At 71.2% G+C, this 56,783-nt stretch carries 52 protein-coding genes (2 of these 52 cut by a window edge); 24 read left to right on the top strand and 28 right to left on the bottom strand.

The features are described 5' to 3' along the window. A protein-coding gene (locus RZ50_RS12750) for a hypothetical protein (RefSeq protein ID WP_196949956.1) crosses the window boundary here: on the bottom strand, positions 1-423 show its 5' portion. 171 nt of this gene lie to the left of the window's left edge; 423 of the gene's 594 nt are visible here — the first part of the coding sequence; the start codon lies at positions 421-423; its stop codon lies off the left edge, out of view. A gap of 68 nt (positions 424-491) precedes the next feature. Between RZ50_RS12750 and RZ50_RS12745 the strand changes: the two genes are divergently transcribed. Next, complete coding sequence (locus RZ50_RS12745) at positions 492-1,454, top strand: DUF1152 domain-containing protein (RefSeq protein ID WP_196949957.1); 963 nt, start codon at positions 492-494, stop codon at positions 1,452-1,454. Positions 1,455-1,482: 28 nt separating this feature from the next. On the opposite strand, the gene RZ50_RS12740 is transcribed toward RZ50_RS12745, so the two are convergent. After that, positions 1,483-2,028, bottom strand: a complete 546-nt coding sequence (locus RZ50_RS12740) for a DUF1707 and FHA domain-containing protein (RefSeq protein ID WP_196949958.1) — start codon at positions 2,026-2,028, stop codon at positions 1,483-1,485. Between the two features lie 128 nt (positions 2,029-2,156). Beyond that, positions 2,157-2,705 (bottom strand): DUF1697 domain-containing protein, encoded by a 549-nt coding sequence (locus tag RZ50_RS12735; protein ID WP_308271609.1) that lies wholly within the window; start codon positions 2,703-2,705, stop codon positions 2,157-2,159. 124 nt (positions 2,706-2,829) lie between these two features. Between RZ50_RS12735 and RZ50_RS12730 the strand changes: the two genes are divergently transcribed. Next, entirely contained in the window at positions 2,830-3,300 is a 471-nt protein-coding gene (locus RZ50_RS12730) for a pyridoxamine 5'-phosphate oxidase family protein (RefSeq protein WP_196949960.1), read from the top strand. Between the two features lie 24 nt (positions 3,301-3,324). On the opposite strand, the gene RZ50_RS12725 is transcribed toward RZ50_RS12730, so the two are convergent. Beyond that, positions 3,325-3,681 (bottom strand): arsenate reductase family protein, encoded by a 357-nt coding sequence (locus RZ50_RS12725; protein ID WP_196949961.1) that lies wholly within the window; start codon positions 3,679-3,681, stop codon positions 3,325-3,327. Between the two features lie 179 nt (positions 3,682-3,860). On the opposite strand from RZ50_RS12725, the gene RZ50_RS12720 reads away from it, so the two are divergent. From RZ50_RS12720 to RZ50_RS12710, 3 genes are all read left to right on the top strand, one after another. Further along, entirely contained in the window at positions 3,861-5,078 is a 1,218-nt protein-coding gene (locus tag RZ50_RS12720) for a cytochrome P450 (RefSeq protein WP_196949962.1), read from the top strand. 183 nt (positions 5,079-5,261) lie between these two features. Next, the gene (locus RZ50_RS12715) at positions 5,262-6,350 is read left to right on the top strand and encodes a PP2C family protein-serine/threonine phosphatase (protein ID WP_196949963.1); all 1,089 of its coding nucleotides are present in this window, start codon (positions 5,262-5,264) and stop codon (positions 6,348-6,350) included. 485 nt (positions 6,351-6,835) lie between these two features. Next, positions 6,836-7,807, top strand: a complete 972-nt coding sequence (locus RZ50_RS12710) for a LuxR C-terminal-related transcriptional regulator (protein ID WP_196949964.1) — start codon at positions 6,836-6,838, stop codon at positions 7,805-7,807. Positions 7,808-7,855: 48 nt separating this feature from the next. Here RZ50_RS12710 and RZ50_RS12705 read toward each other — a convergent pair whose 3' ends face one another. The 8 genes from RZ50_RS12705 to RZ50_RS12670 all read right to left on the bottom strand — a co-directional run bounded on the left by RZ50_RS12705 (position 7,856) and on the right by RZ50_RS12670 (position 17,146). Beyond that, on the bottom strand, positions 7,856-8,731 hold the full coding sequence (locus RZ50_RS12705; RefSeq protein WP_196949965.1) for a lantibiotic dehydratase C-terminal domain-containing protein: 876 nt from the start codon (positions 8,729-8,731) through the stop codon (positions 7,856-7,858). Then, positions 8,728-11,169: a lantibiotic dehydratase gene (locus RZ50_RS12700; protein ID WP_196949966.1), complete on the bottom strand. Its 2,442-nt coding sequence runs from the start codon at positions 11,167-11,169 to the stop codon at positions 8,728-8,730. Before RZ50_RS12700 ends, RZ50_RS12705 begins: the two co-directional genes overlap by 4 nt. Next, on the bottom strand, positions 11,166-12,284 hold the full coding sequence (locus RZ50_RS12695; protein WP_196949967.1) for a PqqD family peptide modification chaperone: 1,119 nt from the start codon (positions 12,282-12,284) through the stop codon (positions 11,166-11,168). Before RZ50_RS12695 ends, RZ50_RS12700 begins: the two co-directional genes overlap by 4 nt. Positions 12,285-12,482: 198 nt before the next feature. Continuing rightward, positions 12,483-12,650, bottom strand: a complete 168-nt coding sequence (locus RZ50_RS12690; RefSeq protein WP_196949968.1) for a thiocillin family RiPP — start codon at positions 12,648-12,650, stop codon at positions 12,483-12,485. 64 nt (positions 12,651-12,714) lie between these two features. Further along, positions 12,715-13,449: a nitroreductase family protein gene (locus tag RZ50_RS12685; protein ID WP_196949969.1), complete on the bottom strand. Its 735-nt coding sequence runs from the start codon at positions 13,447-13,449 to the stop codon at positions 12,715-12,717. After that, positions 13,446-15,083 (bottom strand): nitroreductase family protein, encoded by a 1,638-nt coding sequence (locus RZ50_RS12680; protein ID WP_196949970.1) that lies wholly within the window; start codon positions 15,081-15,083, stop codon positions 13,446-13,448. Before RZ50_RS12680 ends, RZ50_RS12685 begins: the two co-directional genes overlap by 4 nt. Positions 15,084-15,087: 4 nt before the next feature. After that, positions 15,088-15,750, bottom strand: coding sequence for a TOMM precursor leader peptide-binding protein (locus RZ50_RS12675; RefSeq protein WP_196949971.1), 663 nt, complete (start codon positions 15,748-15,750; stop codon positions 15,088-15,090). Between the two features lie 34 nt (positions 15,751-15,784). After that, positions 15,785-17,146, bottom strand: coding sequence for a YcaO-like family protein (locus RZ50_RS12670; RefSeq protein ID WP_196949972.1), 1,362 nt, complete (start codon positions 17,144-17,146; stop codon positions 15,785-15,787). A gap of 464 nt (positions 17,147-17,610) precedes the next feature. On the opposite strand from RZ50_RS12670, the gene RZ50_RS12665 reads away from it, so the two are divergent. The 13 genes from RZ50_RS12665 to RZ50_RS12605 all read left to right on the top strand — a co-directional run bounded on the left by RZ50_RS12665 (position 17,611) and on the right by RZ50_RS12605 (position 33,232). Continuing rightward, a complete protein-coding gene (locus RZ50_RS12665; protein WP_308271608.1) occupies positions 17,611-18,456 on the top strand; it encodes an ABC transporter ATP-binding protein in 846 nt (281 codons plus the stop codon). Continuing rightward, a complete protein-coding gene (locus RZ50_RS12660) occupies positions 18,453-19,289 on the top strand; it encodes an ABC transporter permease (protein ID WP_196949974.1) in 837 nt (278 codons plus the stop codon). Before RZ50_RS12665 ends, RZ50_RS12660 begins: the two co-directional genes overlap by 4 nt. A 257-nt stretch (positions 19,290-19,546) precedes the next feature. Then, positions 19,547-19,708 carry a thiazolylpeptide-type bacteriocin gene (locus RZ50_RS12655; RefSeq protein WP_196949975.1) on the top strand — a complete coding sequence of 54 codons (162 nt, stop codon included), beginning with the start codon at positions 19,547-19,549 and terminating at the stop codon, positions 19,706-19,708. A 118-nt stretch (positions 19,709-19,826) separates the two neighbouring features. Next, positions 19,827-19,991: a thiopeptide-type bacteriocin gene (locus tag RZ50_RS12650; protein ID WP_196949976.1), complete on the top strand. Its 165-nt coding sequence runs from the start codon at positions 19,827-19,829 to the stop codon at positions 19,989-19,991. Between the two features lie 93 nt (positions 19,992-20,084). Then, on the top strand, positions 20,085-21,263 hold the full coding sequence (locus tag RZ50_RS12645) for a hypothetical protein (protein ID WP_196949977.1): 1,179 nt from the start codon (positions 20,085-20,087) through the stop codon (positions 21,261-21,263). 195 nt (positions 21,264-21,458) lie between these two features. Continuing rightward, the gene (locus tag RZ50_RS12640) at positions 21,459-23,966 is read left to right on the top strand and encodes a lantibiotic dehydratase (protein WP_196949978.1); all 2,508 of its coding nucleotides are present in this window, start codon (positions 21,459-21,461) and stop codon (positions 23,964-23,966) included. Then, positions 23,963-25,705 (top strand): hypothetical protein, encoded by a 1,743-nt coding sequence (locus RZ50_RS12635; protein ID WP_196949979.1) that lies wholly within the window; start codon positions 23,963-23,965, stop codon positions 25,703-25,705. Before RZ50_RS12640 ends, RZ50_RS12635 begins: the two co-directional genes overlap by 4 nt. Then, positions 25,695-27,635 carry a TOMM precursor leader peptide-binding protein gene (locus RZ50_RS12630; protein WP_196949980.1) on the top strand — a complete coding sequence of 647 codons (1,941 nt, stop codon included), beginning with the start codon at positions 25,695-25,697 and terminating at the stop codon, positions 27,633-27,635. The genes RZ50_RS12635 and RZ50_RS12630 overlap by 11 nt, the downstream gene beginning before the upstream one ends. Positions 27,636-27,664: 29 nt before the next feature. After that, positions 27,665-29,182, top strand: a complete 1,518-nt coding sequence (locus RZ50_RS12625) for a hypothetical protein (RefSeq protein WP_196949981.1) — start codon at positions 27,665-27,667, stop codon at positions 29,180-29,182. A 7-nt stretch (positions 29,183-29,189) separates the two neighbouring features. Continuing rightward, on the top strand, positions 29,190-30,128 hold the full coding sequence (locus RZ50_RS12620; RefSeq protein WP_196949982.1) for a thiopeptide-type bacteriocin biosynthesis protein: 939 nt from the start codon (positions 29,190-29,192) through the stop codon (positions 30,126-30,128). Next, positions 30,125-31,381, top strand: coding sequence for a JmjC domain-containing protein (locus RZ50_RS12615; protein WP_196949983.1), 1,257 nt, complete (start codon positions 30,125-30,127; stop codon positions 31,379-31,381). The genes RZ50_RS12620 and RZ50_RS12615 overlap by 4 nt, the downstream gene beginning before the upstream one ends. Positions 31,382-31,400: 19 nt before the next feature. Further along, positions 31,401-32,456 carry an LLM class flavin-dependent oxidoreductase gene (locus tag RZ50_RS12610; RefSeq protein WP_196949984.1) on the top strand — a complete coding sequence of 352 codons (1,056 nt, stop codon included), beginning with the start codon at positions 31,401-31,403 and terminating at the stop codon, positions 32,454-32,456. 173 nt (positions 32,457-32,629) lie between these two features. Beyond that, on the top strand, positions 32,630-33,232 hold the full coding sequence (locus tag RZ50_RS12605) for a hypothetical protein (RefSeq protein WP_196949985.1): 603 nt from the start codon (positions 32,630-32,632) through the stop codon (positions 33,230-33,232). Between the two features lie 192 nt (positions 33,233-33,424). Here RZ50_RS12605 and glnA read toward each other — a convergent pair whose 3' ends face one another. After that, positions 33,425-34,837 (bottom strand): type I glutamate--ammonia ligase, encoded by a 1,413-nt coding sequence (glnA, locus tag RZ50_RS12600; RefSeq protein ID WP_196949986.1) that lies wholly within the window; start codon positions 34,835-34,837, stop codon positions 33,425-33,427. A gap of 274 nt (positions 34,838-35,111) precedes the next feature. Between glnA and RZ50_RS12595 the strand changes: the two genes are divergently transcribed. Beyond that, positions 35,112-35,579 (top strand): RDD family protein, encoded by a 468-nt coding sequence (locus RZ50_RS12595; RefSeq protein WP_196949987.1) that lies wholly within the window; start codon positions 35,112-35,114, stop codon positions 35,577-35,579. A gap of 103 nt (positions 35,580-35,682) precedes the next feature. Here RZ50_RS12595 and RZ50_RS12590 read toward each other — a convergent pair whose 3' ends face one another. The 7 genes from RZ50_RS12590 to RZ50_RS12560 all read right to left on the bottom strand — a co-directional run bounded on the left by RZ50_RS12590 (position 35,683) and on the right by RZ50_RS12560 (position 42,822). Then, a complete protein-coding gene (locus RZ50_RS12590) occupies positions 35,683-36,381 on the bottom strand; it encodes a DUF4191 domain-containing protein (protein WP_374120089.1) in 699 nt (232 codons plus the stop codon). A 100-nt stretch (positions 36,382-36,481) separates the two neighbouring features. Beyond that, positions 36,482-36,760, bottom strand: coding sequence for a hypothetical protein (locus RZ50_RS12585; RefSeq protein WP_217680634.1), 279 nt, complete (start codon positions 36,758-36,760; stop codon positions 36,482-36,484). 179 nt (positions 36,761-36,939) lie between these two features. Then, on the bottom strand, positions 36,940-37,893 hold the full coding sequence (gene lipA, locus RZ50_RS12580; protein WP_196949989.1) for a lipoyl synthase: 954 nt from the start codon (positions 37,891-37,893) through the stop codon (positions 36,940-36,942). Positions 37,894-38,046: 153 nt separating this feature from the next. After that, positions 38,047-38,817 (bottom strand): lipoyl(octanoyl) transferase LipB, encoded by a 771-nt coding sequence (lipB, locus tag RZ50_RS12575; RefSeq protein WP_196950020.1) that lies wholly within the window; start codon positions 38,815-38,817, stop codon positions 38,047-38,049. Between the two features lie 94 nt (positions 38,818-38,911). Continuing rightward, positions 38,912-40,840 carry a GAF domain-containing protein gene (locus RZ50_RS12570; protein ID WP_196950021.1) on the bottom strand — a complete coding sequence of 643 codons (1,929 nt, stop codon included), beginning with the start codon at positions 40,838-40,840 and terminating at the stop codon, positions 38,912-38,914. Between the two features lie 66 nt (positions 40,841-40,906). Continuing rightward, positions 40,907-42,274 carry an MFS transporter gene (locus tag RZ50_RS12565; protein WP_196949990.1) on the bottom strand — a complete coding sequence of 456 codons (1,368 nt, stop codon included), beginning with the start codon at positions 42,272-42,274 and terminating at the stop codon, positions 40,907-40,909. A gap of 377 nt (positions 42,275-42,651) precedes the next feature. Further along, complete coding sequence (locus RZ50_RS12560) at positions 42,652-42,822, bottom strand: hypothetical protein (protein WP_196949991.1); 171 nt, start codon at positions 42,820-42,822, stop codon at positions 42,652-42,654. Between the two features lie 246 nt (positions 42,823-43,068). Here RZ50_RS12560 and RZ50_RS12555 point away from each other — a divergent pair, with 246 nt between their 5' ends. Beyond that, entirely contained in the window at positions 43,069-43,284 is a 216-nt protein-coding gene (locus RZ50_RS12555) for a hypothetical protein (protein ID WP_196949992.1), read from the top strand. A 603-nt stretch (positions 43,285-43,887) separates the two neighbouring features. On the opposite strand, the gene RZ50_RS29710 is transcribed toward RZ50_RS12555, so the two are convergent. Next, the gene (locus tag RZ50_RS29710; RefSeq protein ID WP_256463704.1) at positions 43,888-44,022 is read right to left on the bottom strand and encodes a hypothetical protein; all 135 of its coding nucleotides are present in this window, start codon (positions 44,020-44,022) and stop codon (positions 43,888-43,890) included. Between the two features lie 318 nt (positions 44,023-44,340). On the opposite strand from RZ50_RS29710, the gene RZ50_RS12550 reads away from it, so the two are divergent. After that, positions 44,341-45,246 carry a hypothetical protein gene (locus tag RZ50_RS12550; protein ID WP_196949993.1) on the top strand — a complete coding sequence of 302 codons (906 nt, stop codon included), beginning with the start codon at positions 44,341-44,343 and terminating at the stop codon, positions 45,244-45,246. A gap of 23 nt (positions 45,247-45,269) precedes the next feature. Here RZ50_RS12550 and RZ50_RS12545 read toward each other — a convergent pair whose 3' ends face one another. The 4 genes from RZ50_RS12545 to RZ50_RS12535 form a co-directional block, all read right to left on the bottom strand. After that, on the bottom strand, positions 45,270-46,079 hold the full coding sequence (locus tag RZ50_RS12545) for an aminoglycoside phosphotransferase (protein ID WP_196949994.1): 810 nt from the start codon (positions 46,077-46,079) through the stop codon (positions 45,270-45,272). Positions 46,080-46,151: 72 nt separating this feature from the next. Beyond that, complete coding sequence (locus tag RZ50_RS29705) at positions 46,152-46,286, bottom strand: hypothetical protein (RefSeq protein ID WP_256463703.1); 135 nt, start codon at positions 46,284-46,286, stop codon at positions 46,152-46,154. Continuing rightward, on the bottom strand, positions 46,283-47,407 hold the full coding sequence (locus tag RZ50_RS12540; RefSeq protein WP_196949995.1) for a radical SAM protein: 1,125 nt from the start codon (positions 47,405-47,407) through the stop codon (positions 46,283-46,285). Before RZ50_RS12540 ends, RZ50_RS29705 begins: the two co-directional genes overlap by 4 nt. Positions 47,408-47,629: 222 nt before the next feature. Continuing rightward, on the bottom strand, positions 47,630-48,148 hold the full coding sequence (locus tag RZ50_RS12535; protein WP_196949996.1) for an ATP-binding protein: 519 nt from the start codon (positions 48,146-48,148) through the stop codon (positions 47,630-47,632). A gap of 191 nt (positions 48,149-48,339) precedes the next feature. Here RZ50_RS12535 and RZ50_RS12530 point away from each other — a divergent pair, with 191 nt between their 5' ends. Both RZ50_RS12530 and RZ50_RS12525 read left to right on the top strand, forming a co-directional pair. Further along, the gene (locus RZ50_RS12530) at positions 48,340-49,692 is read left to right on the top strand and encodes a tetratricopeptide repeat protein (protein WP_196949997.1); all 1,353 of its coding nucleotides are present in this window, start codon (positions 48,340-48,342) and stop codon (positions 49,690-49,692) included. A gap of 30 nt (positions 49,693-49,722) precedes the next feature. Next, positions 49,723-50,223 carry an NUDIX domain-containing protein gene (locus tag RZ50_RS12525; RefSeq protein WP_196949998.1) on the top strand — a complete coding sequence of 167 codons (501 nt, stop codon included), beginning with the start codon at positions 49,723-49,725 and terminating at the stop codon, positions 50,221-50,223. A 607-nt stretch (positions 50,224-50,830) separates the two neighbouring features. Here RZ50_RS12525 and RZ50_RS12520 read toward each other — a convergent pair. Then, a complete protein-coding gene (locus RZ50_RS12520) occupies positions 50,831-51,592 on the bottom strand; it encodes a 3-hydroxybutyrate dehydrogenase (protein ID WP_196949999.1) in 762 nt (253 codons plus the stop codon). A gap of 309 nt (positions 51,593-51,901) precedes the next feature. On the opposite strand from RZ50_RS12520, the gene RZ50_RS12515 reads away from it, so the two are divergent. Next, positions 51,902-53,776: a regulator gene (locus RZ50_RS12515; RefSeq protein ID WP_254802465.1), complete on the top strand. Its 1,875-nt coding sequence runs from the start codon at positions 51,902-51,904 to the stop codon at positions 53,774-53,776. 336 nt (positions 53,777-54,112) lie between these two features. Here the strand turns inward: RZ50_RS12515 and RZ50_RS12510 are convergent, their stop codons facing one another. Together RZ50_RS12510 and RZ50_RS12505 are read right to left on the bottom strand one after the other, a co-directional pair. Next, positions 54,113-55,444 (bottom strand): NAD(P)/FAD-dependent oxidoreductase, encoded by a 1,332-nt coding sequence (locus RZ50_RS12510; RefSeq protein ID WP_196950000.1) that lies wholly within the window; start codon positions 55,442-55,444, stop codon positions 54,113-54,115. A 448-nt stretch (positions 55,445-55,892) separates the two neighbouring features. Then, on the bottom strand, positions 55,893-56,783 hold the 3' portion of the coding sequence (locus RZ50_RS12505) for a TIGR01777 family oxidoreductase (protein ID WP_196950001.1). It continues 15 nt past the right edge of the window; only the last 891 of its 906 coding nucleotides appear in the window; the start codon falls outside the window, past its right edge; the stop codon is at positions 55,893-55,895.

Raw genomic sequence — 56,783 nt, 5'->3', positions numbered from 1 at the left:
CCCGCCGTAGCGCAGCATCAGTCCGCGTCCGGCCGCGGCCGCCTCGGTGTCCTGCTGGTGGAAGAAGACGAAGCCCCGCGAGTCCTCGTCGGCCTCGCCGCCGATCTCCGCGTAGCCGCAACCGGAGCAGCAGGTGAAGTCCATCGCCGCGACGATGCCCTGATCCTCCAGCAGGTCGAAGGCACTCCCCAGCCGGTCCACGTCCGTCAACTCCGGCCACCCGGCCTGCTCGGCCAGCCGCTCGGTCCACAGCGGAGCGACGATCCGCTCCGCCTCCTCCTGCGTCAGCCCCTGGTCGTCGAGGACCTCGACCAGGGACTCGGCTATCTCGTCCGGCTCCTGGAAGCCGCACCGGATCAGCTCGCGAGCCCGCTCCTGGGCTTCGAGCAGCACGTCGGGGGTGAGCGCCGTGTCCTGGGTCATGCCCGCATCCTCGCACCCGGCACTGACAATCCGGCCCGCCGTCCCAGCCGGTGCGCTACCGTCCGCCGGTGACCTCTCTGCTGCAACCCCCGCTGATCACCCGACTGCTGGCCGCCGAGCGGATCCTCGTGGCCGGGGCCGGCGGCGGCTTCGACGTGTACGCCGGACTGCCGATCGCGCTCGCCCTGCGCGCCGCGGGCAAGGAGGTGCACCTGGCCAACCTCTCCTTCACCCACCTCTACGGCCTGCCCGGGGAGGTCTGGCAGGAGCCCGACGTGGCCCGGATCGAGCCGGACACCCCGGCCTCCGAGGGCTACTTCCCGGAGCGCACCCTGGCCCGCTGGCTGCGCCTGCACGGGATGCCCGACACCGTGTGGGCCTTCCCGACGGTGGGCGTCCAGCTGCTGCGCGAGGCCTACCGCAGACTCGTCGCCCACCTGGGCGTGGACGCGATCCTGCTGGTGGACGGCGGCACCGACATCCTGATGCGCGGAGACGAGGCTGGACTCGGCACCCCGGAGGAGGACATGGCCAGCCTGGCCGCGGTGGCGGGCCTGTCGGAGGTGCCCGAACGGCTGGTCGCCTGCCTGGGCTTCGGCATCGACGCCCACCACGGCGTCAACCACGCCCTGGTGCTGGAGAACCTCGCCGCGATCGACCGGGCCGGCGGCTACCTCGGTGCCTTCTCCATCCCGCGCGGCAGCCGGGAGGGCACGCTCTACCTGGACGCCGTCGAGCACGCCCGGGCCGCCTTCCCGCAGTACCCCAGCATCGTCAACGGCTCGGTGGCGGCGGCGCTGCGAGGCGAGTTCGGCAACGTGCGGTTCACCGAGCGGACCAAGGACGACGAGCTCTTCGTCAACCCGCTGATGACGCTCTACTTCGGTGTCACGGTCGAGGCGCTGGCCGCAGAGAACCGCTACCTGGACCGGCTGGAGGGCACCGTGCTGACCCGGCAGATCGCCACCCTCATCGAGGAGTTCCGGGACGAACTGCCCCGGCAGCGGCCGCCCCGCCAGTTCCCGCACTGAGTGGAGGGGGCGGGTCGACCGGCCGGGCTCAGTACGAGGCGAGCCGGAACTCCAGGTTCCCGAACCGCACCTGGTCGCCCGGCCGAACCCGCACCCCGCCCGCGATCCGCCGCCCGTTGACGTGCGTGCCGTTGGTCGAGCCGAGGTCGTACAGCACCCAGCCGTCGCCCTCGTGCCGCAGTTCGGCGTGGCGCCGGGAGACCGAGGCGTCGTGCAGCCGCAGCCCCGAACCGGGGATCCGTCCGATCGTCAACTGCCCGGCCCCGGCCTGCGGCAGGCTCAGGCCCGGCAGTCGCTCGGTGCGCCAGGCCCGGTTCAGCCGGCCGCCGAAGCCGGAGATCCGGCCGACCGTCCGCAGCACGAAGCGTTCGACCGGCCCGCCGGTGGGCAGCCCGGTCACCGCCGCGTCCAACTCGTCGCGGCTGGTGGCCTGCAGGACGATGTCCATCCGGCCGAGGAAGGTGTCGTGCGAGAGCCGGCCGTCGCCCGCGCCCTCGCGTAGCACCCCGAGTGCCTGGTCCCGTTCGGCGTCGGAGGGCCGGACCGCTCCGGTCGGAAGCTCAGGCTGCGTCATGGCCCGATTGTCGGCTCGGCCGGCTTCGACTGTCCAGATCACGCCGGGTTCCGGCAGGGGGTCGGTACGTCACTGAGCGACAGACGCCGGGCCCACCCGCGCGGTTCCACCGCCGGGCGGACGGTCCGTCAGGCCCTGCGGGCGGCCGCCAGGATCTTCTCCGTGGTGTGCAGGAACCGGGAGGTGACCGACCCCCGGTACTCCTTGCCGAACATCTCCTTGGTGACCCACCGGCCGTCCCGCAGGTGGACCACGACGTACGCGGCTCCCGGATCGGCGCCGAGCACCTCGATGTCGCCCTTCGCCGAGCGGTGCGGCCGGGCGAGTCCGTCCGGCAGCGGCTCGGACAGGAAGGCGACCACCAGCCGGACGTCCGGCGTCACCGCCACTCCCCGGAACGGCTCGGCGGCGAGCAGTTCGGCCACCTCGTCGACCGTCCGCAGCATCACCGGCACCGGGTAGCCGAGCGACCGCTCCAGGTGTTCCTCGATCCGCCGGGTCAGCGCGGCCCGGTCCGGCTCGGCGGTGGTGAAGAAGACGTTGCCGCTCTGGATGTACGAGCGGACGTCCCCCAGCTCCAGCTCGGCGAAGAGCGCCCGCAACCGCTCCATCCGCACCGTCCGTCCGCCGACGTTGATGGCCCGCAGGAAGGCGATGTACGTGGTCGTGGTGGTCACCCCGCCAGTGTCGCACCGGCCACCGACGACAACCGGCGGGCATGCGGTGCCCCGGTGGGCCGCCGCACCCCTGCCCGGTCGTCCACGCCCGGCGGCTGTCGGTGCCGGGTGCCAGACTGGCGCCATGGCGAGCTGGCAGGATTTCGAGCAGGAGGCCCCCGAACTCGCGGCCCTGGTGCGGGCCCGGTTCGAGGCCGCCAGGCACCACGTCCTCGCGACGCTGCGCAAGGACGGTTCACCCCGGGTGAGCGGGACGGAGGTCGACTTCGTCGGCGCCGACCTGTGGATCGGGTCGATCTACGGAGCGGTCAAGGCGCGCGACCTCCAGCGGGACGACCGCTTCGCGCTGCACGCCCACCCGGGGGACGAGACCATGGCCGACGGGGACTCCAAGGTCTCCGGCCGCGCGGTGGAGGTCACCGACGAGGCCGAACTCGCGGCCTTCGCCGCAGACCTGCCCGAGCCGCCGCCCACCCCGTTCCACCTCTTCCGGCTGGACCTCCAGCAGGTGGTGCACACCGCCCTGGAGGGCGAGTCCCTGTGGGTGCTCAACTGGCACCCGGGCCGGCCGGTGGAGCGGATCCGGCTCCACTGACCGGTCCGGGCCCGGGCGGCGCGGTTACGGCAGGACGGACTTGAGGGCCTCGGGCGTCCGGGCCACGACGGCGTGCCCGTCGTTCGCGGTGATGATCGGCCGCTGGATCAGCACGGGGTGCTCGGCCATCGCCGCGATCCAGCGCGCCCGGTCGCCCGCCTCCCGGGGCCACTGCTTCATCCCCAGGTCCTTCGCGACCGGCTCGTCGATGCGGGTGATGTCCCACGGCTCCAGGCCCAGGCGCTCCAGCACCTGCTCCAGCTCGGCCACGGTCGGCGGCTCCTCCAGGTAGCGCCGCACGGTGTACTCCACCCCGGCAGCGCTCAGCTGGCCGAGCGCGGTCCGGCACTTGCCGCAGCGCGGGTTGATCCAGATCTCCATGGTGTCAACCCTACCCAGCCGCTCCCGGCCCGGCGGGACACCGCCCGGCCGGAGCCCGCGCGCCCGACCCGCGCGGCACCCGCCGAGGAACGGGCCGAGGAACGGGCCCGGCCGGGAACTCCGCGGTGCCCACCCGTGGTTCACGAACCGGTAGCCATCACCTCGGAGGGGAGCACCGGATGGACGGCGCGGCGATCATCGACCAGCTGATGACCACGGAGACCAGGACCGATCCGTACCCGCTGTACGCGAAGGCCCGCGCGCTGGGCCCGGTGGTCCCGGCCGGGGACGACTTCTACGTGGTGAGCGGCTACGCGGCGGTCAACAAGGTGCTGCGCACGCCCGCCTTCGGCGTCGCGACCGCCGAGATGATGTCCGGCCTGGCCCCCGAGTTCGCGGCGCACTCCTCGCTCGCCCTCTTCGGCCGTTCGATCCTCCAGCGCAACGCCCCCGACCAGCCCCGGGTCCGCTCGCTGATCGCCTCGGTGTTCACCCCCCGCCGGGTGGCCGCGCTGCGCCCGGCGGTGGAGGCGGCGGTCGGCAGGCTGCTGGACGAGATGGCCGAGCAGGGCGCCGACGGCTCACCGGTGGACTTCATGGACGCCTTCGCCTTCCGGCTGCCGGTCGGGGTGATCTGCGAGCTGCTCGGCGTCCCCGAGCAGGACCGCTACCGCTTCCGCGGCCTCGCCTCCGACCTGACCGTCGCCCTGGAGGTCACCCAGGGGCTGGACGAACTGGGCGAGGCCGACCGGGCCGCCGACGAGCTGTCCCGGTACTTCACCGAGCTGGCCGCCGAGCGCCTGGCCCGTCCGCAGGACGACCTGGTCAGCGACCTCGCCCGGATCGCCGCCGACGGCGACGGGCGGCTCTCCGCGCAGGAGCTGCTGGCCAACCTGGTGTTGCTGCTGGTGGCCGGCTTCGAGACCACCACCAACCTGCTCGGCAACGGTCTCGCCCTGCTCTTCCGGCACCCCGGGGCGGCCGCCGGGCTGCGCAGCGGGGCGGTCACCCCGGCCGGCTTCACCGACGAGGTGCTGCGCTTCGACTCCCCGGTCCAGGCGACCTCGCGGGTCGCGCTGGACGAGGGCCTGTCCGTCGAGGGCCTGCCCGTCCCGCCCGGCGGCGTGCTGACCCTGCTGATCGGCGCGGCCAACCACGACCCGGCCCGGTACGAGCGGCCCGAGGTGTTCGATCCGACCCGCACCGACAGCCAGCCGCTGAGCTTCGGCGGCGGACAGCACTTCTGCCTGGGCTCCCAGCTGGCCCGGCTGGAGGGCGAGGTCGCGGTCCCGGCCCTGCTGGACCGCTTCCCGAGGCTCGCCCCGGGCGGTGTCCCGACCCGACGGGACCGGCTGGTGCTGCGCGGCTTCGAGACCCTGCCGGTGACCGTTCGCTGACGCTTCGGTGACCCTGCGTCTCCGGGGCCGGAATCCGCCGCGATTTGGCTCCTTGGGCCCCGGAGACCAGGACGTTCGGCGTTCGTGACCGGGGCGTTCGTGGGGGAGCATGGAGGGACGAACCGGCCATACCGGGCCCTTCCTCCCGGACCGGCCAGGCCGGTCAGCCAGGAGGTCCCCGCCGTGCCAGCCCCACGTCCGCCGCAGCCCGCGGTCACGCAGCCCCCGGTGCCGCGCTGGGTGCTCTGGCTGCCGGTGCTGCTGCTGGTCCTGGACCTGATCGCCGAGGCCGTCGTCCCGGACGCGGTCGCCGCCGGCCTGCTGCTGACCGCCCTGCCCGTGGTGGCCGCGTTCAGCTACGGCCCGGTGCCGACCGCCGCCACCACGGTCGGCTCGCTGGGCCTCCAACTGCTGCTGGCCATGCGCGCGGGCCACGTCAACGAGCAGCACCACATCTGGGTCTACATCGCCACCCTGATCTCCGGGGCGATGGGCACCGCCCTGTCCTGGCAGCGCACCCGGCAGAACCGCAACCTGCTGCAGGCCCGTACGGTCGCCGAGACCCTGCAGCGAACCGTGCTGCGGCCGGTCCCGGAGCGGGCCGGCGGCCTGCGGGTGGCCGGTCTCTACCGCCCGGCGCAGGCCGAGGTGCTGGTCGGCGGCGACCTGTACGAGGTCTGCGACACCCGCTTCGGCGTCCGGGTGCTGCTCGGCGACGTCCGCGGCAAGGGCCTGGAGGCGGTCCGTACGGTCGCCGACGTGCTGGGCGCCTTCCGGGCGGCCGCGTACGACACCCCGGGCCTGGTCGAGCTCGCCGACCAGCTGGACCGCGCGGTCCTGCGCGACGCGGCCGAGCGCGGCGACGACGAGCTCTTCGTCACCGCCGTCCTGCTCCAGTACCGGACCGGCTCCGACTGCGTGGAGATCGTCAACCGCGGCCACACCACCCCGCTGGTGCTCGCCCGGGGCACCATCTCCCCGGTGGCCCGCGCCGACGAGCTGCCGCTCGGCCTCGGCCACCTCGGCCCGGACGAGGAGCGCTGCAAACCCACCACCGTGGCCCTGCCCCCGGGCCACACCATCCTGCTCTACACCGACGGCGTCAGCGAGGCCCGCGACGCCACCGGCACGTTCTACCCCCTCGCCCCGCGCCTCGCCGCCCTGGGCAACGCCGCCCCGGACCGGGTGGTCTCCTTCCTGGCCCAGGACGTTCACCAGTACGCCGGCCTCCTCGCCGACGACCTCGCCGTCCTCGCCCTCACCCCCGAGTAGCACGGCAGCACTGCCTCGGCGACGCGGACGGGGAGCCGTCCGTTCCCGTGGCCGGCGGCCTCCTACAGGTCCGGCGTCATTGGCCGAATGCAGAAAGCCATCTATCGGTCTTTTCCGCTGCCGTCCACTCCATTATGTGGAGAGGACTCGGTGGCGCTTTGAGAGCGATGGGTGACCTGTCCATTACTGGCCGGGATCGCTCCTTGTGGGGGATTTACCCCCCGCGAATCGCCGACCGGGGCCCGTTTTGCGTGACGTTCGTCACACATTGGGTGGCTTTGGTTGGGCGTGACCGCCCGGGCCTAGGCTGCGTCGCAGCGGAACCGCCACGTCGTGACCCTCCACCGCTGCCGCGCCGGGCTGCGGGGTTGCCGCCCTCCGTGGGGGGCGTTGTCCGTATCCGACGTTACGATCGGCTTCCAGGATCTAACTGGTAGCGACCGATTCGATTCGGAACTCAATGACGCCGGGGGGTAGCAGTGGGGATGAACAAGGCCAAGCTTTCACATCTTGGGGTCACGGAGTGTGAGGAGATTGTCTATCGCTCTGTTCTCAGATCCCCGGGCCTGGATGTCGAGGCACTTGCTCCGGTTGTCGGGATGGAGGTCAGGAGTCTGCGAGCAGTTCTGGACCGACTGGAGGATGCCGGCATGGTGGCTGTGGTCGGGACCCGGAGAGTTGAAGCGGTCGATCCGTTCGTGGTTTTAGAGCGGCTGGTCGAGAACAGGCTCGGCGAGCTGCAGGAGGAGTTCCAGCGCGTCATATCGTCCCGCCATCTGGTGAACATCCTGCTCGACGATCAGCGCGAGGGCCGGTGCCGGTCCGAGTCGGACGGAGTGGAGCGAATCGAAGGCCTTGACCGCATACGGGCTCGAATCGACGAGCTGGCTTTCTTCGCGCATCGGGAGGTTCTGTCCGTCCAGCCGAATGGCGCGCTGTCTGCGGCGGCCATCGAAGGCGCGAAGGAGGCTGATCTCCGAGCCCTGCGTCGCGGCACGGCGATGCGCACCATCATGAGGACGGACGCGCTCCATGACCAGCGAACTGCCGACTACCTCACCGAGTTGAGCGCGAGGGGGGCGCGGATCAGAAATCTCAACGGCCCGCTCGAACGCATGCTGATCTTCGACGGGCGTGTCGCAATGGTTCCGGTGGACTCCGAGGAGGTCAGCCGCGGCGCACTGATCATTCGTCAGCCCGGCCTGATTTCGAGTCTCACCGCCCTCTTCGAGAGGTGCTGGGCCGCTGCCGAGGACTTCGGGCAGGAGCATTTGACGGAGGCCGAGCATCAGGTACTGAGAACCATGGTCCGGGTCGAGAAGGACGAGGCGGGGGCGCGCGAGCTGGGCATCTCCGTACGCACCTACCGTGGTCACATCGCCCAACTCCTGCGCCGGCTCAACGCCACCCACCGCACCCAGGGTGTGCTGGCGGCCCGTGACCGAGGGTGGATCTGAGTACCGGCCCCGACCGGCTCGTCGAGCGTCACCCCTGTTGCGCCGGGCTCAGGAAGCCGCGGCAAGCAGCGATACCAGGGCCTCCTCCACAGGCGTGATTCCGAGTCGATTGAGTGAGAGGTGAAGGTAGTGGAAGGCCAGGTACAGCGGCTGCTGGTGTATCCGCTTCTCGATTCCCGCCACCATCTCGGTGCACAGCAGGTCGATCAGGTCGCTCGTGAGAGCCGCGTCGGTCAGTTGTGCGGACCGAACCAGCACGTCGGATCGCACCTGCGCGAAGGCCGCCCGGAGGCTGGTGTCGCGGTTGGCCCCGTCCGTGGGGGTCGCGTGCTTGAGGCCGGACCACCAGGCGTAGTGAGTGCGTAGGAATCCGTCGCGTTCCGTTGCCGTCAGGTCGAGTCGGTCGAGGAGGAGCGTCAGTACCAGGCGTCCGAGTGCGAGTCGGTGGACGAAGCCGCCGTCCGAGCCGGCGATCAACCGCAACGCCGTGGCGCTGGTCTCCTGGAAGACGTGCTCGGCGACCGCCAGATACTGCGGGCCACCCCACTTGGTGTACTCCGGCTCGTAGAGGTCGAACCGGATCTCGGGGCGGGATCGGACCGCGTTGACCGGGATGACGGGGAGGCCGGGCGGCGGTGCGAGGCCGGGCCGGGCGACGACCGCACTCAACTGCTCGATCAGGGAGGACCGTTGCAGGACGAACGCGTCGGCGTCGGCGTGGGGGAGCCGGAGCCGGAGCCGGATGTGTGGTCCCGCGAGGTCCAGGTAGCGCAGGAAGAACCAGCGCTCGGCTCGGGGGGCGAGCCGGTCGACGACCGGCGCCACCACGTCGGTCAGGGTCGCGTCCAGCAGGTCGGCGTGACCGGGGTAGAGCTTGAGGTACAGCCAGGTGTGATGCTCGGGTGCCGTGGTCGCGGTGGTCATCGATGGTCTCCGTGGGGGCGGTCCCAGGCCAGGAAGCTGATGTGCTCGCACGACCGGGGGCCGTCCGGCCCGGCTACCCAGACTTCGTCCCGGCCGGGCAGGGCTTCTTCGATCCGCAGGGTGTGCGCCCCGGCGATCAGGCGGAGTGCGGCGGCGACCGAATGGGGCGACGCGAAGTCGAGCCACATGGGCTTGCGCCGACTGGCGTCGAGCGGGTCGGATCCCAGGGCGAGGAAGAACACCTCGTGGGGCAGCTGCCGGTCACGTCGCCAGCGGTCCAGCCGCAGCAGATGAGCGGTTGTCGACTCGTCCCGCTCGGGTACCGGGAACGACGAGGCCGGGAGGACCCAGCGTGCTCGTTGCACGACCACCCGGCCGACGGACGTCCGGGGCGTCCGCACGACCTCGGAGCCGTGGGCCGTCAGGGCCTGGGCGCGCAGGAACGGGTGGTTGTTCCTGGTGAGCGGTGACACGTCGATCCAGGGGTCCAGAACGGCCAGGGCCAGCCGCGCGGCCCCGGTGGCCAGTTGGGCCGGCACGATGCCGGTGTACACGGGCGCGACGGGACGGCCGGAGGAGTCCTCGAACTCCAGGGTGTCGGTCGTGGCGTCGTGCCGTAGGACGAGCTGCTCGAAGCCGATCGAGTCGGCGGTGCGCTGCTGCCGTTCCGCGGGCCAGTGGATCTCCGGCAGGTGGCCGGCGCCGGCGTGCTGCAGGTTGTTGACGTGGCCGGAGACGGTGAAAGCCCGGACGTCACAGCCGGGGAAGAGCGCGCGGAGCCAGCCGAGCTGGGCGTTCGCCACCGCCTCTTCGCCGAGCACGCCGCCGAACCGGGTGACCAGGCCGCCGAGGGCACTGCCGTACTGGTTGACCACCATGCGGTAGTCGCCTCGGTGGGCGGCCCCGGAGTCCTCGGCCGCGAGCTGGTACAGCACCGCGGCGGAGGGCGGAGCCGACGTGCGTCCGACCGGGAGGCCGGCGCGCTCCGCCCGCTCGGCGGGGTCCGCGGCGAGGTCACGCGTTCGTGCCCGGCGGAAGGCGGACCTGAACGTGCTGTCGGCCTGGAGGCGCAGGAAGAACGCGGCCGCGTCCGGGCAACGCCCGCCCACCCCGTGCCGGTCCCGGAAGGCTTGCAGAACCGCGTCGTAGATGTGTGAGCGGACCAGGTGGGGGCGCAGGGTGGCGGCGACCGTTCGGAGGTCCGTGTCCACCGCGGTGGGGAGCGGGCCGACCAGGTCCGCCCCGGCTCCGTCCTCGTGGACGAGCTGCGCGGTCCAGCGTGGAGCTCCGCAGTGGTCGGAGAGCTGGTCGGCTCGGGTCCGGATCCCGGCCAGGATGCGACGGCGTTCCGCGGGGTCGGCCGTTGCGACGGCGCGGACGTCCCCGTCGAGCGCGGTCAGCGTCCCGGCGAGCTCGACGGCATCCTCCGCCGTGCTGTCCAGAAGGGCGGCCGCGAGGTCGAGCAGGGGCGTACGGCTGCCGGCTTCCCAGGGGACGACCGGGACGAGCATCCCGGTCCGTACGTACCGGGCCAGTCGGCCCGGGGCGAGCGCGGCGGGCGGCCGGGCGCCCGCCTCGTCGAGTTCCGCACGGTAGAGGCGGGCGTCGACGATCCGTTCGGTCGACCAGAGGAAGCCGCTGGTGTCGGTGAGCGAGCCGAGCACGACGGAGGCGGCGCCCTCCCCGGACGGGACCGGGTAGGCCGGGGCGTACCTGAACCCTTCGGCGAACCGCGGGGTGGCGGCGAGTTCGGCGAACAGGCTGTGGACGAAGCCGATCGCCACGGTCGTCCCGCTGCGCTCTGACGGAGCCTGGTCGGTCGCCGGGTGCAGCGCGACGGTGGTGAGCCGTCCCCGGGGGCTGGGCTTCAGCGTCGCCTGGACCAGGTAGCCCAGCACCGTCCGGGACGTCCGGCCGCCCGGCGCGAGATCCCGGTCCGCAGGGTCCGCCGGCAGGTGGGGCGCGATCAGCGGGAAGGACAGCCCGAGCGGCCCGGAGTCCAGGTGGGCGCGCAGCGTGGCGGCCGTCTCGGCCGCACAGCCGGAAACGGCCTCCTGGAGGCCTGCGGCCCTGCGGGACAGTTCCTCCCGAGCGCCGAGCCACGCTTCCGTGGCAGCTCCGGGTACACCTGCTCCGTCGAGGAAGGCCACGTCCTCGGGGCTCAGCCTGCCACCGCGGTGCGTGGTCCTCCTGATCTTCAGCAGCTGGCGCCGGGCGCCCTGGTCGGCGCTCGGGACGAGGGGGAAGATCGCGTCCCCGAGGGAGGTGGCGGCTGCCACGAGATCCGCCTCGGCCTCGGCGTGGCCGGCGAGCCGGCGCCGGACCGGCTCGCTGAGGGAGAGGGTTCCGGCGGAGAGCCCGCAGTACCGGTCGAGCCGGAACGCGGCCTGACGTACCGGTCCGGGGCCGGTCCGGAGCGTGGTGCTGGAGTCGGTCACGACATCAGTCCGATGGTGAGGAGCAGGCTGAACAGGATCAGGCCGGTGATGAGGAGGGTGTACGCGAGGCTGACGGCGACGTAGCAGACGTAGCCCGCCCGGGCCCGCCCGGTGACCGATCGCAGGTGGAGCGGCAGCGGCCGACGGGTGAGCCGGTGCAGGACGTACGTCAGCGCCCGGGCCCGCATGTTGATCGCACCGAGGGCGGCTTCGGCGGCGTGGTAGCCGTCCGACGCGAACAGCGGGTTCAGGTTCACGACGACCACCACCAGCTGGAGGCCCGTCAGGAGGCGGAAGAACAGTGAGAGGTCACCGGACGTGTTGAGTGCTGCGACGGACCAGGCGCCGGCGAAGGCCAGGTCGCAGATCGGCCCGACCAGGGAGATCAGCACCCGTCCGGACCGGCCCTCGTGCCGGTAGCTGTCGGTGCGGTCCACGAAGGCGACCGGGAACAGGTAGAGCATCAGCCCCACACCGGCGTTCCTCGGGCTGACCCGGTTGTAGGACATGGCAACGGCGTGGCAGAACTCGTGCGCGACGATCTCACCGAGCAGTGCCGCCACGACGGCCACCAGCATCGGTGCCGTCGGCCGGGTTTCCCCGGACGGTGCCGTGAGGGCACGTACCACCAACGGGACCGCGACCACCGGGAGGAGGAGCAGCAGCGTGACCAGCAACCGAACCGGCAGACACCGCAGCAGGCCTGCGACCGGCCCGGCGAATCGGCCCGGGTCGCGTACCAGGGGGAAGCGCTTGACCAGGTCGAGCCGGCCGTGCCGGATCGCCCGGTCGATGCCGGTGCCCGGCAAGGGATCGAGGTTGAGAACGGAGGCCCGGCGCAGGTCGGTGAGGAAGTCGGGCAGGACCGCCCGGATCCGCTCACGCTGCCCGGGGTAGCGCTCGGCGAGCGACGTCATGAGCTCCGCCCCGGTCATGCCGTCTTCCAGATGGCGCAGGATGATCAGGCCACTGGGGGAGATGTTCAGGTACCGGCCGTCCGAGACCAGCATGGTTCGGCCACCGGCCCCGGTGATGATCTCGACGTCGTCGCGCATGCGCAGCCGCTCGGTCTCCAGCCACGACTTCGGTGCCGAGGTCTCGGAGCTGGATGGCACGCGTTGTCCTCGCTTTCGGTATCGGTGGCACATCCGGAACCGCGTCCCTCGGGTGCGGGCAGGCCTCCGGGGTGCTCCAGGGATGGGGAGCCGCGCCGCTCCGGAGCGGCGCGACTCCCCTGCCCGGTTGCGTCCCCGTGCGGACGCGGTCGCCGTCGGCGACCGGTCCCACGAAGACGCGGCATCAGCGATCCGTCATCAGGTGCTGTTGCTGGACACCGTCGACGCGGAGCCGAGGCAGCCGGTCACGGTGCCGGCGGACGAGATCGTGCCGAGGGTGCCCCAGGCGGCCGCGCTGTCCTCCAGGAGTTCGACCGATGCGTCATCGGCCGCGAACAGGTCGAGTTCGAGTTCGAGGTTCTCCATGTGTGTCACCTCCTTTCGTGGAACGGCCCGGCCCATCAGGCCGGTCGAAGCGGTACGGGGCAGGTCAGGCGTTGACCGGTCTCCCGCCGTACTCGTCGGACGGTTCGCGGGCCTGGCCGACAGCCAGGGCCAGCAACTGCGTCCGCCGAAATCCATCGATGCCGACCAGGCGCCTGAGCGCGGAGGGCAGAAACCCGGCGAAGATGCTTCCGGACAGGCCGGCGTCGACCGCCGTGAGCCAGGCGGCGGCACAGGCCGCGCCGCTGCGTTCCAGCAGCAGCCGATGGCCGTGGGAGCCGGCCGAGTCGGTGGCGTCCTCCAGCGAACCGACCGCCACCAGGATGGCCGGTGCCAGGGCGAACTCCGGCTGGAGCACCAGCGCGCTCAGTTCCCCGGTGCCGGCCAGGTCGGCGAGCGGGGTGAACCCGTCGGGTTCGTGGCGGTGGACGGCCGGCCGCAGCCCGGTGACGTCCCGCGCGGCCACCAGGAACTCCAGCGGTCGTGCCGCCCGCTCGACGGGCCAGAGCGAGGCGTCGGCTCCGTGGCCCGCCTCGACCATCCGCCGCAGGACATCGGCATCCACGGGCTGGTCCGCGAAGAAGCGGTTCGCCTTGCGGCGTCGAAGGGTTGACCGCAGGCTGTCGCCGACGAGGGGGCCGAGCCCGTTCTCGGGAAGGAGCTCGGGGGTGCCGGGCCGCCGCCCTGCCGCTTCGTCGTCCCGTACGGCGCGGTGCTGCGCCACGGAACGTTCCTCGGCGTCCTGACGAAGGGCGGCCATCAGGTCCACGAGATCACTCATCGTGTCCCACCTCCTGCGGGTCCGGCCGGGAGACCGATCCGGAGCACGGCCGTCACGCATTCGAGTTCGCGCTCGATCCCCAGGGCCGTCGTCAACGCGGCGTCGTCCCAGGCCGGTTCATTGGAGATCGGCAGCCCGAGGCGCCGGCTCGCCAGCAGCAGGTGGGTCAGCGCCACACCGGTGTCCAGGTGAACCACCCGGTAGGCGAAGGTCCGGTACTTGCGGGCGACGCGGACCAGCGCACCGGTGACGACCAGCAGTATCGGTTCGGCCATGTCCGTGTACTCGGCCGGAAGTTCGGTCACCCGGGCCAGACGGTGGCCGATCGGCTGGTACGCGTAGCCACCGGGTCGGAGCCCCGGGACGTCGCGGACCAGGAGGTAGGCCGTGGGGGAGCCGAGGTTGCCGCCGGTCGGTGCGAACCGCGACACCTTCTGCCGCCTGTCCTGCGGCTGCTGCTTGAGCCCGAAGGCGGCAGCGAGCAGCGTGCCCAGCGCACCTGCGGTGAGCGGCGGTTCAGGGCCGTCCAGCGCGGCGAGCGCCGGGTCTCCCAGGTCGACCGTCTCGGCATCCGGGTACTCGTTGGCGTCGTACTGGAGCGCCAGGTTCGAGGGCTCGAAGTGGACCTGGTGATCCCTTGGATCCACCAGCCGCCGCGGCGGGAACGCCACCGAGTGCTCGTAGGCGTAGGCGGGCGGCGGGTCCTGCAGCGGGATCCGGGGATCGCCGCAGAGGTCGCAGCCGGGGCGTGGCGCGATCGTGCGGGCCTCGGACGTCCCGGCCCGCAGGTCGATGCGGATGCGGCCGTGCAGCGAGGCGGGCCTGCCCACCCGGGAGACGAGTCCCAGCACCTCCAGTGCGGTCAGCGCGGCCGCAGCGGTGATCGTGTCCGGCGCGGGTGACTCTCCCGGGGCGGGCGGCAGTTGGGCGAGCTGGCACTCCGGGCAGGCGCCGTGGTCGTTGGCACTGTAGGGACCGATGAAGAACCCGTCGCCGTCCGGGCCGACGAGCAGCACGGGTACCTCGCGCCGGCGCAGTGCGAGGTGGATCTCGCGGGCGTCGGCCTGGTGGCCGGCGCCGACGTGGAGCACGGCGAGTGCAGGGGTCTCGTCCTCGCCGGAGCCCGGGGAGCCGAGGCGGGTGGTGCGCATGCCCATCGCGTTCAGCCGCTCGGCCAGCGCCTTCCGGAACGGTTCAGGCGCCCGGAGCGCGACCGGTGCGTCGGCCAGGCGGTCCTGGGCCTCGTCGGCGCTGGCGTTCACGCGGGTGCTGTCGAGCAGCCGGGCCAGCAGGACCGACTGAGGGCCGCTCCGGCGCGGCACGCCTTCCTGGAGCAGACCGCAGGAGTACAGCAGCAGCAGGACGGCGCGCACCTGCGTGGCGGTCCGGCCGAGCGCGGTCGCGAGCTGGTCGAGCGTACGGGTGCCGTCGAGCAGCGGTAGCAGGTCCGGCAGGACCTGCCGGGCGGAGCGACCGCCGAGGGTGCGCCGGGTGCCCGTGCCGTCGACGATCAGGCCGTCCTCCGCCCAGTGCAGGACCGCGCCGGGGACCACCGATGGATGCGGCGGCAGGCGGAACTGCGGGTCGTTGGCCGTGGCGTACGCCAGATCCACTGCGGACAAGCGCGTGCTCATGGGTTCACCCCCTCCTCGTCGCGGGTTCTGGTGCGGCCTCGACCGGTCCGGTGAGGTCCCGCAGGTCGTCGGCGAGCCGGCGCCAGGTGGCGTCGGGCTCCGGTCGGTGGCACCGGTCGCAGCCGTGCACGGGAACCACCGACAGGGTGGACACCGTGGCGGACAACAGGCCGAAGCTCCGGACCCGGCCGCGTTCGGCGCGGTCGTCACCGTGGAGCACGGTGTCGGCGACCTGACCGGTCACGGCCCCGGCAAGGACCACGTGGGCGTCCAGGAAGCCGCCCGGGCCCAGAGCCGGATCGGAGTCGTAGGCGCGCAGCAGATGCCGGTCCGTTTCGCGGAGTTGCCGGTGCTGGTACTGGCGCGCCAGGAAGCACCGGTAGCACGGCCCCTGTCCGCCGAGGACGGTCGGGCCGACGCGCAGGGCGTTCGCGCCCATCGTCACCGACAGCCAGGGGGTACCGGTGACGAAGGCCAGGTGGTCCACCAGGTCGAACAGGGCGGGGGTGTCCCGCCAGGCGGCGACCACCCGGAGCCGGGCCCTGGGCCACCGGCCCGGCTGGAGGAGGTCCGTCTCCGGGGAGACGACGGTCGGCCGACCGCTCGCGAGCCGGTCGGCGACCGCCAGACCGAAGGCACCGACCGGCAGCACATGCAGATCGATCATTGGTTGCTCCTACCGCGCCAGTGTGCTTCCGCCCTCACGCGAAGGGCTGGGGCCAGGGGTTGAGGTCCGCCTCCGCGTGCACGGGGTACCCCATCGCGCGCGGACCGTCGTAGAGCCTCGGGTGGGCGAGGTACCGCGCGCGGTACGAGAAGGAGAGCGGCATCAGCTGGGGGATGATCACCCGCACGACCCGGAAGCCCACCTCCCGCGCCTCCGTGGTGGTCATTTCGACCGCGTACACGTCCATGCCGTGTTCCTTCAGCCGCTTCAGGACCAGCCGCAGGTCCTCCCCGGCCTCGCCGGTGGACGGCCGGGGCAGGGCGGAGAACCGCCTGACCCCGTTGTCCGGCTCCCGGAGGAAGTCGTACGCCGCCGTGCGTTCGGCCGCGCCCATGTAGGTCGCGCCGTGGAACACGCTGTGGAAGTCGTTCACGTTGGAGGGAGCCGGCTCGGCGGTGCCGAGTGCGATCCGTGACGACGCGGTCTCCCGCAGCATCTTGATCGCCGCCCGGTCCGGATCGAAGTCGGTTGCGCACATGGCCACGTGGCGCAGCCGACGGCTCTGCGGGTCTTCGTCGACGCTGTAGAGCGTCGGGATGCCGAGTTCGGAGGTGGCGTCGAAGAAGGTGGTCCGGATCCCCTTGCGTTCCACCTCCCGTATCGAGCGGGCCAGTTCGTCCGACATCGTGTCGAACTCGATTCGGGGCAGTGGCAACCGCTGCAGCCAGGTGAGGGTGATCGCGTCGCGTTCGATGACCTCGCAGATCCCGTTGAGGAGCGCTCGGTTCAGATCCGTGTGCGTGGCGCAGCCCGTGGAGACGGGCAGGGTGAAGCGCTCACTCGCGGTGAGCGCCGGGATGTGCAGCCACACCGCCACGGCAGGCACCATCACCGGGCGCCCCTCGGTCAGCGACCAGGCGGTGGTCCAGCGGATCGGCTCCTCCCGGTCCGGCATCGTCACCGGGCACGCGGGATGAGCCAGTTCGGTCTCGCTCGCCCGGGCGAACGACGCGAGGTCGGCGGCCCGGTCGCCCAGGTCGTCGGCGCTGGCCCAGACCAGATCCTTCGGTACGACGCAGCTTGAGTAGCGTTCCAGGGCCTCCGCGATGGAGACGGCCCGGGCCAGCGGTGGATCGATGCCGCCGCCCCCACCGCCGAGCTCGACGCCGGACGCGCGGCCGCCGGTCGACCGGATGTTGGGCTGGACGTGTTCCAGTTCCCCCATCGTCGCGTTGTAGACGGTCAGGCCCGACGACTCCTGCGAGATCCGGGCCACCTGCCCGATCAGTCCGCCGCCGCGGGAGACCAGCACGTCGAGTCGGCGTAGTTCCTCCGGCAGCTCTTCGAGATCCCTGCCGGCACTGCCGGAGGGCCCGGCCCTGCTCGTGTCCGGCATTCAACGAACCTTTCCCGAAAGGCCTCTGCAATTCGATGCCTTCGGGCCCCGGGCGCCGTGCGTTGTCCTGCGCATCGTCGCGCCTCAGTCCCAGGCGTGCGTTTCGTGTGCGCATAGGTATGCGTTCATCCGAATCGCGCCGATCCGAGCGTGCCGTGTCCAGGTTGCCGTGCGCATCATTAATTCCCCCGTGTTGCTGCCGTATTTCTCAACGACTATGAATATGCCAATTCGGCGGCCTGTCAAGGAGATAATTCGGGTGCAGCATGTTGCAAGTGCCGCGTGCACCAAGATGCAGTGGGAGGCGGCCGGGTCGAGGTGTGCGGCATGGCACACTTCCACGTGCCGGGGCCGTAGCGCCCCGGGTGAGTCTTTTGGTTGGCCACGGGGGGCTGGGTGTTCCATCTGTCATGCGGTATCGGTGCGTCCACGCACCACGGCCGGCGATGTCGCAGGGACGGATCGTGAGATCCACGGCCGTCATCGCGGTGTCCGACCTCGTCAAGCGCTACGGGGGGCGGACCGTCGTCGACAACGTCTCCTTCCAGGTCGAGGCGGGCGAGGTCTTCGGCCTGCTGGGCCCGAACGGAGCGGGCAAGACGACCACTGTCGAGATCCTGGAAGGTGTCCGAACCGCGACCAGCGGCCGGGTCGAGGTGCTGGGTGCCGACCCGGCGGCGGCCGACCGGCACTGGCGCAGCCGAGTGGGCGTGGTGGCCCAGGGCGGCACGGATCACGGCGACTGGAGGGTGGGCGAGCTGGTCGCCCAGTTCGCCCGGTACCACGGGTCGGTCACCGATCCGCGGCAGGTGATCGAGCTGGTCGGGCTGACCGGGCAGCGCGGTACCCGAGCGGACCGCCTGTCGGGCGGTCAGCGCCGCAAACTGGACGTCGCCCTCGGCATCGTCGGGCGCCCCGAACTCCTCTTCCTGGACGAGCCGACCACCGGTTTCGACCCCGAAGCCCGCCGGGAGTTCTGGGAGATCGTCCGGGACCTGGCCCGACAGGGCACCACCATCGTGCTCACCACGCACTACCTGGACGAGGCGAGCAATCTCGCCGACCGGTTGTGCGTGGTCAAAGAGGGCCGTGTGCTGCAGATCTCCACGCCCGGGGAACTCGGCCGGGAGCACGGTGAGTCGGTGGTCAGCTGGCGCAGCCCCGAGGGGGTGCGTTCGGAGCGGACCGACGACGTGGCTGCCGTCCTGCGCCGGGTGGAGGCCGAACTCGGCGGCAGCCCACCGGACCTGGAGATCCGCCGACCGTCCCTGGAAGACCGCTACCTCGCAATGATCGGGGAGGATCGGTGAGCGCTTCGACCTCCGTCCCGTCCGGGCGTCGCGCCCTCGTGTCCCCGTTGGCCCTGGGCTTCGTCCGGGGCGCCGGTGAGATCCGCGTCCACCTGCGCGACCTGCAGGCCGTGGGGTTCGGCCTGGTCCTGCCGGTGGGCCTGATGCTGCTCTTCGGCACGCTGTTCAAGGGCGAGGTGGACGGCACGTCCGTCCAGGTGCGCGATGTCATCGTGGCCGGCGTGTGCGCATCGGCCATCATGTCGGTGGCCTTCGGATCGCTCGGCGTCGCGATCGCCTCGGACCTGAGCGACGGGACCGTCCGGCGGTTGATGTCCACACCGTTCCCGCTCGCCTCGTACGTCCTCGGCAAGCTCCTGCTGGCCGGTGTCCTGGCCGTGTTGGGCGTTTCCGCGGTGCTGGCCGCCGCGGTGCTGCGGTTCGGGTTCCGCCTGCCGACCGATCCGGCGCGCTGGGCGACCTTCGCGTGGGTGTTCGCCCTGGGGCTGGGGGCGACGTGCCTGCTCGGCATCCTGGTCGGCTCCCTCGTCGCGGACCCGAAGAAGTCCGGCGGGCTCATTCAGCTCCCGTACATCTTCCTGCAGTTCGTGTCGGGCGTGTACTACGCGTTCGGCGGCCTGCCGGCCGGCCTCCAACAGGTGGCTGCCCTGTTTCCGTTGAAGTGGATGGCCCAGGGCATGAGGTCGGCATTACTGCCGAATTCCTATACGACTGCCGAGGTGGCGGGAACGTGGGAGTCCGGGCGTACCGCCCTCGTTCTTTCCGCCTGGATCGTCATTCTGGCGCCGCTTTGCGTCTGGAGTGTCCGTCGGCGGGTGCTTCGAGACCGCTGAGGATCGCGCAGGGCGTCCGCACACATTTCGTTTGACATGTTTCCAGCAGGCCGACGGCGCTCTGTCGACGGCCGGTCAGTGCTGCCGGAAATCATTTTCCGGTGGCCGCGGAAAATCCTCGCAATGCGCCTGGAAATTTTTGTTGATTGGCGATCAGCTCCGGTGTTACGTTTCACACCAGCCGGCCTCTCGCAGGGCGGGAGTTTCATGGCTTCAGGGGCCGGAGAAATCGAATCCCTGAAAGAAAGGGGTCTCTCATGGAGGCCACTATCGTGATCAGCGGCGACGACTTTGCCGCTTTCGGCGTCGAGGAGCTCTCTGTCCTCGACGTCAACGACGCCGTCGCCCTTCCGGAGCTCGGCGCGTCCCACAGCAACTGGCTGTGCTGCTCCTCGTCGAGCTCGTCCTCCTGCTGCTGACGTCCAGTCAGTCAGCTCCGTCCACGTCGTCCGGGGCCTCCCCGGGCCCGTGGCGGCGTACCACCCGTCGGCCGCCCGGCCGGCGGACTGATCAACATCGGATGAAGGGAAGTCACTCATGGAGCTTCAGACTCTGCTGAACGACGCAGACCTCGCGGCCTTCGGTGTCGAGGAGCTGTCCGTCCTCGACGTCAACGACGCCGTGGCCCTGCCGGAGCTCGGCGCCTCCGACTCGCCGCACTGGTGGTGCTGCTCGTCCTCCAGCTCGTCCTCCTGCTGCTGATCCAGCGAGGCTGAACTGATCCTGGCGGCGGCGACAACCCGCCCGTCACCGCCGCCAGGGCTTCCCCGACCACGGAGAGAGACGATGGAGTCCTTGACATCAGGCGTTCCGGACAACGGGGCCGAAGCGGGCTTCCCCGGCGCCATCGGCCTCCGGACGTACCTGCACACGCGGGCCATGCGCCCGTGGGTGTCCCGGCACCTGGGCCCCGCGGTGACCTGGCTGCGGGAGGAACACGGCTTCTTTCTCCAGTCGCTCCGCAGGGGCTGGCTGCACGGGTCGCACCTGGACCTGCTGGTGCACGACGCCGAAGGTCGCGAACTCCCGATCGGGCCGGTGGTCGAGCGGCTGCGAGGCGGGTGCCGAGACGTCGACGTGGTCACGGTCGACGAGGAGTCGTACCTGCGCAACGCCGAGCGCCTGGGCGCCCTTGAGGGCGTGGCCGGCCCTTATCTCCCGCTCCACCCGCACGGCACGATCGAGACCTTGACCGCCGACCGGATCCGCGGCTGGGACCAGGAGGCCGAGCGGCTGCGAAGCAGTGCGCTCGCCCGCATGACCGGCGCGCTCCTCGCCACGGCCGGCGCCGACAGCGAGAGCACCTTGCTCCACCACCTGGTCGGCGCCTTCGCCGCGGTGGCGGGCACTCACCCGGCCGGGATCGAGTACGGGTGCATCTCCTTCCGCTCCCACGTCGAGTCCTTCCTGCACTGGAACGGCCAGGGCGGCCGGATCCGCGCCGCCCTGGAGCAGCGGCTGGAGGCGGAGCGGACCTCGATCGACGCGGCCGTGGCGGCCGCGCTGTCCGGTGAGAGCGACGCGGTGGCGACCCGGTGGACCGCTGCCGCCCACTACGTGACCGGGCTGTTCGACGCGGCCGTCGCGACCGGTGTCCTGGACTACCACGGCGTCCAGCGGCTGGCCGGTACGGACCCGGCGGCGCCGCGCATCGAGTCGGTCTTCGAGAGCGAGTCCTTCCGTCGGCCGTCGACCCTGAGCGAATTCCACCAGGAGGCGGAAGCGACCGGGGTGACCAGCGACCCCGGAGCCTGGTTCACCACCTACCGGGTCCTGGTGAACCTCTTCTACCAGCAGCTTCCGGTGCTGGACGTCTCACCGCTGACGCGTCTCTACCTCTGCCTCGCGGTCAGCGAGTCGGTGGACAGGCTGACCGGTCGGAGTTGGCGGGACCGCTTGGAGCCGCTGAAGGCGGACTACCAGGCCCGCGACCTCAACGCCGACCAACGCCCGGCGCGGTCGGCGGCTCCCTGATCGGTGGCTCCCTGATCGGCGGCCAGGGAGAGAAATCGACGACAGGACCACTTCGGTCCGGTCGTCCGGATCACACAGCGCAGCGTCCGCCCCGCAGCGCAAACGTTCGTCTTGGGAGTGTCGGTGACGGTTGAGACAGCGCCTGTTCGAGCCACGGTCGAGGAGCGGCAGTTCCCACGGGTCGCGGACACCTTGATGCTCCGGGTCAACCCGCTGAAGCGAGAACGCCTCGCGGACCCCGGTTTCGCAGGGCTTCTGGCGGAGTACGGCGAGGTACAGGCCGAGTTGGCACGGCTGGAGCCGCTCTGCTCGGCCGAGCTGCACTCCGCCGTCGGCACCACCGAGGGGCAGCTGCGGCGGCACCTGCTCCGGATCCGCCGGGACATCCACAACGGGCGGCTTCCGGATGCCGCGGGCCTGGACCTGCCGCCCGCGGCCGCGGAGTGGCTGCTCCTGGCCACCCGTGCCCGGGAGCTGGAGCAGACACTGGCCGAGACGCAGCCGGGCGCACTGGAGTCCGAGCGTGCGCGACTCGCCGGCCTCGTCGAGGACGAGGACTTCCGGCGTGCGCTCGCCCTGAGCGCCCCCGAGGTGCTTCAGGCCGCCGTGCGGTACGCCGAGGCGTGGGAGCGGGGCAGCCTGTCCAAGGGCGACCGCAAGTCCGAGCGCGGTCTGCTGCAGTTCGTCGCGCGTTCGCTGGTGCGGACGAGCCCGCTGAGCCGCTTCACCGCGGTCGGCCTGGCTGCGGTGGACCGTGCGGGGGACGGGCTCGGCGTCGTCGGCGCCGATGACGCCACCGCGTTCATCTCGCTTGACCTTCCGCTGCTCAACTACGTGCTCGGGGGCGTCGCGGGTGAGCGGACCGATCCGTGGATCCAGCAGTCTCCGACGGTGTCCGAGGAGGCCGACTCGGGCCGCGTGACCTTCGTCCACACCAAGGACCGGACCACCCGCCGGCTCAGCGTGCCGCACACCGACTCCGTGCACGCGGTGCTCCGCGCGACGACGATGGGGCCCCGCCGGTTCAGCACGGTGGTGGCCGAGGTCGAGGCGCAGCTGGGCACCGGCCGAACGGAGGCCGCGCGCCTGGTCGCCGGCACGCTGTCCATCGGGCTGCTGTGCCAGGCCCCTGCGGGCAGGGAATGCGGTGGCCGGCTGTTCGGCAGCGCGCTGGACGAGGCGCCGGACGGAGCCGGGGCCGAACTCGCGGTGGTGAAGCGCGAGGCCGACACCCTGGTGTCGGCGGACGCGGCGGAGCGCACCGCTTCGCTGGAGCGGCTGCGGACCGCGGGGCTGGCACTCTCCCAACGGGTGGGCCGACCTGCCAGGCTCCAGGTCAACGAGGACTTCGTGCTGCCGCCCCGGCGGGTCTCGCTCGCCGGGCACACCCGGCAGCTGTCCGACCTGGCGAACTCGGTCGAGTTCCTGTCGATGTTCGACCGGATGCACGACGTCAGGGCGCTGCTGAGCGCCGCCTTCGTCGAGCGGTACGGCAGGGGCGGCACCGTCGGCCTGCTCGACTGCGCGGAGTACCTGGTCACCAAGGTGTACATCCGGGAAGGCGTCCTGGACGAGGTGAACGCGGCCGATCTCGGCCCGGCGGACGGGTCGTTGAAGACCCTGCACACCGTTCGGCGCCAGGCCCTGGACGAGCTCTGTGCGGACATCGACCAGCGGACCGGTCCGCACCGGGACCAGGCGGCGCTCCACCTGCCCGAGGTGGTCTGGCCCTCGGAAAGGCTGGCCGAGCTGGCCGCCGGGGCCCCGGCCCGGATCAGGCAGGGCACGCTCTCGTACGGTGTCCTGGTTCAGAGCGCCGGTGACCGGCTGGTGTTCAACGACGCCTATGCGGGCCACGGCATGCTCTACGGACGCTTCCTGGAGGCCGACGAACAGCTCGGCGGAGCCGCCGGCCGCCGACTGGCCGCGCTGCTGCAGGCCTGGTACGGCAACGGCGCGCGGGTGGTGGAGGACGGTGGTCTGCACCGACTGAACGTCAACCGACACCTTCCGGTCCTTCCCGACCGCCTCGGGCCGGAGGACTGGGCGCAGTTGCGCCTGGTGCACGACGAGGAGACGGACAGCCTCCACCTCGCCACCGCTGACGGGGAGCGCGTGCAGGTGATCACCCTCGGCGCCGGAATGCCCGAGCGCTACCCGTACCCCCTGCGCCTGGCCAACTGGCTGCTCTCCGGCGGCCGGCTGATCCGGGACGTGGGAGCCGAGTGGCACCGGCGGCACACCGTCGCCGGAGGACCGACCACCAGCTCTCCCCGGCTCGTCGCGGGCACGACGGTGATCAGCCGCCGCCGCTGGTACCCGGGCGACGACGCGGGGGAACTGTTCGAGCCGGGCGCCGACACCGGTGACCAGCTCGTCGGGCTCGCCCGCTGGCGCGGCCGGCACGGCATCCCCGACCAGGTCCTGCTCAAGTCCGAGCTGCTGCCCTTCGGCCGCTATCAGGCACCGGCGGCCGACACCGGTGAACCGCTCGCGCCGGGCCGCTGGCGGGACAAGCCGCAGTACGTGGACTGCGCCAGCGTCCTGTTCGGCAGGGTCATGCCGCGGATGCTCGCCCGGCGCGGAGCCGGCTGGATCGAGGAGGCCCTCCCGGGGGTGGAGGAGTCGGCGCATGCCGCCGAGTGGGTGCTGGGGCTGGCCCGCCCGGACGGCGGGCGCTTCGAACACGAGGAGTGGCTGTGACGCGGATCAGACTGCGGCCGGGCGTGCACTACGCCCCGGTGGACAAGGGCGTTTTCATCGGCGCGGCGAGCGCCAAGTTCGTGCTGACCGGGCCGCCGGCCCTGATCCGGCTGCTCGACGCCTGCGTCCCGCGCCTGGAGGACGGCTGCACCGAGGACGACCTGCTGGCCCTGGTCGGCGGTTCCGAGCCCGGCCGAGCGGCCGTGCGTCACGTCCTGACGGCGTTCCGCTCGCACGGGCTGCTCCTGACACCCGCGCAGTCCGGCGGGCCCGAGCCCGGGGCCGACGAGCGGGCCCGGTTCGCCGACGCCCTGTGCCAGTTGGAGGCGGAGTCCGTCGATCCGTACGGCGCCTTCGCGCGCCTGCGCGCAGCCCGGGTGGCTCTGCGCGGTCCGGTCCGCCCACTGCTGCCCGCGGCGCGGACACTGGCGCGGTGCGGCTTCGCCGAGGTCGTCCTGCTGCTGTCCGCCGAGGATCTGGCCGCTGCCCGGGCGATGGCGGAGCTCCATCCCGCGGTGACCGTGCTCGACTCGGACAGTGCCGAGGCGTCGGCCCTCCACGTGGACGCTGCCGTGGTCCTCGTGGCCCTGGACGCCGACGGCACGGCAACCACGTCCACGGTGCGAGCGGACACCGTGGTGCCGGTGCTGGTGGACGACCGGGCGGCGGTTGTCGGCCCGGTCGGCGGACGGGCACAGGAGTGGGCACGTGCGGCAGAACTGCACGCCCGGGCCGAGTTCTGGGCGCAGGACCGCGGGCCGCTCTCCCGGGCGACCGGTGAGGCGCTGGCGGTGGCCCTCGCGGGCCAGCTGCTGTTCCGTCGGATCGGCGGCATCGAGCGTCCGGAGAACGCCTATGCGGTGTACGGGCCGACCATCGAGGCCGAGCCGCTGACGGTCGATCTGTCCTCGGACGACGCCACCGAGGAGCCGGTGCTCGGTCCGGTCGGCGAGCACTCCGCGCCCTCGGTCGATGAGTCGCTCTCCGCGGTGCAGGCCGTGGCCGTCGCATGGCAGGGTCTGGTCCGGCTGAGCACCCCCGATGACCTTCCTCAGCTCCCCCTGGCCCTCGCCGCCGCCGAGAGCACCGTCCCCGGCAGCCCCATGGTGGTGCGCTGGGCCGGTGATCAGGCCGCCGCGGCCGTCGAGGCCGGACTGGCGGGCCTCCGGTCCGCTGCTGCTCCGGGCCCGGACGGTGCGGTCGGTGCGGCCGGTCTCACCAGGGACCGCTGGCTCCTCGACGGTGCGCTGCGGGTTCTGGCCCGGTGTGCCGGGGAAGAGGCCGAGCTGCCGTACGGGAGTGTGTCGAGCGCCGAGGCCCGTCGGCTGTGGCGTGCGCTGGAGGACTTCGAAGGCGTTCCGGCCCGAGTCGTCGTGCGGAGGGTGGAAGGCGTCGACTGGCGACTCGCGGAAGTGATCGACCGGAGCACCGGCCAGGTGCTGTCCGAGGGCTGGGGCCGGGACGGTGGGCACGCGACGCTGGCCGCGCTCGGCACCGCGCTGGCCAGGGTCCAGGTGCGTCGCGCCACTGCGGCGGACCTGGTCGGGCCGCAGGTCGAGACCTCCGCGATCAACGACGTCGAGGCGGCCGAACTCGCCCTGCTGCAGCAGCAGGTACACGACCACGCGGCCAAGCAGGGCGGGCGGTTCCTCGGCCGGGCCCGGACCGCGGACCTGCTCCTGGGCCGCCTCGGTCCGTGGTCCGGCCCGGTCCGGCTGGAGGGCGATCATGGTTGTTGACGGGCTGGAGCTGGGGGACTGGATCACGGCCGCGCTCGCCGAGGGCGGGCAGCACGCGGCGCGGTTCACCCCGGTCGGACTGCTCGCCTCGGCCGGAGGCACCGCGCCCACGACCGTGGACGTGTCCTTCAGCGACGGCTGGGACCTGGAATGGGAGCGCAGCCGCCGGGACCAGGCCGAGCACGGCCTGCTGTCGGTGCGACGGATCTGGGACGAGGTCCTGATCGGCCCGCTCTGGCTGCGGACCGGGGCCACCGGGTGCGCCGGCTGCGCCGAGGTGCGGGGCCTGGTGGCGACCGACCACCCGCTGCTGGGCCGGCCCGAGCAGGGGTACGGCGGCGGTCCGCTTCCGACCGGTCTCGCCGAGATGGTGTCCGTGGTCGTCGCGAACGGCACCGACCACCCGCTCGACCCCGACGGGCTGATCGCCGTCAGCACCCGCTCGACCCGGCGGCACCACGTGCGTCGCGCATTCTCCTGTCCGGTGTGCGGTGAGGCCGCGGGCGCGGAACCGGCTGTCCTCCGCCCGGCCCCTCTGCTCCTCGCGTCACGGCCGAGCCCGGACCGGATCCCACTGCGCGGCCGCAGGGACGGCATCGCCCTCGACCGTGCGACTCTGCGGGCACACCTGGTGGACCCCCGGTTCGGTCCGGTCCTGCACGTCTTCCGCGACACCCAGGCGCCGTTCGCCATGTGCGACGCGCTGGTGCCCGAGTCCCGGAACATGGGCTACGGGCGCGGACTGACGGTGGCCCAGGCAGAACCGGTCGCCATCCTGGAAGCCTATGAGCGACTCGGCGGCTTTCCGCACCACGGCCGGGTGGTCGAAGGACGGACCCGCCGCTCGCTGGGCGAGGACGCCATCGACGTGGCGCGGCTCGGGCACTACACCCGGACCCAGCTCACCCATCCCAGCCGCAGGGTCCTGCCCTGGAGCGAGGACACCCCGACCGACTGGGTCTGGGGGCACGACCTCGCCACCGGGCGTCCCCGGCTCGTCCCGGCGGACGTCGGCTTCTACCTGTACGAGTACGAGCACCGCCTGGACTACCACGGTTCCCGAAGGGCCGGTCCCGGCACCGCGCCGCGCAACCACTTCGACGAGTCCTCCAGCGGATGCGCCCTGGGCGGCAGCCTGGAGGAGGCGGCCGTCCACTCGCTGCTGGAACTCGCCGAGCGGGACGCCTTCCTGATGGCGTGGCACTGCGGTCGGCCGCTCCCGCGGATCGACCCGGCCACCCTGACCGACCCGGTCAGCCGACAGCTGCTCGCCCTCATCGAGAGCAAGGGGTTCGAGGCGCACCTGCTGGTCGCGAGCAACGACCTGGGCATCCCGGTCGTGTGGGGCTGCGCGGTCAACCGGGAGCGGCCGATGCCGGCCAGCTTCTCGGCTGCCGGCTCCAGCGTCGAGCCGGAGGCCGCAGTACGTGCGGCGCTCTGGGAGCTCGGCCAGATCGTCGCCCAGCCCTTCGAGCTCGACACCGAGCGACTGCTCCCCATGCTCTCCGACCCGTGGAAGGTCGAGACGCTGGAGGACCACCTGGAGCTCCACACCCTTCCCGAAAGCCTGCCGCTCGTGGAGCGTTTCCTGACCGGTCCGGTGACACCGCTCGCCGAGGCGTTCCCGGGCTGGCCCGGAAAGCTGGTGGCACACGCGGGCGGGGACGTCCGCGGGACGCTCGACCACCTGCTGTCGTGCTTCCGGCAGGCGGGTCTGGACGAGGTGGTCCTGGTCGACCAGTCCACCAGGGACCACCGGGATCTGGGGCTGCGGGCGGCGAAGGCCGTCGTGCCCGGCATCATCCCGATGTGCTTCGGCTACGCGCAGCAGCGGGTGGCCGGGCTGCCGAGGCTGCGCCGGGCCATGGCGGACGCCGGCGTCCCGCTCGGTGAGGACGAACTCCCCCTCCACCCGCACCCTTTCCCGTGACCGGTACCGCACATTCAGGAGGACACCCGGTGGACATCGCGCCGGTGCTTCGCCACGCATTCACCCAGGGCCCGGGCAAGACCATCGTCACCGCGCCCATCGTCGTTCGGGAGGTGCCCCCCACCACCGCCGGCCAACTGCCTCCGGGCCGTTCCGGAAGCCGCTCGGTGCCGCTCCCGCCCCGGACCGTGGACCTGTTGGAACGGATCCCGTTCTGGACCGGGCGGGTCGACGCCGCTGCCATGGACCGTGACGAGGTCCACGGACGCGTCGTGACGACCGCGTTCGGCTACCAGCGCCGGGAGCCCTGGAACGAGTACCCGGACCACCGCGGCTACGCCTCCGTCCGCAGCCGCTATCCGGTGCACGCCTTCGCCGTGGGCGGCGGGGAGGACTGGTTCGCCGACATGTACGGCCATCGGCTGGTTGGCCGGGACCGTACCGGGCACGGCCGGACCGGACCGGTCGACAGCGTCGCGCTCACCGGGCGCTACACCCATCTCCCGTACTACTACGAGCTGTTGCGCGGCTCCCTGGTCGACCTGGAGGTGGGGATCAACCTCCGGAGCCTCTGTGTCGCCCTGGAGCTGTTCGGCGTGCCCTCGACGGTCCGGGTGCCCGACGCCACCGGGCCCGGACTCCTGCACCGCCTGGGGCTGGTCCCGGACGGCGAGTGGTCGCTGCCGCTGACCGTGGACCTCGCGGGGTCGGAGCCGGAGTCGGAGCCGGAGCCGGATCGCCGGGCCGGGGAGATCACCGCGGCGGTGCCCGGAACCACCGGCGGACTGCCGGACCCGTGGCTGCGCGAGATCGTCCGGTACAACCGTGAGCAGGCCGTACCGCGCACGGGTGTGCTCGCGTCCCCGCACGTCCCGGAGGTCCCGGAGGTTCAACAGGCCGTCCCCGTCCTTCCCCCGGCCGGCCCGGCACGGGAGCAGTCATGGGCGGAAGTCCTGTACCGGCGCAGTTCCGGGAAGATGCCCAGGGGACTTCCCGGGATCACCGGACGCCCCCGCCGACTGGATTCGGCGGCGCTGGCCGACGCACTCGCCTGGTGCCGGGTACCGCCACCCTCACCTGAGCTCCGAGCGGTCCAGAAGCACCTGAGGATCACCCTCGCGGTCCAGAACGTCGACGGCTGCCCGCCCGGGGTGTACCGCGTGACACCGGACGGGGAGTCGTTGGTGACCGAGGACGCCTCCATCTGCGCCAGGCTGGAAGGCTGTTACGGAACACCGCTCACGGCCCGCAACGGCAACGCGATCCGGCACGCGTCCATGGTGTGGTTCGTCTCGGTCCGCCTGCCCGAGCTCCTCGCGGACCTGGGGACGGGCGCCTGGACCACCGCCCAGCACTGTGCGGGCTGGGCCGCCCACGGCATCTCGCTCGCCGCCGCCCAGCACGGCATGTACGCACGTCCCTCGCGCGCCTTCGAAGACATCCTGACCCAACCGGTGCTCTCCACCGACCCGGGCGAGACCACGCTGCTGAGCGTCGTCTGTGGCACGGAGCGGTACACCGAGCCGGCTCTCGACCTGAGGGTGTGAACGCGTGATGACCAGCGTGCAGCAGAGGTCGTGGACCTCCTGGCACCTCCACCTTCCCAGCGACCGGGGCGACCTCCAGGACCAGGTGGTGGCCCGCGTCATCGCGCCCGTCGTGCGGCAGTCTCCCGCCACCGGCTGGTTCTTCATCCGCTACTGGCAGGCGGGCCCCCATCTGCGCCTGCGCATGGCAGATCTGAGTGAGCGTCAAGCCGACTCCGTGGAAGACCAGTTGGCCGAGTCGATGGCGCCGTTCTGTCAGGAAGGGCCCGAAGGCCGGGCGGCCGCCGACGAGAAGTACCTGATCCACGCCCGCGGCATGGCGGCGGCGGGAGAGGAAGGTGCCTCCGTCGAGGCCGAGCCGCTGCTGCCGCCAGGAGTGCACCGCAAGCCCTACCAGCCGGAGACCGAGCGGTACGGCGGCCCCTCCGAGATCGGCCCGGCCGAGCGGCTGTTCCAGTACTCCAGTGAGGCGGTGGCCGCCCTGATCGGCCTGGCCGACGGTCCGCGGCTTCCCCCGGACACGAGGCTCAGGGCGGCGCTGCAGGCCAGCGCGGTGGCTCTCGCCGCCCTGCCGGACGACGGGCGGCGCGCCGCGTTCTGTGCCCACGGGGTGGATTCCTGGGAACGGTGGCTCCGCGCGTCGGGTGCCCCCCAGGAGCAGGTCGACAGCCTGCACGCCGAGTCGCTGCGGCTCGCCGATCAGCTTCGGGGAGCGGTCGGAGCCCTGCTGCGCGGTCCGGCCGCCGGCCCGGTCCGGCGGTGGGCCGACGGGCTGGCCGAGACCGTGACCAGACTGTCCGGCGGCCTCGGGGTACGGCCGGAGGCCGTGCTCTTCTCCCACATCCACATGTTCCACAACCGCCTCGGCACCGCGGTGCGCGTGGAACTGCTGTGCTACGCGATCCTGCAGCAGCTGATCGCGCCGATCCAGCAGGAGCGACGATGAGCGAGCCGACCCAGTCGCCGCGGGGCGTGCTGTACCGGCTGACCGGGCGCCCGGAGGACTTCGACGGTCCCGGTCCGGCCGAACCCGTGCTCTACCGGGGCCGCGGCGACCTTCGGGACCTGATCTCGTACGCCGCCGTGGACCGGATGCTCGGTGAACGGCCGCTTCGCCGCCCGGCTCTCCGTCTGATCCACCGCGGTCGGCAGCTGCAGGACCACGAGTACGTGCACCAGCGCACCGTTCACGCGGACATGGCGGACCCGCTGCGGATCGGCAGCTGGCTGGCCGAGGGCGCGACCCTGGTGCTGCAGGGACTGGAGGACTTCTGGAACCCGGTCGGTGAGCTCGCGGCCGGGCTCGGCCGCGAGCTCGGCCACCCGGTCCATGTGAACGCGTATCTGACGCCGCGCGGGAACGCCGGGTTCGGGCTGCACTACGACACGCACAGCGCCTTCATCCTCCAGGTGGAAGGAGAGAAGGAGTGGGTGTTCCACCGCCCGCGCGTGGCCGACCCGCTCGCCCACGAAACCTGGGAGAACACGGTCGCGCGCAACGGCTGGGAGACCCTCGTCCCGCCCGGCAGCCCGGAGTACCTGCGGACGGTGCTGAGGGCAGGTGACTGCCTCTGGTTGCCGCGGGGCTGGATCCATGCGGCCGAGGCCACCGAGCACCCCTCGTTGCACCTGACGGTCTCCGTCAGCACGGCCACGGCCGCCTGGGCGTGGCTGGAGCTGGCCGGCCGGATCGCCACCTCGCCCGGGATGCGCGCCGTCCTCGGCGGCGCCGTCGTCACCGACGGGGAGCAGGCCCGGATCGCGGTACGCGCCGTCCTCGACGAGGCGGCACGCTGGATCGACTCCGCGGACGTCGCGGAGCTGGGAGAACTCGTTCGGACCGCGGCCCTCGGCCGCTTTCCCGGTCCGCTGCCCGAAGCCGCGACCGGCTACGTCGGGGCGACGCCGCAGGACTACCTCACCCGGAGGTTCCGCGTCCTGAGCCACCACGTCTTCGGCGTGGAGGTGGCGGGGGAGACGCTCCGGCTGCGGCTGGCGCGCCGGACCCTGACCATGCCGGCGAAGCTCCGGGAGGGCGTCGAGTCCGTCCTCGCCCACTCCGAGGTCACCAGTGAGCAGCTCAGCTGGCTCGGCGACCCGGCGAGCAGAATCGCCCTCCTGCAACACCTGCACCGCGAAGGGCTGTTGGCGATGCTGCCGGACCAGTCCGACCGGCCCTTCCCGCCTGTAACAAACTGAACACCACGATGGAGCACCAGTGGAATTCGGCATTTCGTTCCTGCCCGACGTCGCACCCGAGACCATGTCGGCGAGTGAGTACTACCAGGGCGTGCTCGCGCTCTCGCGGCTGGCCGACCGGCTCGGGTACAGCCATGTGAAGATGACGGAGCACTACCTCCACCCGTACGGCGGTTACTGCCCCAGCCCGTTGAACTTCCTGACCGCGGTGGCCGCGCAGACCGAACGCATCCGTCTGATGACCGGATGCCTCCTGCCGTCCTTCCACCACCCGGTCAAGATCGCCTCCTACACGGCCATGGTGGACGCGATCAGCAACGGGCGGCTCGACGTCGGGTACGCCCGCGCTTATCTGCCCTACGAGTTCGAGACCTTCGATGTCCCGATGGACGGCAGCCGCGAGCGCTTCGAAGCCACCATCGCCGCGGTCACCGAACTGTGGACCGAGGAGAACGCCACCCGAGAGACCCCGTTCTTCTCCTACCGCGATGCCACGACCCTCCCGCGCTCCGTCCAGGCTCCGCATCCGCCGACCTATGTGGCCGCCGTCCGCACCCCCAGCAGCTTCAGCCGGATCGGCGAGCTGGGGCACGGGCTGCTGATCACTCCGGGCGGGCTCGACATGCCGGCCGACCGTGTCCGCGCCTACCGGGAAGCCTTCCAGCCCCGCACTGCCGCGATGCCGGAACCGCGCGTGGTGGCGAGCCTGCCGCTGCTGGTGGGCGAGACCGATGCGGAGGCGAACCGACTGGCCGACCGCTACCTCCAGAACTATCTGGACGTCTGGACCTCGGCCGTGGACTCCTGGAACAACGTCTCGTCCTCCGACTACGCCTCGTACTCCGGGATGAGCCGCTTCCTGCGGACGATGTCCGGGACCGATCTGCGGCTGACCGGCAGCGCCATCGTCGGCACGCCTGACACGGTGATCGAGCGCATCCACCGGTTCGTCGAGCAGGTCGGACAGGTGGACACCATCCTGTGGCAGGTCGACTTCGGCGGCATGCCGTACGACGTCGCCGCGCCGAGCCTCCAGCTCTTCGCCGACGAGGTCATGCCGAAGCTGGCCGTCTGATCCGGTCACCGTTGCCGGTTGTCCGGTCGGACGGGCTGGACCAGGATAGGCTGAATAGCAAAATGATCAATCGATAATGCCCTTGGGCGCCAACCAAGTTGGTGCCCGGACCATCCGCTGATGCCAGTGATTCAGATGGAGGGGTCCGCCGGATATCTAGGAGACCACGTCCGATGGTGATGACCAGCACTCCTGAACGCCGCCTGCTCAAGAAGCAGATCCGCGGCGGTCTTACCGGTGCACTCACTGGTTCACTGTTCGGTGGTCTCTGGTACCTGCTCGGACTCAGCTCGCTCTCCGGGCTTCCGTTCACGCTCGCGCTGGTGGGCGGATGCCTCCTTCTCGGGATCGCTCTGCTCTCCATGCTGAACATGGCAAGGCTGGCGATCCGGGCACCCGAGCAGGCGCTCGGCGACCCTGTCCCCAAGCGCGACGGACGGTTCGGTTTCACCAGCATCCTGATCGCCGAGTCCATCGCGCTGGGAGCGGGGAACACCTACCTCCAGAACACGCTTCACCGGCCGGAGTGGATGCTGACCTGGTCGGCTCTGGTCGTCGGGGTGCACTTCCTGCCACTGGCGAGCACCATGGGCGTCCCCATGCTGAGGCGCGTCGGTGCCGCGATGATCGCGGTGGCGGTGGCCACGCCGCTCGTCGTCGGACTCGGCGCACAGGAGTCCTTGTGGCAGGCGCTGCCCGGCCTGGGGTGCGCCGCGATCCTCTGGGGATCAGCCGTCGTGACGGGCGAGCGGAACCGTAAGCTCGCCAACCACTGAGCGACATGCGTCCTGCGCCTGTTCGATCGGGCTCCAGCCGTCGAGATCGAACTCGGTGCACCCCCATTTCACATCGCGAGCCCCAGAGCCTTCGACGCGAGTTGACCGCATACCGTTTCCGCAGGCCGGCGAGATGCCGACCTGCGGAAACGGTTGGAGGCCGAACTGCGTTTCCGCAGATCGGGGGTGCCTCTACAGGTCGTAGTACAGCTCGAACTCGTGCGGGTGGGGCCGGAGGGCGATCGGGGCGATTTCGTTGGTGCGCTTGAAGTCGATCCAGGTCTCGATCAGGTCCGGGGTGAAGACGTTGCCGGCGAGGAGGTACTCGTGGTCGGCCTCCAGGGCCTCCAGGACGGCGGGGAGGGAGGAGGGCACCTGGGGGACGTTGGCGTGCTCCTCGGGGGCCAGCTCGTAGAGGTCCTTGTCGACCGGCTCCAGCGGCTCGATCTTGTTGCGGATGCCGTCGAGGCCGGCCATCAGCATGGCGGAGAAGGCCAGGTACGGGTTGGAGGAGGGGTCGGGGGCGCGGAACTCGATGCGCTTGGCCTTGGCGTTGGAGCCGGTGATCGGGATGCGGATCGCGGCCGAGCGGTTGCGCTGCGAGTAGACCAGGTTGACCGGCGCCTCGAAGCCCGGGACCAGACGGTGGTAGGAGTTCACCGAGGGGTTGGTGAAGGCCAGCAGCGAGGGGGCGTGCCGGAGCAGGCCGCCGATGTAGTAGCGGGCGGTGTCGGAGAGGCCGGCGTAGCCCTGCTCGTCGTAGAAGAGCGGGGTGCCCTCGCTCCACAGCGACTGGTGGACGTGCATGCCCGAGCCGTTGTCGCCGAAGATCGGCTTCGGCATGAAGGTGGCGGTCTTGCCGTTGCGCCAGGCGACGTTCTTGATGATGTACTTGAACAGCATCAGGTCGTCGGCGGCGTGCAGCAGGGTGTTGAACTTGTAGTTGATCTCGGCCTGGCCGGCCGTGCCGACCTCGTGGTGCTGGCGCTCGACCTCCAGACCGGCCGCGGCCAGCTCCAGCGACATCTCGGCGCGCAGGTCGGCGAAGTGGTCCACCGGCGGGACGGGGAAGTAGCCGCCCTTGTACTTGACCTTGTAGCCGCGCACGTCGCCCTCGGCGGCGCCGCTGTTCCAGGCGCCCGCCTCCGAGTCGATGTGGTAGAAGGACGCGTTGGCGCTGGTCTCGAACCGCACCGAGTCGAAGACGTAGAACTCCGCCTCCGGCCCGAAGAAGGCGGTGTCCGCGATGCCGGAGGAGGCCAGGTAGGCCTCGGCCTTCTTGGCGACGTTGCGCGGGTCACGGCTGTAGGCCTCGCCGGTGACCGGGTCCTGGATGAAGAAGTTGATGTTGAGGTGCTTCTCGGCCCGGAAGGGGTCGAGCCGGGCGGTGGCGAGGTCCGGGACCAGGGCCATGTCGGACTCGTGGATGGCCTGGAAGCCGCGGATCGACGAACCGTCGAACATCAGGATCTCGGACGGGTCGAAGGTCGCCGCAGGTACGGAGAAGTGCTGCAAGACGCCCGGCAGGTCGCAGAAGCGGACGTCGACGAACTTCACATCGTTGTCCTGGATGAACTGCTTCACTTCGGCGGCGTTGTTGAACATCCATCCTCCTCGGCGTGCGAATTGGGCTCACCATAGGAATGGGCCGTTTCCAGTCGGTGACCCTCTCGTTTCCTAGATGTTAACCGCGACCGCCGGGTGGGCGGCAAAGCCGTACGGGACGGGGCAAAACGCTCCGCCGTCTTGGGCGGCGCCGGAGAAGTGGTCTGGACCACTTGGTAAGCCCGGTGATCGGGATTCACCCGGTCGTGGAGGACACCGCCCCCGCGGGGGAGCCGGTGCGGGTTCACGGCGTCAGCCCGGTTAGTGTGGATTCGTGGACACCAGAGAAGCGTTGGGATCGTGGATCGACGGCCCCAAGGCGGCCGCCGAGAAGATGGGCGCCGACTTCGGCTACCGCGGCGAGCGCCTCGGACTGCCCAAGGAGGGCTACGGCTCGATCGCGGGCCCCGGCCGCCGGATCGGCGCCCTGTTCGTCGACGGCTGGCTGGTCGCCCTGATCTCCTACGGGCTGATCGCCAAGGGGGACCAGGCCGAGGCCAACCTGTGGACCAGCCCGCTCTACTTCGTGGTCGCGGCGCTCCTGCTCTCCACCACCGGCACGACCGTCGGCAAGCGGCTGTTCGGCCTCCGGGTGGTCCGGCTGGACGGCGGCCGCGCGACCATCCCGCAGATCCTGCTGCGCACCCTGCTGCTCTGCCTGGTGGTGCCGCCGCTGGTCTGGGACCGTGACTCCCGCGGCCTGCACGACAAGGCGGTCGGTACCGTCGAGGTCCGGATCTGACGTCGAGGTCCGGATCTGACGACCGCCCCCGCAATGGCGACGAAAACGCCGAACGGCCCCGCTGAGGATTCAGCGGGGCCGTTCTCGTGTGGTCGGGGAGGGGTCAGCGGACCTGGCCGCCCTTGGGCATCCGGGCGCCCTTGGGCATCGGGCCCTTGGGGATCGGCGCCTTGGAGAGCAGGTCGCCCAGCGCGCGCAGGCGGTCGTTGGTCTCGGTGACCTGGGCGGCGGTGATGGCGCGGGGCAGACGCATCAGGTGGATCTGGAGCTTCTTCAGCGGGATCTCGCCCTCGCCGTTGCCCACCACGATGTCGTGCACCGGCACGTCGCCGACCACGCGGGCCATCTTCTTCTTCTCGGAGGCCAGCAGCTGGCGCACCCGGTTCGGGTTGCCCTCACCGATCAGCGCGATGCCGGCCCGGCCCACCGCGCGGTAGACCGCGTCCTGGTTGCGGGTGACCGCGACCGGGGTGGTGCTGGAGCTCCAGCCGCGCCGAATGTTGTTCAGCACGGCCGCGACGGCGCCCGGCTGCCCCTCCATCTGCCCGAACGCGGCACGCTCGGCCCGGCGCCCGAAGACGATCGCCATGGCCAGCACGGCCACGATGAAGCCCAGGATGCCCAGGTAGACGGGATGCTCGATCGCGAAGCCGATGGCGAGGAACACGCCGAAGGTCAGCAGGCCGACGCCGGCGATGATCAGGCCGATCTTGGTGTCGACCTTCTTGGTCATGGTGTACGCCAGGCGGATCTGCTTCAGTCGCCCGGGGTTCTCGGATGTTTCCCTCGCCATAACGCTCATGGTACGTGGCACAGGTACGGGATATCCAAGCCCGGGTACCCGTTCGTCCGAACCGTGACCCGTGGGTCGGCGCTCCATCGCGCACAGCGACGCCTGAGCCTCAGCTCCGGACGGACCGTGCCCCCGTCGTTCCCGGGGCTCCCGTCGGCCCGGCCGGTCGTGTCGGCCCCGCGGCTCCGGCGGTTCCGGTGCCTCCGGCGGGCCCCGCGTTCCTCGCGCTCCTCGCCGCCGAGGCGTTGTGCCGGCGGTCCGCCGCGTACTCGCGGTTCTCGCACACCGCCGCCCAGGCGTTGCGTCGTGCCTGCTGCTGGCCGGGCGCCAGCAGGACGCTCTCGGCGAACCGCAGCGCCGTGCCCACCGAACGGATCCGCATCCGCATGCCGAACAGCTCCTCCCGTGTTCCGAGGAAGACTGGCTGAGAAGAATCGAACACCCACGAGGCGTCCATCGTCCCCACACCGTGTTACCAGCCCGTGACCAGGCAGTCAAAGCGTGGTGAAAACCGAAAGGGCGGAGCCGTGGCTCCGCCCTTCGAATGGCCCAAAGACGACGTCGGCGTCAGACCGCGGCCTGCTCGCGCCGCTCCAGCGCCTGCCGGTACAGCCGCCCGGCCCGGTACGACGAACGCACCAGTGGGCCCGACATGACGCCCGCGAAGCCCAGCTCCTCGGCCTCCTGCTGGAGCTCGACGAACTCCTGCGGCTTCACCCAGCGCTCCACCGGGTGGTGGCGCAGCGAGGGGCGCAGGTACTGGGTGATGGTGATCAGCTCGCAGCCGGCCCCGACCAGGTCGGCCAGCGCCTGGCTGACCTCCTCGCGGGTCTCGCCCATGCCCAGGATCAGGTTGGACTTGGTCACCAGCCCGGCCGCGCGGGCCTGGGTGATGACGTCCAGCGAACGCTCGTAGCGGAACGCCGGGCGGATCCGCTTGAAGATCCGCGGCACCGTCTCGACGTTGTGGGCGAGCACCTCGGGGCGGGAGGAGAAGACCTCGGCCAGCTGCTCGGGCACCGCGTTGAAGTCGGGGATGAGCAGTTCGACGCCGGTGCGGCCGCCCGCGCGCTCGGCGGTCATCGCGTGGACCTGGCGCACGGTCTCGGCGTACAGCCAGGCGCCGCCGTCCTCCAGGTCGTCGCGGGCGACGCCGGTGATGGTGGCGTAGTTGAGGTCCATCGTGACGATGGACTCGGCGACCCGGCGCGGCTCGTCGCGGTCGAACTCGGCGGGCTTGCCGGTGTCGATCTGGCAGAAGTCGCAGCGGCGGGTGCACTGGTCGCCGCCGATGAGGAAGGTCGCCTCGCGGTCCTCCCAGCACTCGAAGATGTTGGGGCAGCCGGCCTCCTGGCAGACCGTGTGCAGCCCCTCCTTCTTCACCAGCGACTGGAGGGCGTTGTACTCCGGGCCCATCTTCGCGCGGGTCTTGATCCACTCGGGCTTCCGCTCGATGGGGGTCTCGCTGTTGCGGACCTCCAGGCGGAGCAGCTTCCTGCCGTCGGGCGCGACAGCGGACACGTGCGACTCCTAGAACTAGACGGGGTACCCCCAGGGTACGCCTGTGGTTGTACGGCTTTCGTCGGGCCTGTTGCCCTGCAATCGCAGGGCAACACGGCTACCGGTCAGTAGATTCCCAGCGGTTCCAGCCTGCTGGGGGCTTCACCGCGGGCTTCAGCGGCTGAGCGCCGGCTCCGGCAGTTCGGCGAACACGTCCTTCAGGTGGCGCTCGACCGCCGGCAGCGCCTCGCCCACCGTGAAGTCGCGCTTCAGCTCACCGGCCAGCGAGGCGACGCCCGCGTCCCGGATGCCGCACGGCACGATCTTGTCGAAGTACGTCATGTCCGGATCGCAGTTGAGCGCGAAGCCGTGCATGGTCACCCCGCGGGCGACCCGCACGCCGATCGCGGCGAGCTTGCGGTCGCCGCCGCGCTGCCCGGCGTTGGACGGCGCGTACTCGGGGCCGGCCAGCCGCGGGTCGATGCCCAGCGGCAGGCCCATCCGCAGGGTGAGCTTGCCGAGGTCGACGACGTCGGCCGGGTCCACGACGGCGTCCGGGAGGTTCTCGCCCAGCACCCAGACCCCGCTGCGGCCCTCGACCCGGGTGGTCCCGACGCCGAAGTCGGCGGCGGCGCGGATCAGCGCCTCCTCCAGCCGGCGGACGTACGCGATCACGTCGATGGGGTCGGGCAGCTTGATGATCGGGTAGCCGACCAGCTGGCCGGGGCCGTGCCAGGTGATCTCCCCGCCCCGGTTGACCTCGACCACCGGGGTGCCGTCCAGCGGAAGGTCGGCGGGGTTGGTGCGCTTGCCCATGGTGTAGACGGGCGGGTGCTCCAGCAGCAGCACCGTGTCGGGGATCTCGTCCGCGACGCGCAGCGCGTGCAGCCGCTGCTGCTCCGCCCACGCCTCCTCGTAGGGGACGACGTGCTCCCCTGTGCCCATCCGTACGAACCGCACGTTCTCGCTCACCGCTGCCGCTCCTTGCCAGGCGTTCGAGACCAACCTCGCCACTGTACGCCCACAGCCGTACGGCCGTTCAGCCCTCCCGGCCGCCCCCGTCCTGCGCGAGCAGCTGGAGCCGCAGGGCGAGTTGCAGCTCCAGCGACCGCTCCGGCTGGTTCCAGTCCCGCCCGAGCAGCGCCTCGACCCGGTCCAGCCGCTGCACCACCGTGTTGACGTGCACGTGCAGCTCGTCCTTGGCCCGGGTGAGGCTGCCGCCGCAGTCGAAGTAGGCGCGCAGGGTGCGGACCAGCTCGGTGCCGCGCCGGGCGTCGTAGGCGAGCAGCGGGCCGAGCGCCGCGCCGACGAAACCGTCCACGTCGTGGCCGTCGCCGAGCAGCACCCCGAGGAAGCCGAGCGCGCGGGCCGAGGCGCCCTCCCCGGCGCGGCCGAGCACCCGCAGGGCGCGGACGCAGCGCAGCCCCTCGGCGTAGGCGGCGGCCAGCGCCTGCGGACCGGCGGCCGGGCGGCCCGCGCCGACGGTGACCGGGAAGGCGGCCAGCCGGGACAGCCGCTCGGCGGCCTGCCGGGCGGTCTCCTCGGGGTCGTCGGTGCCGCCCGCCTCGACGGGCACCAGCAGCACCACCGTCTCGCCGTGCTCGGCGCTGACGCCACGGGAGCCGAACAGGTAGCGCCGGGCCGCGCCCGCCAGCCGTCCCCGGTCGTCGTCCTGGCGGTCCGCCGGTTCCGCGACCAGCACCAGGTGCGGGCGGGCGAGGTCGACCCCGAGCCGGCGGCCGCGCGCGGTGAGCCCGGCGGGGTCGCGTCCGGGGGCGGTGAGCAGGTCGGTGAGCAGTTCGCCGCGGACCCGGTTCTCGGTCTCCGCCACCGAGCGGCGCAGCAGCAGGAGCAGCGCGGTGACCACGCTGGCCCGCTCGAACAGCCGCCGGTCGGCGTCGTCGAGGTCGGGCCGTCCGCGCAGCACCAGGGTGCCGAGCGCGTCGTGCCCGGCCAGCACCGCGCACACCCACAGCTCGCCGTGCCGTACGGACCGGCCCTCGGCGCGGGAGGCCGCCACCGCCCCGGCCAGTTCGGCGACGGGCGCGGGCCGCCCGGCCAGCGGTTCGCCCTCGGCGTCCAGGACCGCTATCTCCCCGTCCAGCAGGTGGGCGACGGCGGCGGCGACGTCCGGCACCTCGGCGCCGCGCAGCACCAGGTCGGTGAGGCGGTCGTGCGCCTGCTCGGCGCGCTGGACGGCGGCGGAGTGGGCCCGGACCAGCTCGTTGGCGGTGTTGAGCTCGGCGAGCGCGGCCCGGGTGTCGGCCAGCGAGTTGGCGGTGTCCAGGGCGATCGCGGCGTGCGCGGCCAGCGAGCAGAGCAGCGCGACCTCGTCGGGGGAGAAGGCGCGCGGCGAGCGGTCGGCGGCGAACAGGACGCCGATGACCTCGCCGCCGAGCAGCAGCGGCACCCCGATGATCGCCACCAGGCCCTCGTCCAGCACGCCGGCGTCGATCGTCCCGGTGTGGTGGAAGCGTTCGTCGGTGCGGTAGTCGGGGGTCGCGTACGGGCGGGCGGTCTGCGCGACCAGCCCGCCCAGGCCGTCGCCGAGGCTGAGCCGCAGGGTCTGGAACAGGACGGAGACCGAGCCGTCGGTGACCCTCATGTAGGTGTCGCCCGCGGCCTCGTCCGGCAGGGTCAGGTACGCGGTGTCGGTGCCGAGCAGCAGCCGGGCCCGGCGGACGATCGCCTGGAGCACGGTGTCCAGGTCCCGGGAGGCGGCGAGGTCCCCGGCGGTGTCGAACAGTGCGGTCAACTCGGCCTCCCGGCGCCGGTGTTGACGCAGGGTTCGGTGTACCCGCAGGGCCTGCCAGGTGGCGTCGTCGATCTCGGCGAGGACGGCCGGCGGTGCGCCGCGGCGGCGGGCGTCGGCCAGCACCTCGGCGAAGTCCACGGTGGCGGCGCCGGAGGCGAGCAGGTCGAGCAGCCGCCGCAGCGCGGGCGCGGCGTTCTCGTCGGGGTGGTTCATGGTGCGTGCCGCCAATCGGCGTCGGTCCGTCGGTTCCGGGAAACCGTGATCGTATCGGCTCAACCCTCAGGCCACGGCGGGCTTTCCGGCCGTGACGCCGTCCGCGGGCTGCTCCTCGACGGCCGCGAGGTCCTGCCCCCTGGTCTCCCGGCCGCACAGCACCGCCAGCACGGTGATCGCCGCCGCGATGGCCACGTAGACCGAGATGGGTGTTGCGCTGCCGTAGTCCTTGAGCAGCGCGGTCGCGATCAGCGGCGCGGGCGCGCCGGCCGCCACCGAGGAGAACTGGGCGCCGATCGAGGCCCCCGAGTACCGCATCCGGGTGGCGAACAGCTCGGAGAAGAAGGCCGCCTGGGGCGCGTACATCGCGCTGTGGAAGACCAGGCCGACGGTCACCGCGACGACCAGCGCCCCGAAGGACTCCGTGTCGACCATCCCGAAGAACACGAACGCCCAGACCCCGACCCCGGCCGCGCCCACCAGGTACACCGGCCTGCGCCCGACCCGGTCCGACAGCGCCCCGAACAGCGGGATCAGCGCGAACTGGATCGCCGAGGCGATCAGTACGGCGTTCAGCGCGCTCTGCTTGTCGAAGTGTGCGTGGTTGACGGCGTAGGTGAGCACGAACGTCGTCATCACGTAGTACGAGATGTTCTCCGCCATCCGCGCGCCCATGGCCACCAGCACCTCCCGCCAGTGGTTCCTCAACACCGCGATCAGCGGCGGCTTCTCAGCGGCCTCTCCCTTCCGTGCCTCTCGTGCCGCCAACGCCTGCCGGAACAGCGGCGACTCGTCCACCGCCAGCCGGATCCACAGTCCGACCCCCACCAGCACCGCCGACAGCAGGAACGGCACCCGCCACCCCCACGCCAGGAACGCGCTCTCCGACTGCACCGACGTCATCAGCGACAGCACCCCCGCCGCCAGCAGGTTCCCGGCCGGCGCCCCGCCCTGCGGCCAGGACGCCCAGAACCCCCGCCGCCGCTGGTCCCCGTGCTCCGACACCAGCAGCACCGCCCCGCCCCACTCCCCGCCGAGCGCGAAGCCCTGCACCAGCCGCAGCGCCGTCAGCAGCACCGGTGCCATCACCCCGACCGAGTCGTACGTCGGCAGCAACCCGATCGCCGTGGTCGACCCGCCCATCAGCAGCAGGCTGAGCACCAGCAGCTTCTTGCGCCCCACCCGGTCCCCGAAGTGCCCGAACACCAGGGCCCCGAGCGGCCGCGCCGCGAATCCGATCGCGTAGGTCAGGAACGACAGCAGCGTCCCCGTCAGCGGATCACTGTTCGGGAAGAACACCTTCCCGAACACCAGCGCCGCGGCCGTTCCGTAGAGGAAGTAGTCGTACCACTCGATCGTCGTGCCGATCAGACTTGCGGCCACCACCCGCGGGAGTGAGCTGGTCGCCGCCGAACCACGTGCAGGGACGTTCATGGTCACCACTTCCAGTGCCGGAGGGAGGGAGCGGAGGATGTCGCCACAAGGTAGGAAGCCCCCGCCCCCGTCACTATGTGGCTGGCCCACACACTCCATAGGGTGGATATGCCTGACCACCCCATAACCCCTTCGGCGTCTGGCCGTTGCCCACCCCCCACCCTCGTCGGTCGCCCGTCGCCGCTTCGGCTTCGCCGAACGGCGACGTTGCCTATCGAGAAGGCCGGGCCTGCGCTCCGTGCGCAGGCCCGGCCCCAACTCGTGTTACTTGTGTACCTCATGACGACGGCCCGCGCCCCAGGACATCTGGGGCGCGGGCCGAGATGACCAAGTCGGAGGTCGGGACGCAGAACGCGTCCCCCAGCGTTCTCGCGCTCCTACTTCCGCGGCCGGTTGAACCAGAGCTTCCACCAACTCAGGCGGTCGCGAGACTGCCGGGGCAGGATGGCGCCGGCCACCATACGGACGGCGACCGCGATGGCCAGCACGGCGACGATAGGCGCGATGAACCACCAGGGCGTGTCCGGCGGCAGGTTGATCTGTGGCATAGGTGTCCCCTCCGAGGGCGGGGCACTGTAGGGCTACGCGGCGAGCGTGAACACCTTTCGGCCCCCTTGCTGACTAATGGCAGGCAAAGGGGCTTTTTGTGGCGCCCGGGGGACGACGGGCGCTGCCAGCCTCTCTGTGCCGCAGACGCAGACCCACGATCGCGGCAGGATCGCTGTCGTGACAGCTGGACGAGCCTGTGCGCCCTTGAGCTTCCGGAGCGTGCGGAGAAGGAGGCATTCGGAGACGTGTTGAATCCGATGTCGAACCCAGAGCTCGTGCAGGACAAGCAGTTCAGTGAGGCCCTGGAAGGGGCTGCAGCGGTCAAGGTGGCCGAGAGGGGGTGGTCCAGGCTCAAGATCCCAGGTGAGTCTCTCCACCTCAACCTGACGACGAGCGATTTCGAGGCCGGCGCTCCGGGCGAGGCGCTTCCCCTCGACCGAGAGCAGCCTGGGCAGGTCTAGCTCGGCGGACTTCGGTTGCGGACGCCGGGGTGTCCTCCGAAGTTGGGCAAGGAGGCGCGTCAGCGTGGCAGCGGAGAAATTGCGCGGGTCGCCATCCGGTGCCAGCCTGGCGAGAATGCGAAATTCGAGGGACCACTGAGCCGCCCGCTCCAAAAGCTTCTCTTCATACGGGTCAGAGTTGTTCATGACCGTGAAGATGGCTTTAGGGGGAGCCGCCCTGAAGTGGGCCGCCCTGGACATTCGTTGATGTATGAGTTCGGCTTGCTTGTAGGTGTTCGTTGCAACGAAGACTTGCCGACGGGAGTGGAGCGGTTGGAAGGGCACGCTGAACATGCCGAGGTCGTCGAGGTTGTTGACAACCCCGACCATCACCCCGTCATTCAGTGCACTCCGGCTCACGGAACCGGACTAGCGGATACGGAGGCGGCTCAACTCGGGGTCAGTGGACCGCCGTTCGATTGACTGAGGGCCTCGAACAGGGCGAGTTCTGTAACGCTGGGTGACTCGCTGCTGGGGGCGCTTCGCTGTGAGCTCTCGCTGTCAGTGCTGGCTAGGACGCTTCTGGGATCACCGTGCCGGTTTCGTGCTGACTCTGACGGCCCTCTACTGGCAAACCCGCAGGTGGGAGCCGGTCCAGAGCGAGGCGTCGTACCGCTCGATCGTCGTGCCGATCAGACTCGCGGCCACCACCTGCGGGAGTGAACTGGTCGCCACCGAGCCGAGTGCAGGGGCCTTCATGGTCACCACTTCCAGAGGCGGAGGGAGCGGACGATGTCGCCACAAGGCAGGAAGTCCCTGCGCCCTGGACTATGTGACCAACCCGCACACTCCATGGGATGGATGTAGCCGACCACCCCATAACCGTCCCAGATCGGGCCGCCTCCCACTTCCCGCCGTCGAGGTCACGCCCCCTCGGTGGAAAGTGCGATAAACGCCGTTGCCCTAAAAGGCAGTTGTCGATGTCGGTGCCGTGCTACGTTCCGTACTCAAACAGAAAAGTGACCCCGGCGATGCTCACAACACCCCGGGGTCCGGCACCAGGAGAAGCAACTCCCGATGCGCATCCATCGTACCCAACACGTACATCACTTCACCGTGTTGCCCAACGCCCTTCTGCAGTACCGGAAGTTGAGCTACACCGCCCGAGGCCTCCTCGCCGACCTCCTCTCCCGCCCCGACGGCTGGCGCGAGGGCGGTCGCCACATGGCCGACACCAGCCCCCAGGGCCGGGGAGCAATTCGCAAGGCCCTCAAGGAACTCACCGACGCCGGCTTCTACCGCGTCGAGACGATCCGGCTGCCCGACGGCACCGTACGGACTGAGAACCACGTCTACGACACCCCGTGGTTGACGGCACCGACTGCCACCCGTCCGGCCGCCGGTGAACCAACCACCGGGCGTACAGACCTCCCTGTAGTAAAGGAACGGGACCAAGGAACCTCCCTCCCCCCGCTTCCGGCCGCCACTGAGAAAGTGCGCCTGGACGACCTGCCCGACGAGCAGCTCCGGGAAGCGGTGGCGACCCTGTTCCGGGTGATCCGCCCCGAACCCCGGCTCCGCCTGGGCCAAGCCGAGGCAGAAGAGCTGGCGCCCTTGGTGGCCCAATGGCTGCGGCGCGGAAGCACCCCGGCCGACCTGATCCAAGCCTTGCTCCCGGGCCTGCCCGCCCCCATGCATTCGGCGCCTGCCGTTCTCAGATACCGGCTGCAACACAAGATGCCGCCACCCCGAAGCCCGGAGCGTCCTCCCACCGCCCGGTACACCGAGTGCAGGGAGTGCCGCGATCCGGTGCCTCGGCCCGGCATCTGCCGCTCCTGCGCCGGTCTCGTGAAGCGATCCGCCGCGAGCGGCTGCGCCGCTTCCGTTGCGGTCAGAGGCGCCAGTCGCGCTCGCACCGCCCTCTTGGCCTCGCGACCAGCCAGAAGCGGGCGGAACCGATCGTGGTGCGAAGCGTCGCGCTGACACCCGCCAGGCCCGTTGGATGATCAGCGGCTGCCTCGGTGGCGAGCCCATTGCTGGGCTGCCTGGTTCAGGCTGGCGGTCCACGGGTCCGGGTCGTCTCCGGCGATGTCGGCCCACATGCGGGCCTGGGCGTGCGCGAAGGCGTCCACAACCGTCGGATCGCTGAGCCTCCATGCAGGAAGCCTGGCGGCCCAGGCCTCTGCCTCAGTTGGGCTGCGGTCGCCCGTTGCGATCAGCCAGATCACCCACAGGGCCGGGTCGATCCAGGGCGCTCCACGGGTGGCCCACGCCCAGTCGACCAGAAGTGCCTGGTCCCCCTGGATCAGGACGTTCTCGTTGTTCAGGTCAGTGTGCGACAGGGAGTTGCCAGCGAGTCGGGCCAGCATCCCGGGGTCGTCCACGTAGGTCGCCCAGCGTTGTTCGGCACGGCGAAGCTCGATCGGCGGGCACGGGGTACGGCCGAGTCGACTGAGGGCGTCGACCATCAGTTCCAGGTCTCCGTCCTGCTTGTAGTCCGCGTGACGGGCCTCAACGTACTTGAACGCGACGAGGCTCCAGCCGCCAAGCTCCAGGTGCCACAGCAGCGCGGGGGCGATTCCTTCCACGTAGGGGTTGATTTCCGCCTCGCGCCGCTGCGTCCACACGCGTGGGTGGCTCAGCTGCATTCCCTTGACGAAGACGGCACCCTCGGTGGTGGTGAGCTTGGCGGCGATCTCGGAGTTGAATCCGGCCGAGACGGTCTCCGCGGCAAGGACCGGCATACCGAGGCGGGCGGTGACGGCCTGGTGCGCGGAGTCGGGCAGATCTGCCCAGTGGATGCGGGTGGTGGTCACGGTGTCCAGGGTCCCAGAAGTCAGGCCGGAGGCCGACGGCACCGCAGCCGTCGGCCTCCGGGGGTGTGCGCCTTACTGGTACGGGTTGTCGTCGCTGCACCCGGGGAGGGCGTCGGTGCCGAAGTCCTCCATGTTGTCGATGAACTCCAACGTCTCGTCGTCCTGCTCACGTCGGGTGGCGGTCATCTCGACCATGACAGCGGTCATGCTGCGTTTCCTTTCTGTCCGTGCTGGCAGTAGGTGTTCAGTGGTGCCTTCGCCTCCTGGTAGCGCTTGGCCAGCGGCCGGCAAACCGAGCAGTTGCCGGAGAGCTGGCAGCCGGAGCAGCCACCGGTGCGAAGCATGAGGCGGTCGGCGATTCCGCCGAGCCGGCTGAGGCCTTGTACGCCTTCGGCCATGAGGTCGATCTGCTCATCGCGGCCGACCTTGCAGATCGAGGCCCTTCCGTGCGGGTCGACGTGGAGGAACGTGTGTCCCGCGTTGCAGCCCGCGAACCGTTCGAGTGGCTTCAGATGGGCAGGCGACTGGGACCCGAGCGATTCGGCGCCGCCGTAGATAGTCGGCGACATGTGGGTGTACTCCTTGTAGGGAAGCCCGAGTTCGTCCGCCATTGCGCGCATCCGGTCGTGCTCGTGCGCGTTCTGCGCGGTGACGATCAGCGCCAGTTGCAGGGGAAGGCCGGCCTCGATCCCGGCGGCCAGTCCGCGTGTGACCCGCCTGTAGGCGCCCCGGCGCCGGGTGAAGGAATCGTACGTTTCCGCGGTCGCCCCGTAGAGGGAGACGGTGACCCGGTATGGCCTGCTGGTGGCAAGTGCCTCCAGGACCGCGGGGTTCGACAGCCGCGTGCCGTTCGTCAGGACCTCGATCATCATCCCCAGCTCGTACGCGAGCCGGCACGAGGCGGCGAAGTGCGGGTCGATCAACGCCTCACCTCCCGTGATCTGGAGCCACAGGACTCCGGCGTCCCGCAGCATCAGGAGCAGCTGCTGCTTGCCTTCGGCGCCCAGACCGGCAAACCGCTTCTCCCCGAGGTAGCAGTGCTCACAATCCAGGTCACAGCCGAGGTTGATCTCCCAGCTCGCCCGGCTGTGCCCGTACATCGGGGCGTCGCGAAACAGAAGGGCAGCGTCCACGCGTCGAGCAGCCAGTCCCACTCCCCATCGCACGCGGGCGGCATCTGCCAGCCAGGACGGAACGTCGAGGCTGGAGTCGCGGGCTCGTTCAAGTTCCTGGAACCGCTCTTCGGGCAGCCTGATGCCCTCCAGGTGACCCGGCCGAAGCACAACGAAGCTGTTGAGGAACGGACTCGCGATCAGGTCGTACAACATGTTTCTCCTTCTCTCGGTGGTCGGCAGCCGCACGAAGGACTCGCAGATGCGTCTCAGCAGCGTGCCGGGTGTAGAAGCGCCTGATCCGGTCCGAAGAGCCCGGAACACGTACGTACGTGTGCTGTTCGCGGTCGTAGATGCCCCAGCAGTCCAGCAACAGGAAGTGGGGGCTCCGGGAGTCGATCACGCGGATCTCGTACCGGGGCAACATGGAGGAGGTCGTCACGACACGACCTGCACATTCGGCTTGTCTCCGAGGGGCAGCCCCGGCTTCTGTGTTCTGGCCTGAGCGACGGAGACGAGCGCGGCGAGTCGTGCGTCTCCCATCACGCTCTCGTCAGGAGCCACCTCAAACCACACCACCTTGCCCGCTTCGACCGGATACCAGCCCCACGAGTGAGCCAGCGCCCCCACCAGGAGGAGGCCACGGCCACTGGTGGCCATGTCGTCGGCCGCGTTCCTGGCCGACAGCCTCGGGCTCGCATCCGCGACCTCGACCCGCAGGCGGATGCCGTTCCACTGGACGGTGACCTGGCAGTGCTTTCCCGTGTGCTCAACGGCGTTGGTGATCAACTCGGCCGCGCACAACTCCACATCGCGCAGCGACTCCCCGGAGAGCGGCACCGGCCAAGACCGAGCCGCGTGCACCAGCGACAGCCGGGTGGATCGAACTGCGGCCGTTGTCGGCTGCACTTCCCAGGTCTCCCACATCGGGAGCACGGTGCAGTCGTTGGTGTTCATCGGCCCTCCCGGACTGAAGAGTTGATCAGCATGGCGGTAGGCGGCCGCTCGGCGGTTCGCCCTCGGGAATTTGGAGCTCAGCGCCCACCAGCAGCTCGCATTCAGTGAACCGCCCAAACAGCACAATCGGTATGCCCATCGACACGTAGAGTGGTTTACGCGGTTTACAGCTCCACCTCAGGGGATTGATCGTGGCCACACGCAAAGAGCCCAACCACCGCCTCAGAGAGGCAATTTCGAACGCAAGGTGGACGTACGAGGCGTTGGCGAACGCCGTACGGCGCGTCGGCGCGGAGAACGGCGAGACGCTGCTCACCAACAAGTCCGCCGTGGCCCACTGGATCAACGGTGCACAGCCGGCGGGCCAGGTTGGTCAGTACGTCGCTGAGGCGCTGTCCCGCCGCTCCGGGCGCAGGGTCACCCTCGCCGAACTCGGCTTCGCCACCCCGGAGGAGTCCTTCGCGGTGAGCCGCGACCCGGTTGAGGCGGTCGCCAACCTCGGCCGCGCGGATGTCGAGCACCGCACCTTTCTGGCCGTGGCCGCATTCACCACTGCTGGTGTGGCCATGCCACTGTTCTACGATCCCGAGCCCATCTCCCGTCTGATGCGGGCTCGAACCGGCAGGGCTCGCGTCGGCGCTGAAGAGGTCGAGGTCATCCGGCAGATCACCGCCGTGTTCAGCGCCGCAGATGAACGACTTGGCGGCGGACACGGGCTGACCACCGTAACCGCCTATCTCGCCGATACGGCAGCCCCGATGCTCAACGGCCGCTTCCCCGACGAGAGCGCTCGGCGTCGAGCCTTCGGCGCGGTAGCCGAACTTGCCTATCTGGCGGGGTGGAAGCACCACGACCTCGGTCAGGAGGGCGCGGCCCAGCACTACTACCAGGTCGGCTACCAGCTCGCCGTGGAGGCGGACCCCCATGGCCACGCAGGATGGATGATGCGTGCCCTGGCACATCAAGCACTCAGCCTCAAGCAACCCCACCACTGTGTGGCGCTGATCGAGAACGCTCTTGCCCGAAGCGTCAGCCGTGTGGACGGAAAGACCGAGGCGCTCCTCCACATCACCCACGCCCGTGCGTTCGCTGCCACCCGCGACAAGCCTGCCGCCGCCAAGGCGCTCCTTGCGGCGGAGAACGCCCTTACCCGCGACGGTGACCCGCAGGCCGGCTTCTCACTTGTCAGCGGCCCGGTGGCCGGCACTGTCGCCAGCCATACGGCCCGCACTCTCACCGACCTCGGAGATCACGCAGGGACCGAACAGCAGCACTGTGCCGCGCTGGTCCGTTGGGACGCCGAGAGGTACAAGCGGGTTCACGCGCTCACCTACGCAGATCTCGGCGACAGCTTGGCCGCCCAGGCCCGAGCGGATGAGGCGGTGGCAACCTGGGGACGTGCCCTCGACCTCATGGACGGCATGACCTCGGACCGTACGAGAAAGGCAATCTCCTCCATTCGCCCTTGCTTGGCGACTTACCGTAAACGTGGTGTTCCAGGAGCCGCCGACTTGGAGCTCCGGGCACGCCAGGCACTGGCATGACAGCCGCACCGAAGGAAGGACCCGACCGACGTGGCTCAGCCGACCTCCGATCAGACTGCTGCCCTCAAGCCCGCTACGGAGTCGATGACGCTGCTGGTGGCCGCCGTGATCGTTCACGACCTCGAAGCCCAGCGTGTTGTCCTCCTGCGACGAGGGCCCAAAGCCAAGTTCGCCCAAGGCCTGTGGGATCTTCCCGTCGGCAAGAGCGAACCCGGCGAACCGATCACGGAGACGGCGGTTCGCGAACTCAAGGAGGAGACCGGACTCATCGTCTCTCCAGAGGATCTGCGACTGGCCCACATCATTCACGGGGCCCGAGGCGTCGAGGCGCCCAACGGCTTCCTGACCGTCGTTTTCGCCGCTCACCGGTGGTCCGGCAAGCTTACGAACGGGGAGCCCGACAAGCACTCGGAAGTCGCGTGGGCCGACGCCGACGCCGTGCCGGACGGATTCGTCTCCACCACCAGGTCGGCTCTACTCAGCTACCTCAACAATGGGCCTAGCGTCTCCCTCGATTCGTGGCATGGTTGACGATTTCACCTGGCTTGCTCAGGGTGGCGGCAAGGGGTCCGAGTGTTTGGCCCGGCCCCTCGACTCACCGAGGGGCCGGGCTTATTTTTCGGATGGCTTCTTCCTTTGGTGGCGCCTCCTCGATTCGTCGAGGAGGCGCCACAAATTTTCATTTCTCCTTCCATTCTGCGGTCTTGAAGCGTCGTGTGCGAGCCTCCCTCTTGGAGGGGCACCGTGCTGGTGATGTGGGGTAGAGGGTAAGAGTGGCGACCTCTGTGGTGCCTTTGATTTTGGATCCGACCATCTCTCTCGGGGGACGGATCAATTTTTTTATTCAATTCTCTCCAGTCCCCCTGTCCTGTTTTTCCGGTCTCATATTGGGCGGCGAGATCTCATTTCGGAGTGGCACCTCTTCGGCATGTCGAAGAGGTGCCACAAAATTCTGCCTTGATTTTTTTCTTTTTGGATGCCGCCTCTCGATGTGCGGAGAAGCGGCATCCAATTTTGGCCCTGTTTTGCTTGGGCTGTAGTGCGCCGACCCTCCTGGCTGGAGGAGGGTCGGCGTGCTCGTTTCTATTTTATTTTTCTTGTTTTGTTTTGATTTTGATTGCCCCGAAATGGAGAACGCTCAGTGCGCCGTCCAGCCGCCGTCGATGGGGAGGCTGGCGCCGGTGACGTAGGAGGCGGGCGGGGTGCAGAGGTAGAGGGCGAGGGCGGCGACCTCGGAGGGTTCGATGAGGCGCTTGAGGGCGGTGCGGTCGAGCATGATCCGCTCGACGACCTCGTCCTCGTGGATGCCGTGGGCCAGTGCCTGGGCGGCGATCTGCTTCTCCACCAGGGGGGTCCGGACGTAGCCCGGGTTGAGGCAGTTGCTGGTGACGCCGTAGGGGGCGCCCTCCAGGGCGACGGTCTTGCTGAGCCCCTCCAGGGCGTGCTTGGCGGTGACGTACGCGGACTTGAAGGCGCTGGCGCGCAGGCCGTGGACGGAGGAGATGTTGACGATCCGGCCCCACTCCTGCGCGTACATGTGGGGGAGCGTGCGGCGCAGGATGCGGAACGGGGCCTCCACCATCACGCGTTGGATGAGGGTGAAGCGGTCGATCGGGAACTCGTGCACGGGCGCGACGTGTTGGAGACCGGCGTTGTTGACCACGATGTCGGCGTCGTCCGGCAGGGCGTCCACGGCCTCCGGGTCGGCGAGGTCGGCGACGATCGCGCGCCCGCCGATCCGCTCCGCGAGCTCCCCGGCCGGTCCGGCCGCGAGGTCGACGACGTAGACGAGGGCGCCGGCCTCGGCGAAGGTCTCGGCGCAGGCCCGGCCGATGCCCGAGGCGGCCCCGGTGACCAGGGCCGTACGGCCGTCGAGCGGGCGGGCAGTAGAGGTGTCCATGGCCGAGAACGGTAGGAATCCGGCGGCGCGGCTCCCATGTGGCGGACCGCCACAGCACCCGGGTGGGTTGTGGAGGGAACCGCCATGACGGGTGAGCGGCGGTTCGACCGCGAAAGGCCAAACCCGTCCTGGCCTCGCTTCCCCACAATGGGCGCGAATGCTTCACCCGTTCGGAGGATTGCTCGGTCAGATCCACCCATAGCGCCCGAATGCTCGCTACATTCACGCCGATTCCCGACAGGGGGCGCCGCCCCGGGCCGCCGAAGTGCTGGTAGAGCCCGGTGCGACGTCCGAGAGGTGTTGACTGACATGCCCCAACGGCCTGCAACCGACAGCCCGGCGTACGGACCGCTCGACCCGCTCGGCCAGCACCGAGGCCCGGTCGGCCGGGCCCTTCCGGACGCCCCCGACGCCCCGGCCCCCGACGCCCTGACGGCCGACACGCTGACCGCCGACGCATCGGCCACCGACGAACCGCGGCTGCCCGTGCAGGCCACACCCGACCGGCACGAAGCCACCGCCGCGCCCGCGCCCGCGCGCACGACCAGCCACACCGGCCCCACCCCGCAGAACGGCCAGCTCGCCGCGCTGATCGAGGAGGCCGGCTTCTCGCACGCCGGCCTGGCCCGCCGGGTCGACCAGCTCGGCCTGGAGCACGGCCTCGACCTGCGCTACGACAAGACCTCCGTCACCCGCTGGCTGCGCGGCCAGCAGCCCCGCGGCGCGACCCCGGCACTGATCGCCGAGGTCTTCACCCGCCGCCTCGGCCGCCGCCTCACCGCCCAGGACCTCGGCCTGGACGCCTGCGCCCCGGTCTACGCGGGCCTGGAGTTCGCCGAGACCCCGCAGGAGGCGGTGGACATCGTGGCGAGCATGTGGCGCAAGGACAACGGCCCGCAGTCCGAGCTGCGCCGGATCGCCTTCACCCCGGCCGGCCTGGTCGTCCCCAGCCGGGACTGGCTGATCGGTCGCACCGACGAGCGGGTCGCCCGGGACGGCTCCACACTGGCCCGCCCGGACACCGCCACCGGCCCGCCGAGCCCGGGCGCCCCGCCCGCCGAAACGCCCAGGCAGAACGCGCCGGGCGCACCCGCCCCGGGCCCGGCGCGCGTCCAGGCCCAGGGCATCCACACCCCGGGCGCCCCGGGCTCCCGCAGCACCTCCGGTACCACCGGCACCGCCGCCCCCATCGGCCGGGTGCCCATCCAGAGCCGCCGCCCGCCCACCGCCGTCGAACCCCCGTACACCGACCCGGCCCGCGAGTCCCGCCCCACCCTGCGGGTCGGCCGCGGCGACATCGCCGCCATCCGCGCCGTCGGCGACCTCTTCCGTGCGCTCGACCACGCCTACGGCGGCGGCCACGCCCGCCAGGCGCTGGTCCGCTACCTGGAGAGCGAGGCCGAGCCGATGCTGCGCGGCCGCTACGGCGAGCAGATCGGCCGGGCCCTGTTCGGGGCGGTCGCCGACCTGACCAGGCTGGCCGGCTGGACGTCCTTCGACATCGCGGCGCACGGCCTCGCCCAGCGCTACTTCGTCCAGGCGCTGCGCCTCTCCCAGGCCGCGGGGGACCGAGCGCTCGGCGGCTACGTCCTGGTGACGATGAGCCAGCAGGCCGTCCACCTGGGCCACGGCCGGGAGGCCGTCCAGCTCGCCAGGGTGGCCCAGCAGGGCGTGGGCACCGCCGTGCCGCCGGTGGTCCAGTCGCTGATGCACGCCGCCGAGGCGCGTGGGCACGGCCTGCTGGGCGACGTCCGGTCCTGCACCACGGCACTGGTACGGGCCGAGCGGTCGCTGGCCGCCTCCCGGACGGGCGACGAACTGCCCGCCTGGGCACGGTACTTCGACGAGGCCCAGCTCTCCGACGAGTTCGCCCACTGCTACCGCGACCTCCAGCAGTGGCGCACCGCCGCGCAGCACGCCGAGAAGTCGCTGCGACTGCGCTCGCCCGCCTACGCGCGCAGCCGGATCTTCTGCCGACTGGTGCTGGCCACCGCCCGGCTCGGCATGGGCGACCTCGACGAGGCCTGCACCATGGCCACCGACGCGCTGCGGGCGGCGGGGGAGATGCGCTCGGCCCGCTCGCTGGAGTACGTCCGGGACTTCCACCGCCGCCTCACCCCCTACCGGGGCAGCCCGGTGGCCCGCGCCTTCGAGGAGACGGCCCGTCAGGCGGGGGTGATCTGAGGCCCTGCTCGGCAACCGGGCCGCGCCCACCCCGAGGGCGATCGGGAGCGGGACCAGCCACGCGGAGCCCGCCCGTTCCAGCGGGCCGCCGCGCAGCCTGGCGAAGTCGCTCTCGTAGTCGGCCGGGAACACCGGTACGGCCGGGCCGAACGGGGAGAGCGCGCCGATCAGGTCGCGGTCACGTCGGTCGCTCCGGCATCCTGGCACGCCGTCGGGCTGTCACCCCGGCAGACCGCTCGCGTGTCCGTTCGCCCGCAACGACCTCCGTGCACCAACGACCTCCGTGCACTGCGACGACCTCCGTGAACCGCACGGCCCAGGGCCGCGGCCAGGACCTCAGGCCGCCGCCTCGGCCTCCCGCGCCCCGGCCGGCAGGCCGAGGTCGCGCAGCACCGCCTGCGCCGCCCGTCGCCCGGAGACCAGCGCGCCCTGCACGGTGCTGGTGTCCCGGTGGTCCCCGGCGACGTACAGCCCGGCCACCAGCCGCACCGGGCGGCGGGGGTTGTGCGGCGGCGGCATCGCGGGCAGTGCGTCGGGGACGTGCCGCACGCTGAGGAACTGCCAGTTCGCCGTCGAGGCGCCGTACAGCTCGGCGAGCCGGGCCCGGACGGCCGGTTCCAGCCCGGCCGGGCCGCCCGCGTCGAAGGAGCGCCGGCCGAGCACGGTGGTGGCGATCAGCGCCTGCCCGGAGGGGGCGTAGGACGGGTGCAGTTCGCTGAGCACCAGCGAGTGCGAGACCAGCGGCGGGTGCCCGTTCGGCCGGTCGGCGTCGAGCAGCAGCACCGCCTCGCCCAGCGGGGCGCGGTCGGCCGCGTGGAAGAAGGTGGTGACGGGGTGGAAGTCCGGCAGTCGCAGGCCGGGTAGCAGTTCCGAGGCGGAGCGGGCGTCGGTGGCGACGACCACGGCCTGGGCGCCGATCCGCCCGTGGGCGAGGGTTTCCACGCCGTCGGCGGCGATCGAGGTGACCTGCACCCCGGTCCGGACGGTGCCGGCGGGAAGTACGGCGGCCAGCTGGGCCGGCACGGCCGCGATCCCGTCGGCGGGCAGACAGAGGCGTCCGCGGGCGTACGAGCGCAGCACCAGGTCGGCGATCCGGCTGCTGGTGCCGAGGGTCGGATCGCTGAGCAGTGCGCTGAGCAGCGGCCGCAGGAAGCCGTCGACGGTGCGCGGGGCGAGCCCGTGGCCGGCCAGCGCGCGGGCGGTGGTGGTTTCGGGGCGGGCCTGGAGCCGGGCGGCCGGGGTGGTGGCGATCCGGGTGAGCCAGCTGCCCAGCCGGGCCTTGTCCAGCGGACTGCCGAGGGGTGCCCGGGTGGCGGCCTGCCGGGCGGTGGTGAGCTGAGGGTCCCCGGCGCGGTGGCGGCGGCCGGCGCTGTGCACGAGCACGCCGGGCGCGAGCGGGCGCAGGTCCAGGCGGTCGAGGTCGAGGGCCCGGCGTAGTTCGGGGAACGCGGTGTTCAGCAGGTGGCTGCCGTCGTCGAGGCGGAATCCGTCCAACTCGCGGGTGGCCATCCGGCCGCCGATCCGGTCGGTGGTCTCCAGGACCTGAACGGTGAGGCCGTGGCCGGTGAGTGCGCGGGCGGCGGCCAGGCCCGCGAGGCCGGCGCCGACCACGACGACGTCCGGGTCGGACGGGCGACGGGCGCGGCGGGTGAAGTCGTACGTGGGCACTGGCGTGCTCCCTCCCTGGTCCCGGGGCTCCGGCCGACGCAGGCAGCGGGGTGCCGGGACACGGTCCGACGAAGGTGATGCCCAGTCGGTGTGAGCACCAGACAGGCGCACCGGACCGGATCCGGGGGTCGAACGGGGTGGTGCGGCACCGGGCGGGGGCGCGGTCACGGACAGTGCGCCGCAGTGGCCGGATTGCCGGGCCGGTGGGCGCGTACGGTCACCGGGGGCGTGCGACGCGCCCGCCGTGTGCTCCTGTGCGCCCCCTCCCGGAGCCCCCTCCGACCTCCGCCCGGCATATGCCCCTGGCCAGGGCGAATGCCGTAGCGGGCCTACGCGCGGAGCGGGCGCACGCGTGGCACGGGCCCGTCCGCGGAGTGCGCGCACGCATGGAGCGGCCCCAGCCCCGGAGTGCGCGCACGCGGGGCACCGGCCGCCCCCGGAGCGGCCGTCAGAGTGCCGCCCGCACCGCCGAGTCGACGTCCGGGTGTGCGAAGCGGAACCCGGCGTCGAGCAGCCGCCGCGGCACCACCCGGTGGCTGCCGACCACCTCGACCGCCAGCTCCCCGAGCACCGTCCGGAGCACCGCCTCCGGCACCGGGAACGGTGTCGGCCGGTGCAGCGCCCGGCCGAGCGCCGCGGTCAGCTCGGCGTTGGTCGCCGGCTCCGGCGCGGTGAGGTTGAAGGCGCCGGACAGGTCCTCCCGGTCGATCAGGAAGCGTAGCGCGGCCACCTCGTCGGCCAGCGAGATGAAGCTCCAGTACTGCCGTCCGCTGCCGAGCCGCCCGCCCAGACCCAGCTTGAACAGCGGGAACAGCCGTGCGCCCGCGCCCCCGGCCGGGGAGAGCACCAGCCCGGTGCGCGGGTGGACGACCCGGATCCCGGCCCGCTCGGCCGGTCGCGCGGCCGCCTCCCACTCCAGGCACACCTCGGCCAGGAAGTCCTCGCCGGCGGGGGAGTCCTCGTCGATGACCCGGTCGCCGGTCTGCCCGTACCAGCCGACCGCGGAGGCGCTGACGAGGACCCGCGGCGGCTCCTTCAGCTCCGCCAGCGCGACGGCCAGCGTCTCGGTGCCGTACACCCGGCTCTCCCGGATGTCCCGCTTGTAGGAGTCCGTCCAGCGGTGGTCGCCGACCCCGGCGCCGGCCAGGTGCACCACGGCCTCGACCCCGGCGAGCCCGTCCCGCTCGACCTGGCCGAGCAGCGGGTTCCAGCCGATCGCCGTGCTGCCGTCGGGCTGCGGGCCCGTCCTGGAGCGGCGCCGGACCAGCCGGACCACCTCATGGCCGTCCGCCAGCAGCGAGCGGACCAGTGCCGAACCGATCAATCCCGTGGAGCCCGT

The sequence above is a fragment of the Kitasatospora sp. SUK 42 genome (assembly GCF_015776785.2).
Classification (GTDB): Bacteria; Actinomycetota; Actinomycetes; order Streptomycetales; family Streptomycetaceae; genus Kitasatospora.
The sequence above is the reverse complement of the archived record's forward strand: the minus strand, read 5'-3'. Positions and strand labels throughout refer to the sequence as shown.

Excerpts from the sequence above, each read along its gene's own strand:
- RZ50_RS12690 (WP_196949968.1), bottom strand. The coding sequence starts at position 12,650 with ATGGAGAACCTCGAACTCGAACTCGACCTGTTCGCGGCCGATGACGCA.
- RZ50_RS12540 (WP_196949995.1), bottom strand. The coding sequence starts at position 47,407 with ATGTTGTACGACCTGATCGCGAGTCCGTTCCTCAACAGCTTCGTTGTG.
- RZ50_RS12655 (WP_196949975.1), top strand. The coding sequence starts at position 19,547 with ATGGAGGCCACTATCGTGATCAGCGGCGACGACTTTGCCGCTTTCGGC.
- RZ50_RS12590 (WP_374120089.1), bottom strand. The coding sequence starts at position 36,381 with ATGAGCGTTATGGCGAGGGAAACATCCGAGAACCCCGGGCGACTGAAG.
- RZ50_RS12565 (WP_196949990.1), bottom strand. The coding sequence starts at position 42,274 with ATGAACGTCCCTGCACGTGGTTCGGCGGCGACCAGCTCACTCCCGCGG.
- lipB (WP_196950020.1), bottom strand. The coding sequence starts at position 38,817 with ATGGGCACAGGGGAGCACGTCGTCCCCTACGAGGAGGCGTGGGCGGAG.
- RZ50_RS12615 (WP_196949983.1), top strand. The coding sequence starts at position 30,125 with ATGAGCGAGCCGACCCAGTCGCCGCGGGGCGTGCTGTACCGGCTGACC.
- RZ50_RS12550 (WP_196949993.1), top strand. The coding sequence starts at position 44,341 with ATGCGCATCCATCGTACCCAACACGTACATCACTTCACCGTGTTGCCC.
- RZ50_RS12705 (WP_196949965.1), bottom strand. The coding sequence starts at position 8,731 with ATGACCACCGCGACCACGGCACCCGAGCATCACACCTGGCTGTACCTC.
- RZ50_RS12650 (WP_196949976.1), top strand. The coding sequence starts at position 19,827 with ATGGAGCTTCAGACTCTGCTGAACGACGCAGACCTCGCGGCCTTCGGT.
- RZ50_RS12535 (WP_196949996.1), bottom strand. The coding sequence starts at position 48,148 with ATGAACACCAACGACTGCACCGTGCTCCCGATGTGGGAGACCTGGGAA.
- RZ50_RS12620 (WP_196949982.1), top strand. The coding sequence starts at position 29,190 with ATGACCAGCGTGCAGCAGAGGTCGTGGACCTCCTGGCACCTCCACCTT.
- RZ50_RS12680 (WP_196949970.1), bottom strand. The coding sequence starts at position 15,083 with ATGAGCACGCGCTTGTCCGCAGTGGATCTGGCGTACGCCACGGCCAAC.
- RZ50_RS12740 (WP_196949958.1), bottom strand. The coding sequence starts at position 2,028 with ATGACGCAGCCTGAGCTTCCGACCGGAGCGGTCCGGCCCTCCGACGCC.
- RZ50_RS12670 (WP_196949972.1), bottom strand. The coding sequence starts at position 17,146 with ATGCCGGACACGAGCAGGGCCGGGCCCTCCGGCAGTGCCGGCAGGGAT.
- RZ50_RS12520 (WP_196949999.1), bottom strand. The coding sequence starts at position 51,592 with ATGGACACCTCTACTGCCCGCCCGCTCGACGGCCGTACGGCCCTGGTC.
- RZ50_RS12725 (WP_196949961.1), bottom strand. The coding sequence starts at position 3,681 with ATGGAGATCTGGATCAACCCGCGCTGCGGCAAGTGCCGGACCGCGCTC.
- RZ50_RS12710 (WP_196949964.1), top strand. The coding sequence starts at position 6,836 with ATGAACAAGGCCAAGCTTTCACATCTTGGGGTCACGGAGTGTGAGGAG.
- RZ50_RS12730 (WP_196949960.1), top strand. The coding sequence starts at position 2,830 with ATGGCGAGCTGGCAGGATTTCGAGCAGGAGGCCCCCGAACTCGCGGCC.
- RZ50_RS12515 (WP_254802465.1), top strand. The coding sequence starts at position 51,902 with ATGCCCCAACGGCCTGCAACCGACAGCCCGGCGTACGGACCGCTCGAC.
- RZ50_RS12570 (WP_196950021.1), bottom strand. The coding sequence starts at position 40,840 with ATGAACCACCCCGACGAGAACGCCGCGCCCGCGCTGCGGCGGCTGCTC.
- RZ50_RS12605 (WP_196949985.1), top strand. The coding sequence starts at position 32,630 with ATGGTGATGACCAGCACTCCTGAACGCCGCCTGCTCAAGAAGCAGATC.
- RZ50_RS12640 (WP_196949978.1), top strand. The coding sequence starts at position 21,459 with ATGCTCCGGGTCAACCCGCTGAAGCGAGAACGCCTCGCGGACCCCGGT.
- RZ50_RS29705 (WP_256463703.1), bottom strand. The coding sequence starts at position 46,286 with ATGACCGCTGTCATGGTCGAGATGACCGCCACCCGACGTGAGCAGGAC.
- RZ50_RS12720 (WP_196949962.1), top strand. The coding sequence starts at position 3,861 with ATGGACGGCGCGGCGATCATCGACCAGCTGATGACCACGGAGACCAGG.
- glnA (WP_196949986.1), bottom strand. The coding sequence starts at position 34,837 with ATGTTCAACAACGCCGCCGAAGTGAAGCAGTTCATCCAGGACAACGAT.
- RZ50_RS12560 (WP_196949991.1), bottom strand. The coding sequence starts at position 42,822 with ATGCCACAGATCAACCTGCCGCCGGACACGCCCTGGTGGTTCATCGCG.
- RZ50_RS12585 (WP_217680634.1), bottom strand. The coding sequence starts at position 36,760 with ATGCGGATGCGGATCCGTTCGGTGGGCACGGCGCTGCGGTTCGCCGAG.
- RZ50_RS12675 (WP_196949971.1), bottom strand. The coding sequence starts at position 15,750 with ATGATCGATCTGCATGTGCTGCCGGTCGGTGCCTTCGGTCTGGCGGTC.
- RZ50_RS12630 (WP_196949980.1), top strand. The coding sequence starts at position 25,695 with ATGGTTGTTGACGGGCTGGAGCTGGGGGACTGGATCACGGCCGCGCTC.
- RZ50_RS12685 (WP_196949969.1), bottom strand. The coding sequence starts at position 13,449 with ATGAGTGATCTCGTGGACCTGATGGCCGCCCTTCGTCAGGACGCCGAG.
- RZ50_RS29710 (WP_256463704.1), bottom strand. The coding sequence starts at position 44,022 with ATGAAGGCCCCTGCACTCGGCTCGGTGGCGACCAGTTCACTCCCGCAG.